This is a genomic window from Hydrogeniiclostridium mannosilyticum (genome assembly GCF_003268275.1).
GTDB lineage: Bacteria > Bacillota > Clostridia > Oscillospirales > Acutalibacteraceae > Hydrogeniiclostridium > Hydrogeniiclostridium mannosilyticum.
Genome location: NZ_QLYR01000009.1, coordinates 1 through 57,671 on the forward strand (window position 1 = coordinate 1; position 57,671 = coordinate 57,671).

Annotated in this window: 49 protein-coding genes, 6 tRNA genes and 1 riboswitch (1 of these 56 running past the window's edge); of the genes, 51 read left to right on the top strand and 4 right to left on the bottom strand. The window is 53.6% G+C overall.

What is annotated here, in order from left to right:
• Both DPQ25_RS11255 and DPQ25_RS11260 read left to right on the top strand, forming a co-directional pair.
• Positions 1-233 (top strand): hypothetical protein (locus tag DPQ25_RS11255; RefSeq protein ID WP_207657312.1); only part of this gene is annotated, 233 nt, incomplete at its 5' end.
• The gene (locus DPQ25_RS11260) at positions 199-516 is read left to right on the top strand and encodes a hypothetical protein (RefSeq protein WP_146740559.1); all 318 of its coding nucleotides are present in this window, start codon (positions 199-201) and stop codon (positions 514-516) included. The genes DPQ25_RS11255 and DPQ25_RS11260, both read left to right, overlap by 35 nt.
• 202 nt (positions 517-718) lie before the next feature.
• On the opposite strand, the gene DPQ25_RS11265 is transcribed toward DPQ25_RS11260, so the two are convergent.
• Positions 719-795, bottom strand: a tRNA-Val gene (locus DPQ25_RS11265).
• Positions 796-1,020: 225 nt separating this feature from the next.
• Here DPQ25_RS11265 and DPQ25_RS11270 point away from each other — a divergent pair.
• From DPQ25_RS11270 to DPQ25_RS11465, 39 genes are all read left to right on the top strand, one after another.
• Positions 1,021-1,878, top strand: a complete 858-nt coding sequence (locus DPQ25_RS11270) for a patatin-like phospholipase family protein (protein ID WP_112333285.1) — start codon at positions 1,021-1,023, stop codon at positions 1,876-1,878.
• A 69-nt stretch (positions 1,879-1,947) separates the two neighbouring features.
• Positions 1,948-2,721: a threonine/serine exporter family protein gene (locus tag DPQ25_RS11275; RefSeq protein WP_112333286.1), complete on the top strand. Its 774-nt coding sequence runs from the start codon at positions 1,948-1,950 to the stop codon at positions 2,719-2,721.
• Between the two features lie 46 nt (positions 2,722-2,767).
• A complete protein-coding gene (locus DPQ25_RS11280) occupies positions 2,768-3,220 on the top strand; it encodes a threonine/serine exporter family protein (RefSeq protein WP_242978317.1) in 453 nt (150 codons plus the stop codon).
• A 377-nt stretch (positions 3,221-3,597) separates the two neighbouring features.
• Positions 3,598-4,167, top strand: a complete 570-nt coding sequence (locus DPQ25_RS11285) for a phosphatase PAP2 family protein (RefSeq protein ID WP_242978324.1) — start codon at positions 3,598-3,600, stop codon at positions 4,165-4,167.
• Positions 4,168-4,358: 191 nt separating this feature from the next.
• A complete protein-coding gene (gene ruvC, locus DPQ25_RS11290) occupies positions 4,359-4,865 on the top strand; it encodes a crossover junction endodeoxyribonuclease RuvC (protein ID WP_112333288.1) in 507 nt (168 codons plus the stop codon).
• Between the two features lie 181 nt (positions 4,866-5,046).
• The gene (gene ruvA, locus DPQ25_RS11295) at positions 5,047-5,655 is read left to right on the top strand and encodes a Holliday junction branch migration protein RuvA (RefSeq protein WP_112333289.1); all 609 of its coding nucleotides are present in this window, start codon (positions 5,047-5,049) and stop codon (positions 5,653-5,655) included.
• A 55-nt stretch (positions 5,656-5,710) separates the two neighbouring features.
• Positions 5,711-6,271, top strand: coding sequence for a signal peptidase I (lepB, locus tag DPQ25_RS11300; RefSeq protein WP_112333290.1), 561 nt, complete (start codon positions 5,711-5,713; stop codon positions 6,269-6,271).
• A 36-nt stretch (positions 6,272-6,307) separates the two neighbouring features.
• On the top strand, positions 6,308-7,342 hold the full coding sequence (gene ruvB, locus DPQ25_RS11305) for a Holliday junction branch migration DNA helicase RuvB (RefSeq protein ID WP_112333365.1): 1,035 nt from the start codon (positions 6,308-6,310) through the stop codon (positions 7,340-7,342).
• Between the two features lie 107 nt (positions 7,343-7,449).
• Positions 7,450-8,799 carry a phosphoglucosamine mutase gene (gene glmM / locus DPQ25_RS11310; RefSeq protein WP_112333291.1) on the top strand — a complete coding sequence of 450 codons (1,350 nt, stop codon included), beginning with the start codon at positions 7,450-7,452 and terminating at the stop codon, positions 8,797-8,799.
• 18 nt (positions 8,800-8,817) lie between these two features.
• On the top strand, positions 8,818-9,678 hold the full coding sequence (locus DPQ25_RS11315; protein ID WP_112333292.1) for a class I SAM-dependent methyltransferase: 861 nt from the start codon (positions 8,818-8,820) through the stop codon (positions 9,676-9,678).
• Between the two features lie 21 nt (positions 9,679-9,699).
• Entirely contained in the window at positions 9,700-10,551 is an 852-nt protein-coding gene (locus tag DPQ25_RS11320) for an energy-coupling factor transporter ATPase (RefSeq protein WP_112333293.1), read from the top strand.
• Positions 10,552-10,581: 30 nt separating this feature from the next.
• Positions 10,582-11,439, top strand: coding sequence for an energy-coupling factor transporter ATPase (locus tag DPQ25_RS11325; RefSeq protein ID WP_112333294.1), 858 nt, complete (start codon positions 10,582-10,584; stop codon positions 11,437-11,439).
• 1 nt (position 11,440) lies between these two features.
• A complete protein-coding gene (locus tag DPQ25_RS11330; protein ID WP_112333295.1) occupies positions 11,441-12,256 on the top strand; it encodes an energy-coupling factor transporter transmembrane component T family protein in 816 nt (271 codons plus the stop codon).
• 46 nt (positions 12,257-12,302) lie between these two features.
• A complete protein-coding gene (truA, locus tag DPQ25_RS11335) occupies positions 12,303-13,061 on the top strand; it encodes a tRNA pseudouridine(38-40) synthase TruA (protein ID WP_112333296.1) in 759 nt (252 codons plus the stop codon).
• Positions 13,058-14,329, top strand: coding sequence for a DUF5711 family protein (locus DPQ25_RS11340; protein WP_112333297.1), 1,272 nt, complete (start codon positions 13,058-13,060; stop codon positions 14,327-14,329). Before truA ends, DPQ25_RS11340 begins: the two co-directional genes overlap by 4 nt.
• A 137-nt stretch (positions 14,330-14,466) precedes the next feature.
• Complete coding sequence (locus DPQ25_RS11345) at positions 14,467-14,994, top strand: CvpA family protein (RefSeq protein ID WP_177577027.1); 528 nt, start codon at positions 14,467-14,469, stop codon at positions 14,992-14,994.
• Positions 14,995-15,006: 12 nt separating this feature from the next.
• Entirely contained in the window at positions 15,007-15,615 is a 609-nt protein-coding gene (locus tag DPQ25_RS11350; RefSeq protein WP_112333299.1) for a CDP-alcohol phosphatidyltransferase family protein, read from the top strand.
• A gap of 13 nt (positions 15,616-15,628) precedes the next feature.
• Positions 15,629-17,914 (top strand): ATP-dependent Clp protease ATP-binding subunit, encoded by a 2,286-nt coding sequence (locus DPQ25_RS11355; protein WP_112333300.1) that lies wholly within the window; start codon positions 15,629-15,631, stop codon positions 17,912-17,914.
• A gap of 143 nt (positions 17,915-18,057) precedes the next feature.
• Positions 18,058-18,131, top strand: a tRNA-Gly gene (locus tag DPQ25_RS11360).
• An 11-nt stretch (positions 18,132-18,142) separates the two neighbouring features.
• Positions 18,143-18,219, top strand: a tRNA-Arg gene (locus DPQ25_RS11365).
• A 4-nt stretch (positions 18,220-18,223) separates the two neighbouring features.
• Positions 18,224-18,300, top strand: a tRNA-His gene (locus tag DPQ25_RS11370).
• 46 nt (positions 18,301-18,346) lie between these two features.
• Positions 18,347-18,422, top strand: a tRNA-Gln gene (locus DPQ25_RS11375).
• Between the two features lie 68 nt (positions 18,423-18,490).
• Positions 18,491-18,566, top strand: a tRNA-Lys gene (locus DPQ25_RS11380).
• 249 nt (positions 18,567-18,815) lie between these two features.
• Positions 18,816-19,346, top strand: coding sequence for a GNAT family N-acetyltransferase (locus DPQ25_RS11385; protein WP_177577029.1), 531 nt, complete (start codon positions 18,816-18,818; stop codon positions 19,344-19,346).
• Between the two features lie 616 nt (positions 19,347-19,962).
• Entirely contained in the window at positions 19,963-22,050 is a 2,088-nt protein-coding gene (locus tag DPQ25_RS11390) for a pyruvate formate lyase family protein (protein ID WP_112333302.1), read from the top strand.
• A gap of 20 nt (positions 22,051-22,070) precedes the next feature.
• A complete protein-coding gene (locus DPQ25_RS11395) occupies positions 22,071-22,910 on the top strand; it encodes a glycyl-radical enzyme activating protein (protein WP_112333366.1) in 840 nt (279 codons plus the stop codon).
• A 170-nt stretch (positions 22,911-23,080) separates the two neighbouring features.
• A riboswitch (cobalamin riboswitch) is annotated at positions 23,081-23,278 on the top strand.
• Between the two features lie 296 nt (positions 23,279-23,574).
• Positions 23,575-27,816, top strand: a complete 4,242-nt coding sequence (locus DPQ25_RS11400) for a cadherin-like beta sandwich domain-containing protein (protein ID WP_112333303.1) — start codon at positions 23,575-23,577, stop codon at positions 27,814-27,816.
• A gap of 101 nt (positions 27,817-27,917) precedes the next feature.
• The gene (locus DPQ25_RS11405) at positions 27,918-28,772 is read left to right on the top strand and encodes a DUF4430 domain-containing protein (protein ID WP_112333304.1); all 855 of its coding nucleotides are present in this window, start codon (positions 27,918-27,920) and stop codon (positions 28,770-28,772) included.
• On the top strand, positions 28,769-29,689 hold the full coding sequence (locus tag DPQ25_RS11410; RefSeq protein WP_112333305.1) for an energy-coupling factor transporter transmembrane component T: 921 nt from the start codon (positions 28,769-28,771) through the stop codon (positions 29,687-29,689). Before DPQ25_RS11405 ends, DPQ25_RS11410 begins: the two co-directional genes overlap by 4 nt.
• Positions 29,635-32,373, top strand: a complete 2,739-nt coding sequence (locus tag DPQ25_RS11415; protein ID WP_112333306.1) for an ECF transporter S component — start codon at positions 29,635-29,637, stop codon at positions 32,371-32,373. Before DPQ25_RS11410 ends, DPQ25_RS11415 begins: the two co-directional genes overlap by 55 nt.
• Positions 32,374-32,893: 520 nt before the next feature.
• On the top strand, positions 32,894-35,443 hold the full coding sequence (locus DPQ25_RS11420; protein WP_112333307.1) for a glycosyl hydrolase family 2 protein: 2,550 nt from the start codon (positions 32,894-32,896) through the stop codon (positions 35,441-35,443).
• Between the two features lie 226 nt (positions 35,444-35,669).
• Positions 35,670-36,773 (top strand): hypothetical protein, encoded by a 1,104-nt coding sequence (locus DPQ25_RS11425; RefSeq protein WP_112333308.1) that lies wholly within the window; start codon positions 35,670-35,672, stop codon positions 36,771-36,773.
• A 222-nt stretch (positions 36,774-36,995) separates the two neighbouring features.
• Positions 36,996-37,250 (top strand): (2Fe-2S) ferredoxin domain-containing protein, encoded by a 255-nt coding sequence (locus tag DPQ25_RS11435; protein ID WP_112333310.1) that lies wholly within the window; start codon positions 36,996-36,998, stop codon positions 37,248-37,250.
• Between the two features lie 35 nt (positions 37,251-37,285).
• Positions 37,286-38,995 carry a [Fe-Fe] hydrogenase large subunit C-terminal domain-containing protein gene (locus tag DPQ25_RS11440; protein ID WP_112333311.1) on the top strand — a complete coding sequence of 570 codons (1,710 nt, stop codon included), beginning with the start codon at positions 37,286-37,288 and terminating at the stop codon, positions 38,993-38,995.
• Positions 38,996-39,013: 18 nt separating this feature from the next.
• A complete protein-coding gene (locus tag DPQ25_RS11445; RefSeq protein ID WP_112333312.1) occupies positions 39,014-40,192 on the top strand; it encodes a SpoIIE family protein phosphatase in 1,179 nt (392 codons plus the stop codon).
• Positions 40,193-40,232: 40 nt separating this feature from the next.
• The gene (locus DPQ25_RS11450; protein WP_112333313.1) at positions 40,233-41,138 is read left to right on the top strand and encodes an ABC transporter ATP-binding protein; all 906 of its coding nucleotides are present in this window, start codon (positions 40,233-40,235) and stop codon (positions 41,136-41,138) included.
• Positions 41,135-41,938: an ABC transporter permease subunit gene (locus DPQ25_RS11455; RefSeq protein WP_112333314.1), complete on the top strand. Its 804-nt coding sequence runs from the start codon at positions 41,135-41,137 to the stop codon at positions 41,936-41,938. The genes DPQ25_RS11450 and DPQ25_RS11455 overlap by 4 nt, the downstream gene beginning before the upstream one ends.
• Positions 41,939-42,070: 132 nt before the next feature.
• Positions 42,071-42,913, top strand: coding sequence for a PHP domain-containing protein (locus DPQ25_RS11460; protein ID WP_112333315.1), 843 nt, complete (start codon positions 42,071-42,073; stop codon positions 42,911-42,913).
• Between the two features lie 30 nt (positions 42,914-42,943).
• Positions 42,944-43,198, top strand: a complete 255-nt coding sequence (locus tag DPQ25_RS11465) for a TIGR03905 family TSCPD domain-containing protein (protein ID WP_112333316.1) — start codon at positions 42,944-42,946, stop codon at positions 43,196-43,198.
• Between the two features lie 118 nt (positions 43,199-43,316).
• Here the strand turns inward: DPQ25_RS11465 and DPQ25_RS14740 are convergent, their stop codons facing one another.
• Entirely contained in the window at positions 43,317-43,475 is a 159-nt protein-coding gene (locus DPQ25_RS14740; RefSeq protein WP_177577031.1) for a hypothetical protein, read from the bottom strand.
• A gap of 185 nt (positions 43,476-43,660) precedes the next feature.
• Here DPQ25_RS14740 and DPQ25_RS11470 point away from each other — a divergent pair, with 185 nt between their 5' ends.
• From DPQ25_RS11470 to DPQ25_RS11515, 10 genes are all read left to right on the top strand, one after another.
• Positions 43,661-44,167, top strand: coding sequence for a UvrB/UvrC motif-containing protein (locus DPQ25_RS11470; RefSeq protein WP_112333317.1), 507 nt, complete (start codon positions 43,661-43,663; stop codon positions 44,165-44,167).
• A complete protein-coding gene (locus DPQ25_RS11475) occupies positions 44,142-45,179 on the top strand; it encodes an ATP--guanido phosphotransferase (protein WP_177577033.1) in 1,038 nt (345 codons plus the stop codon). Before DPQ25_RS11470 ends, DPQ25_RS11475 begins: the two co-directional genes overlap by 26 nt.
• 19 nt (positions 45,180-45,198) lie before the next feature.
• Positions 45,199-45,867, top strand: a complete 669-nt coding sequence (locus DPQ25_RS11480) for a hypothetical protein (RefSeq protein ID WP_112333319.1) — start codon at positions 45,199-45,201, stop codon at positions 45,865-45,867.
• A 207-nt stretch (positions 45,868-46,074) separates the two neighbouring features.
• Positions 46,075-46,728 carry a Dph6-related ATP pyrophosphatase gene (locus DPQ25_RS11485; protein WP_112333367.1) on the top strand — a complete coding sequence of 218 codons (654 nt, stop codon included), beginning with the start codon at positions 46,075-46,077 and terminating at the stop codon, positions 46,726-46,728.
• A 138-nt stretch (positions 46,729-46,866) separates the two neighbouring features.
• Complete coding sequence (spoIIR, locus tag DPQ25_RS11490; protein WP_112333320.1) at positions 46,867-47,490, top strand: stage II sporulation protein R; 624 nt, start codon at positions 46,867-46,869, stop codon at positions 47,488-47,490.
• A gap of 73 nt (positions 47,491-47,563) precedes the next feature.
• Positions 47,564-48,436, top strand: coding sequence for a CehA/McbA family metallohydrolase (locus DPQ25_RS11495; protein WP_112333321.1), 873 nt, complete (start codon positions 47,564-47,566; stop codon positions 48,434-48,436).
• A gap of 91 nt (positions 48,437-48,527) precedes the next feature.
• Positions 48,528-49,655: a THUMP domain-containing class I SAM-dependent RNA methyltransferase gene (locus tag DPQ25_RS11500; RefSeq protein WP_112333322.1), complete on the top strand. Its 1,128-nt coding sequence runs from the start codon at positions 48,528-48,530 to the stop codon at positions 49,653-49,655.
• 235 nt (positions 49,656-49,890) lie between these two features.
• Entirely contained in the window at positions 49,891-50,175 is a 285-nt protein-coding gene (locus tag DPQ25_RS11505) for a co-chaperone GroES (RefSeq protein ID WP_112333323.1), read from the top strand.
• Between the two features lie 69 nt (positions 50,176-50,244).
• Positions 50,245-51,873 carry a chaperonin GroEL gene (gene groL / locus DPQ25_RS11510; RefSeq protein ID WP_112333324.1) on the top strand — a complete coding sequence of 543 codons (1,629 nt, stop codon included), beginning with the start codon at positions 50,245-50,247 and terminating at the stop codon, positions 51,871-51,873.
• 300 nt (positions 51,874-52,173) lie between these two features.
• Complete coding sequence (locus DPQ25_RS11515; RefSeq protein WP_146740561.1) at positions 52,174-55,293, top strand: SH3 domain-containing protein; 3,120 nt, start codon at positions 52,174-52,176, stop codon at positions 55,291-55,293.
• 125 nt (positions 55,294-55,418) lie between these two features.
• Here DPQ25_RS11515 and DPQ25_RS11520 read toward each other — a convergent pair whose 3' ends face one another.
• Together DPQ25_RS11520 and DPQ25_RS11525 are read right to left on the bottom strand one after the other, a co-directional pair.
• The gene (locus tag DPQ25_RS11520) at positions 55,419-56,801 is read right to left on the bottom strand and encodes an MATE family efflux transporter (protein ID WP_112333326.1); all 1,383 of its coding nucleotides are present in this window, start codon (positions 56,799-56,801) and stop codon (positions 55,419-55,421) included.
• A gap of 48 nt (positions 56,802-56,849) precedes the next feature.
• On the bottom strand, positions 56,850-57,671 hold the 3' end of the coding sequence (locus tag DPQ25_RS11525) for a cation-translocating P-type ATPase (RefSeq protein WP_112333327.1). It continues 1,557 nt past the right edge of the window; the window shows 822 of its 2,379 coding nt (coding positions 1,558-2,379); its start codon lies beyond the right edge, outside the window; its stop codon occupies positions 56,850-56,852.

Genomic DNA, 57,671 nt, shown 5'->3' on the forward strand with positions numbered 1-57,671 from the left:
CGGCATACCTCCGGCGGATGAATGAAAAGATTGACCGGTTGGAGGGGTATTCCCACAATGATTATATGAACACCTTAAAGCTCACCATTATGAGCGAGGAAATCCCCCTGGAGGAGCGGTTAATCGCGGGTGAGAAATATGTGCAGGAGGGCGGAAACGGGGCAATAAAGGCCAAATACCGCCTTTTGCAGGAGGAATATGAGAAAAGAAACGGAGGCTATCAGCATGGATGAGTTTTTCAGCTGGCAAATGCTGGCGACATTCGCGGGAGCAACCGCGGCAACGGGGATTTTGACCCAGTTTCTCAAGAATCTAATCCCGAAGCTGCCAACACAATGGCTCAGCTACCTATTGGCGCTGGTGCTTCTGTGCGCGGCGACGGCGGCAATCGGAGACTTTACAGAGTGGACATCCTGGGCAATCCTGCCGCTGAATGCGGCGCTGGTAAGCATGGCGAGCAACGGCGCATTTGCGGCTGTCAAGCGTGCGGCGGAAGGCAAGGGCAAAACAGAATAGATAGAAAGAGAGCCCCGGAGTGATCCGGGGCTTTTTGTTTTTTAAGAGCTGTTTCCGTGTTGCATTTCATGTTGCATACACCCCTAATGTGTTGCATTTTTACCCCATTTTGATAGATTTTTACCATATCATTTTCCTGCTCAAGGTATCAAAAAACCCGCATGGTTACTGAATAAATCAGTACTCATGCGAGTTCTATTATTGGTGGACGATACAGGACTTGAACCTGTGACCCTTCGCACGTCAAGCGAATGCTCTAGCCAGCTGAGCTAATCGTCCGTTTAAACAGCTTGTCTCTTAAGCGCTTTGTTATTATAGCGTATTTAAAAAGAAATTGCAAGGCATTTTAAAAAAATTTTTCTTTGGGCACGGCTTAAGCAGGCCCATAAAGGGTGACTGCGGCTTGCAAATAGACGGAAATCCTTTTATAATAAAATAAATCGTATTATTTGGCGGTATAGTAATATTTAATTGGATTATAATGATGGAAGGGGCTGAATCAGTATGCCAGTAGGTTTGGTGTTGGAAGGCGGCGGTACGCGCGGCGCCTACACAAGCGGGGTGTTGGACGTTTTGCTGGAGCAGAATTTTGAGTTTCCTACGGTATATGGAATTTCCGCAGGTGCGTGCAATGCCCTGAGCTTTATCTCAAAGCAGCAGCGCAGAAATTATGAAATATTCTACCGCTATATCCGGGATGAACGGTATATCAGTATTGCCAGCCTTTACCGGACGGGCTCGCTGTTTGGCTTTGATTTTATTTTCGGGGAGCTGTTTCACAACCTGCTGCCCTTTGATTATAAGGCCTTTTTCAATTCGCCGGTTCAGCTAAAGGCAGGCGCTACCGACTTGAACACCGGCCGTACGGTCTTTTTTTCAAAAGAGGAGTTTGACGAGGCGCTTACTCCGGTACGGGCAAGCAGTTCCCTGCCGTTTGTTTCTCCAATTGTCGAATATAAGGGGTACAAGCTGCTGGACGGCGGCTGTGCAACGCCCATTCCGGTCGAGCAGTCCATTGCGGACGGAAATCGGAAAAATGTAATTGTATTGACCCGGGACGCTACTTACCGCAAGCGGTCCCGTTCGGACTTTCCCAGGGCAGTGCTGCGGGTAAAATATGGAGATTACCCGGAATTTGTTCAAACCATGATGGCCCGCAGTGAAGAATACAATCGGGAGAGCGAGTTTTGCCGTAAGCTGGAGAAATCCGGCGAGGCGCTGATCATCCGGCCCAGCCGCCCGATTTTGCTGAGCCGCTATGAGAAGGACCCTGAAAAGCTGAGGGAGATTTATGAGATGGGCGTCTGCGATTGCTTTGAGAAGCTGCCCGCCCTGCGCGCGTTTATGAAGGAACCATGCTAGTGTTTTAGTTCTATTTAAGCGGGCGGCAGCCTATATTTGGGTTAAGAAATAGGCGGGGGAGGAGCTTGCGTGCGCCAGGTACCATGTGATGAACTGCTGAATATGGCAATGAATATCGGCTATCAGTTGCTTATAAACGGAGCCGAAATATACCGGGTGGAAGAGTCGATACAGCGTATTCTGGCGGCTTATGATATGCGGGATTGCGATATCTTCGCGGTTCCCAGCTGTATTTTTGTAACCGTCAACACGCCGGAGGGGCATCCCTTTACAAAGCTGAAGCGTGTACCGAGCCAGACGGTCAACCTGGACCGGCTCGAAAGAATAAACGACCTGTGCCGGCGGATTTGCAGGGATAAACCGGAGGTCAGGCAAGCTGACCGGGAGGTTCGCGTGCTTGCGCGCCGCCCGTCTTATCGCTTTGCCGTGCAAATTGCTGCCTATGCGCTGATTTCCTTTTCCTTCACGCTTTTCTTTGGCGGAAAGCTGGCCGATGCCGCCTGCGCATTCGTCTGCGGCGCCGTAATAAAGCTGATTTGCCATGGAATGGGCCGCCTGAAGGGCAATGCCTTTTTTACCGATATTTTGGCAAGCGCGGCGGTAGTGCTGCTGGCGGCATTGATGGCAAGGGCCGGCCTTGCGCCAAATTCTGACAAAGTGATTATCGGGGCGCTGATGACATTGGTGCCGGGGATTATGATTACCACCTTTATGCGCGACATTATGGCGGGCGATGTATTGGCCGGGTTGATCCGTTTTGTAGAGAGCCTGCTGGTCGCGGCGGCAATCGCCATTGGAGCCGGCGCTGCCCTGGTTGTTCCCCGGCTTTTATTTGGGGTATGAGGGGCTGTGCGCCGTCATGCTTTGGGCGGAAAGAGGGGGGAAGCTTGTGGCATACTTTCAGTGTTTATATGCCTTTGTCGCCTGTTTTGCTTTTTGTATTGTCTTTAATGTCCGGGGGAAGGCGCTGTTTTTTATGCCGCTCGGCGGTGCGTTTGGCTGGGCGGTATATCTCCTTTGCACACCGCTGCAAAGCGAGCTGCTTCAATATTTTTTGGGTACGCTGGCGCTTTCTACCTATGCTGAGGTTATGGCCAGGGCACATAAGGCGCCGGCAACCGGTTACCTGCTGGTAGCCTTGCTGCCAATGGTGCCCGGGGGCGGAATCTATTATACAATGGAGTACGGAATAACAGGTAACACGGAAATGTTTCTCGAAACCGGCATGCATACCCTCGGTATAGCCGGTGCGCTGGCGATGGGAGTGCTTTTGGTTTCCTCCTGCATGCGGATGTGGAATGTATTCCGGGGCAGGGCGAAGTACGGCCGGCGGCAGCGTTGAGACCCTGCGCATAGGCCAGGGCTAAAAAGGCGGGGGAATATTCCGGATGGCGGCGTTTGGCAGGAGGATGAGGTCTGTGCCACTTATCAGGCTTGTGTAAACGACGACAGCCTTATGGCATATCTTAGTGAAAAAATTCGAGCGTTTTAACAGGATATTGGGCTGCTTTACATAAATTTGAAGCACAAAACAGGAAAAGCGCCAATACTTGGAAATGCCCGGTTTCCATAAAGCGGTACTTGCTTTTTAACTAAAAATAGGCTATAATAGGGTCACGATTCAAAGAGGTTAGCTGCTTAATGTGAAATTGGAGATATATATTTTGAATTTGTTTTTTACGAAAAGGCCGGATAAAAGGCCTTTATTTCAATTTGCCCATGAAAGGAGTGGTTGGTATTAACCGTCTGCAAATGACAGATGAACGGATTCTGGCGTTTATCCAGCGCAATTTCCGTTGCCGGTTTTTAGATATTATTATGCCGATCATTTCGGCTATGGGCAATGTCGGCGGAGTTTGGCTGGCAACCGGCATCGCTTTTTGCATTTCAAAAACCTACCGCTATTACGGCTTTATCCTGGTTGGTACTCTGTTGTTGTGCGGCTTGGTCGGAAATTTGAGCCTGAAGCCGCTGGTGGCTCGTGCGCGCCCCTGCCACCGGTACCCGGATTACCCGCTCCTGATTACCCGCCCGAAGGATTATTCCTTTCCATCCTGTCATACGCTGGCCTCGTTTGCCTCTATGATGGTGATTTGGGCGGCAAATCCAATTTTTGGCGTTTTCGCCCTTTTTATGGCAATTTTAATTGCCTTTTCCAGAATGTACCTTTTTGTTCACTACCCCAGCGATATTTTGGCAGCAATGGTTATGGGTGTGCTGATGCCCTGGTCCTTTCTTCTGATTCTGGCCCGCTTATATCCGTTTTTCAAAAGGCTGTCCAGGCAGTAGATTAAGTTTAAACGCAGGCCGTGGAGAAATCCACGGCTTTTTGTTTGTGGGAAAGACGCACAGGTTATTCCCTAACGGTTTGAATTATGTTATAATAAAATGGCTATGTGTCTGACGATCTGCTTTACGTCAACAGATTTTTAAAATTTAAGGACACAGTTCGTTTCCTGTTTATAAAGATAGGTGAATTTATGATTATATTGGGCATTGACCCTGGCTACGCAATTGTGGGCTATGGTGTGCTGCGGTCGGAACGAGGCCGATACGAGCCGCTGGAATACGGGGCTGTAGTAACCAAGGCAGAGGAGGATTTCAGCCGCAGGCTGGAAATTATTTATGACCGCATCTACGAAATTTCAACGCGGTGGCAGCCGCAGGCGCTCAGCATCGAAAAGCTGTATTTTCAAAACAACCAGAAAACAGCAATCGGTGTGGCAGAAGCCCGGGGAGTGATCCTGCTGGCCGTCAAAAAGGCCGGGATCCCGATTTTTGAGTATACGCCGCTTCAGGTCAAACAGGCTGTTACGGGCTATGGGCAGGCAAAAAAGCCGCAGGTTATGGAAATGACACGCCGGCTGCTCTGCCTGCGTGAGACGCCGAAGCCGGATGATACTGCGGATGCGTTGGCGCTGGCTATTTGCCACGGGCAGGCATCGGGTAGTTTGCTGCGTCAGAGACTACTGCAGAAAAGTCCGTAATAGGCGTAAAAATATTCATTTTTTAATACTATTAGCAATGCATTTTCTACATTATACTAAATGTTTTTACGCTTGACCCTTGTCACGCCATCTTTTGCGTGTGGTAAATATGGGTCCTGTGTGGCAAGGGCTTTCGGTCAAAAGACAAGTTTTTATATCATAATATTCGGGGGCGAATCATTTGTTATATAGTGTAAGAGGAAAGCTGATGGCTGCAGAACCGAACCTTGTTGTTGTGGAGTGCGGCGGGGTTGGTTTTAAGTGTATGACGACGCTGGGTACGCAGCGGCAGCTTCCGGCTGTAGGCAGCGAGGTCCAGCTTTTTACACATTTGAATGTACGCGAAGACGCCATGGATCTGTTTGGTTTTTACACGAAAACAGAGTTAAACTGTTTTCGCATGCTTACCGCTGTTTCGGGCGTCGGTCCCAAGGTGGGGCTGGCAATCCTGAGCGAGCTGACCCCGGAGCAGGTGGCAATGGCGGTGGCCTGCGGGGATAGTAAATCCCTTTCCAGGGCGAGCGGTGTCGGGCCGAAGCTGGCGCAGCGCATTGCGCTGGAGCTAAAGGACAAGGTGAAGAAAATGGATGCCGCCGGGGCGGCTGATTTATCCGCGGCTCCAGGGGGCGTACCGTCCGCGGCCGGTAATGCGGCTAACGCGGTCAACGCCTTGGCGGTGCTGGGCTATGCGCCGGCAGAGGCTGCCGCGGTGGTAGCCCGCTTTGACAGCTCGCTGCCCACAGAGGAATTGATCCGGCTCTCATTAAAGGCAATGGCAAGCCGTTTCTAACAGAAGCTTCGCGGACCTCGAGCAGGGCTGGGATGGAGGAGGCATGGGTAAAATAATGCGAAGGAGACGGCCTGAGGAGAACGAGCCGGAGCAAAACGGCGGCGCCGGAAGAACGCTGCGGAGTATCGTCCTTATGCTTCTTGCTGCGGTGGCAATGGCTTTTTTGGCCGGGAATTTTGTGGTGATGAACGCACAGGTGCCGACGGCCTCTATGGAAAATACGATTTGCATCGGGGACCGGATTGTCGCTTTGCGGCCCGCCTATCTGTTCAGTGAGCCCGAGCGGGGAGATATCATTGTATTTCCCTGCCCGGACGACGAAAGCCAGTACTATGTAAAGCGCATCATTGCCCTTCCCGGGGAGACGGTGGAAATTCGTGAGGGGAAGGTTTATATCGACGGCGCTGAGGAACCGCTCCGGGAAACGTATTTAAAGGAGGAGCCCTACGGTGCTGCCGGTCCGTTTGAGGTGCCGGAGAAGGCTTATTTTGTCATGGGCGATAACCGAAATAGTTCGCTGGATTCCCGGTATTGGACCCATAAATTTGTGCCTCGGGAGGATATCCTCGGCAAGGTGTTTTTAAGATATTACCCCGATATAGCGTGGATTGCATAGAGTACAGGAGGGAAAACCTTGGATTACGAAAATGAGATGGACCTGGAAAACCGGATTGTCGCGCCGGAATATTCGCCCGAGGATGCGGAGTCGGAGAACCCGCTCCGTCCGAAATCCCTTTCGGAATATATCGGCCAGGATAAAGCCAAGGAAAATCTGGCCGTGTTCATAGAGGCGGCGCGCCAGCGGCAGGAAAGCCTGGACCATGTGCTACTTTACGGCCCGCCGGGGCTTGGCAAAACGACGCTTGCCGGCATTATTGCCAATGAACTGGGGGTTAACCTGCGCATTACATCCGGGCCTGCCATTGAAAAGCCGGGGGACCTTGCGGCGCTGCTGACCAATTTAAACCCAGGGGATGTGCTCTTTATCGATGAGGTGCACCGCTTGTCCCGCAGTGTGGAAGAAATTCTTTACCCGGCTATGGAGGATTTCGCGCTGGACATCATCACGGGCAAGGGGCAGATGGCGGCCTCCTACCATCTGCCGCTGCCGCATTTTACCCTGGTGGGCGCCACCACGCGTGCGGGCCAGCTCTCCGCGCCGCTGCGCGACCGCTTTGGGGTTGTCCTGCGGCTGGAAATGTACTCGCCGCAGGAGCTTGCGAAAATTGTCACGCGCAGCGCGCGTATTTTAGACATTCCCATTGAGGCCGGCGGCGCGCTGGAGGTAGCCTCCCGCTCCAGAGGCACGCCGCGAATTGCCAACCGGCTGCTTAAACGGGTGCGGGACTTTGCGCAGGTCATCAGCAACGGCGTCATCACCTATGAAAGCGCCAAGATTGGCCTGGACCGCCTGGAGATCGACGAGCTGGGCCTGGACGCCAACGACCGGCGTATGCTGGCCACCCTGATCAAATTTTACAGGGGCGGGCCGGTGGGCCTGGAGACACTGGCGGCGGCAATCGGGGAGGAGGCCGTGACCATCGAGGATGTTTACGAGCCCTATCTTATGCAGATCGGCTTTTTAAACCGTACGCCGAGAGGGCGCTGCGCCACGCATGCCGCCTACCTGCATCTAGGCTTGGACCCGGCCGAGGGAATGCCGGCGGCGCAGCAAAAATTATTTTAAAAAACAGATATTTATTCAAATTTTTCTGATATACTAAATTAGATATGAAATTAATCTTTAAGCGGGAGACGCACATATATTTTTAATTTTAGGAGTGTTGTTTACATATGGGCAGACTTTTTGGAACCGATGGCGTAAGAGGCGTTGCCAACAGCGAACTGACCTGTGAAATGGCCATGCGCATTGGGCGGGCCGCCGCAATGGTGCTGACGGATAGCAACCATCGCCACCCCAAGGTGTTGATTGGCAAGGATACGCGCCTTTCCTCCGACATGCTGGAGGCCGCCATTACGGCGGGGCTCTGCAGCGTGGGGGCCAATGTAGTACAGCTTGGCGTGGTGCCGACCCCGGCAGTTGCCTTTTTGGTGGGAAAATATAAAGCCGATGCAGGCGTGATGCTGACCGCATCCCATAATCCCTGCGAATTTAACGGCATTAAAATATTCAGCGGCGACGGCTATAAGCTCCCCGATGCACTGGAGGAACAGATTGAAGCGATTGTGCTGGATCATGTTGCGGATCCACCGGTGCCCATTGCGGGGGACCTCGGCAGCGTGGCCGCTGCGCCGGATGTTGTGCGCGATTACGTCAACCACATCAAGAGTACGGTGGCCTTTTCCCTGGACGGTATGCGGGTTGGAATCGACTGTGCCAACGGTTCTGCGTGCAGAACGGCGGAGCTGCTCTTTACGGAGCTGGGCGCTGAGTGCCACATGATGGCAAACCAACCCAACGGCGTCAATGTGAATGATGATTGCGGCTCTACGCACATGGAGGCGCTGATGAGCTTCGTGCGTGAGAATAAGCTGGATGCCGGGATTGCTTTTGACGGGGATGCCGACCGCTGCCTGGCGGTGGATGAAAACGGCGACCTGGTGGACGGCGATTTTATCATGGCTATTTGCGCCGCGGATATGAAGTCGCGTGGCAAGCTGGAAAAAAATACCGCTGTCGGCACCATTATGACGAATATGGGCTTTACTAAGTTCTGCGATGACAATGAAATACATTTTGAGGCCACTAAAGTGGGTGACCGCTACGTGCTGGAGGAAATGCTGCTGGAGGGGTATAATTTCGGCGGCGAGCAGAGCGGCCATGTCATTTTCCTGGATTTCTCCACCACAGGGGATGGGCAGCTGACGGCCGCGCAGCTCCTGAGTATTTTGCACCGCAGAAACGCTCAGCTCTCCAGCCTGGCGACGCTGATGACCCGTTACCCGCAGGTGATGGTCAACATTCAGGTTGCGCCGGACGGAAAGCTGCGTTTTTACACCGATACCGCGGTCAAAGAGGCCATAGAGCGCGCCAAGGAAAAGCTGGGTAAAAACGGCCGGATCGTTGTCCGCCCCTCGGGTACGGAGCCGCTGCTGCGCGTAATGCTGGAGGGCGAGGATGCCGATTACATCGCGGCACTGGCGGAGACGGTGGCAAACGTCATTCGCGAGCGTTTGGCCTGACCCCCCGGAGGAAATGAGATGAGAACTGCCCTCTGGAAGGATTATGAGCTGGTGGATACCGCTGCGGGCGAGCGGCTGGAGCGCTGGGGAAAAGTGCTCTTAATTCGCCCCGACCCGCAGATTATATGGGAGACTCCAAGGGAAAACGCAGGCTGGAAAAAGGCGGATGCCCGCTATCTGCGCTCCTCCTCCGGCGGCGGCCATTGGGAGGAATGGCGCAAGCTTCCGCCTGTCTGGCAGGTTTCCTATGGGGAACTGACCTTTCGCATCAAAGCCATGGGCTTTAAGCATACCGGGCTTTTCCCTGAACAGGCTGTCAACTGGGATTTTGTCCAAAAAAAAATCCGCACAGCCGGCAGGCCGGTAAAGGTGCTGAACCTTTTCGGCTATACCGGCGCGGCAACGCTTGCCTGTGCGGCGGCGGGCGCGCAGGTGTGCCATGTGGATGCCAGCAAGGGCATGGTAGCCTGGGCGCGTGAAAACGCCCAGGCCTCCGGCCTGGCGGACAAGCCTGTGCGCTGGATTGTGGACGATTGCCTGAAATTTGTACTCAGAGAGCAGCGGCGCGGTAATTTTTATGACGGAATTATTATGGACCCGCCCTCCTACGGGCGCGGCCCGAACGGCGAGGTCTGGAAGCTGGAGGAACAGCTCTATGGGCTGGTGCAGGAGTGCGCGGCTATTTTAAGCAAGCAGCCCCTGTTCTTTTTGCTCAATTCCTACACAACCGGGCTGTCGCCCGCCGTAATGGCATATCTGCTTGGCGTGCTGCTGCAGAAGAAATACGGAGGCGCCGTTTCAGCCGGTGAAATAGGGCTGCCGGTGACGGAGAGCGGACTGGTGCTTCCCTGTGGAAGCACGGCGGTCTGGGAAGAATAAGGATGGGGTGGTTGAGTGCCGATGGGATACATACAGGCGGAAAAGGTTGAATTTTCTTACGACGGGGACGAGGGGGAAAGCGTGAAAAAGGTCCTCCGCGGTATCTCTATGGAAATTCAGAGGGGAGAATTTGTCGCGCTGCTGGGCCATAATGGTTCAGGAAAATCGACAATGGCGAAAATGTTCAATGCCATGCTGTTGCCTTCTCAGGGTAAGGTGTTTATCGACGGCCTGGATACCGTTGACGAGCAGGTGCTCTATGAGATTCGCCGGCGCGTGGGGCTGGTGCTGCAAAACCCGGACAACCAGCTGGTGGCGAGCGTTGTAGAGGAGGACGTGGCATTCGGTCCGGAAAACCTGGGGGTTCCGCCGGCGGAAATCCGGGAACGGGTGGACGCGGCCTTGAAGGCCGTTGAAATGTATGATTTTCGCCTGAACGCGCCCTATAAGCTGTCGGGCGGTCAGAAGCAGCGCATTGCCATAGCGGGTATTATTGCGATGGAGCCGGACTGCATCGTGTTGGACGAGCCTACAGCCATGCTGGACCCGCGTGGCCGTACGGAAGTGCTCAATACCATTCACCGGTTGAACCAGGAAAAAGGCATCACCATTGTGCTCATCACCCACTATATGGACGAGGCCGTGGAAGCGGACCGGGTCATTGTAATGGACAGCGGCGAAATTCTGACGCAGGGGACGCCGCGAGAGGTCTTTTCCCAGGTTGAGCTGCTAAAACGGCATAAGCTGGATGTACCGCAGGCGACGGAACTGCTGTACCAGCTGCAGCAGGCGGGAGCCGCCATCGACGGGTGCGCGCTGAATATAGAAGAATGTGTGGAAACGCTGGAGGGGCTGGCTGCCTCCCGGCAGTAATCCCGCAAAAATGGAAGCAGGAGAACAAGAATGGCAGTTATCGAAACAAAGAACCTGACCTATACCTACGGAGAGGGAACGCCCTTTGTCAAGACCGCCGTCGACAATGTCAGCCTCAGTATTGAGGAGGGCGAATTCGTCGGCCTAATTGGGCACACCGGCTCCGGAAAATCAACCCTGATTCAGACCCTAAACGGCCTTTTAAAGCCGACCTCTGGGCAGGTGCTGCTGAAAGGCAAGGATATCTGGGAGGAGCCGAAAAAGATTCGCGCTGTGCGCTTTCAGGTGGGCATGGTTTTTCAGTATCCGGAGCATCAGCTCTTTGAGGAAACCGTTCTGAAGGATATTTCCTTTGGTCCGCGCAACATGGGCTTGAGCGACCAGGAAATTGAGGAGAAAGCCCGCCAGGCGGCACAGTTTGTCGGTCTGACGGAAGATTTTCTCGAAAAGAGCCCCTTTGAGCTGTCTGGCGGTGAGAAACGCCGGGTGGCTATTGCGGGGGTCATTGCCATGGACCCGGATGTGCTGATATTGGATGAGCCGACGGCGGGCCTGGATCCACGCGGCCGGGACAAGCTCCTTTCCCAGATTGTGGATTACCACAAAAAGCGGGGAAACACCGTTATTTTGGTCTCTCACAGCATGGAAGACATCGCCAAAACTGCAGACCGTGTGCTGGTAATGGATGATTCGCGTGAAGCGATGTTTGACTCCACCCGGGCTGTTTTTGCACGGGGGGATGAACTGGAGCAAATGGGGCTGCGCGTACCGCAGATCACGAAAATTATGTCGGTGCTGAAGGAAAAGGGCTGGCCGGTGGACCCCGTTTTAACGGTGGAGCAGGCAGTGCGCCAGCTTTTGCCTCTGCTGCAGAAGGGAGGAGCCTGATTTGGTCAGAGACATTGCGTTCGGGCAGTATATTCCCGGTAAATCGCTTATTCATCGAATGGATCCCCGGGTTAAAATTGCCCTGACCTTCCTGTGGATTGTGTTTCTCTTTGTGGCGCAGAATTTTGCCTCGCTCCTGTTGATGGTCGCGGCCGTGCTGGCGGTAATGCTCCTTTCCGGCGTGCCGGTCCGGCTGTATTTGAAGAGCATGAAAGCCATTCTGTTCATTGTGGTGCTGACGTCGGTTTTAAATCTTTTTTACGGCGGGGGAAGAACCCTGGTACAGCTGGGGCCGCTGGCGATTACCACCGGCGGCGTCAATAACGCAATTTTTATCACGGTTAGAATTGCAAGCTTAATTCTGCTGAGCTCGGCGCTGACCTTTACAACGTCGCCAACGGCCTTGACAGACGCCCTGGAACGGCTGATGAAGCCGCTGAAGGTGCTGCATGTCCAGGTGCATGAAATTGCTATGATGATGACCATCGCGCTGCGTTTTGTGCCGACACTGCTGGAGGAAACCGATAAGATCATGAGCGCGCAGAAGGCCCGCGGGGCAGACATGGAAAGCGGCGGGTTGATGCAGCGCGTCAAGGCGCTGGTTCCGGTTCTCGTTCCGCTGTTTGTCTCGGCGTTCCGCCGGGCCTATGACCTGGCTATGGCCATGGAGTGCCGCTGCTACCATGGCGGAAAGGGCCGCACCAAAATGAAAGTTTTGCACATTGCCGGCGGGGATATTGTGATGCTGGGCGTAGGAATTGCCTGCTGCACCGCTGTAATCCTCTGTAATATTTTCGTGCCATTTACATTGCTGTAACGTTTTATAAAAAAAGTCGATGTTTTAATGGAAGGCGGGTGGAAAGATGAGAAATTTATTGCTGACGCTCTGCTATGACGGCTCTGCCTACCATGGCTGGCAGGTACAGAGAAACGCGGTCAGCGTACAGCAGGTTTTTCAGCAGGCGCTGGAAAAGGTGACCGGCACACGCCCGGATGTCAAAGGATGCAGCCGAACAGACACCGGCGTTCATGCCCGCAGGTTTTGCTGCAGCTTCCACACGGAGCACACTATTCCGCCCGAACGCCTGGTTGCCGCGCTGAACCACTTTCTTCCACGTGATGTTTCCGTGCTCGCCTGCCGGGAGGTGCCGGCGGACTTTCACGCCCGCTATTCCTGCAGGGGCAAAGAATATGAATATCAAATTTGGAACCACCCGGTGCGCAACCCGTTTTTACGGGATCGGGCGCTCCATTATTATTACAGCCTGGATTTGGATCGCCTGAATGCGGCGGCGGGCGCTTTTGTCGGCCGCCATAATTTTACTTCGTTCTGTTCTGCGGATGCGCGGGTAAAAGGGGATTTGAGCCGGACCATCACCTGCTCCCAGTGGCGGCGGGAGGGCGACCTTGTCGTCTACCGTGTTTCAGCGGATGGGTTCCTCTATAATATGGTGCGCATCCTGGTCGGTACCCAGCTCTGGGTAGCTGCCGGGAAATTGGCGGCATCGGATATGCATGGGATTTTATCCGCAGAGGACCGCAACGCCGCCGGCCCTACAGCCCCGGCGGCCGGGCTTTATTTAAACCGTGTTTTTTATGACAGCGAGGATGTGAACCAATGAGGCGCAAAAAAAGGGGAAGCCACTTCGACCTGCCGGAGGATGAGGCGGATATTCAGGTCAACCCCGACCAGGCAGGTGAAGCCGCCGGCGTAAGCCCGCCCGGTAACAGCCGGAGGAAGAAGAAAAAACGGATTCCCGGCTGGGTTTACAGGGTTATTGTAATCTTGGCGGTTGCAGCGCTGGGCGTGGTGGTTTGGTTTAACCGCGATAATCTAACGCTGGAGAAAATCTCGCTTTGGATTCAGGAAAAGGTGGTTGGCTCCGGAATCGGAGACGGTTATCCCTATGCGATTGATAACGGAGAAATCGCGGTGAAAAATTTTGGCGCTTGGGGGCAGGATTCGGTTTTTGTCAGCGACTCGTACCTGACGGTGCTGAATGCGACGGCGAAAGAAGTCGTAAGCCGCCAGCACAGCTTTGGCAGCCCGGTGCTAAAAACAGCGGGGGACAAGGCCCTTATCTATAACCTGGGCGGCACGGGCTATCAAATCGAGGCATATGCAAGCACGGTTCGCAAGGAGAGTGCCGAAGCTAAAATTCTGGCGGGTGCGCTGGCGGCAAACGGCAGCTATGCGTTGCTGACAGAGGGCGAGGGCTGTTACGGGCAGCTGATGGTATATACCGCTCAAAATGAGGAAAAATTTCTTTATCGTTTTTCAAAGTATTATCCGACCTCGGTCTCCTTAAACGCGGCGGCTACGGAGGCGCTGGTCACGGCTGTCTCGGCTCAGGACGGGGGACTTGTCTCGGTTGTTTATAAGCTGGATTTAAGCCAGGAAGGAGAGGCTCAGCCGGTTGCGGAATATTCGGAAAATTTATTGTTTGATTCCTTCTTTTACGCTGATGGAAGCGGGGCCGCGGTCGGGGATGCGGGCGCAGTGCTGTTGGATACGGCCGGCAAGGCTGAAAAATTTGATTATCAGGGCGCGGAGCTTACTTCATATACTGGAAAAGACGGCTTGACGGCCTTCTGCCTTTCCCCCTATGAGAACGCGGCCTCGGGCGAGCTGGTAATTTTATCGGGCAGTGGGCAAAAGGCGTTTTCCGTTGAGCTGCAGGCGGTGTTGAAATCGGTTTCCATTTTCGGTAACACGGTTGCGGTTTTGGGCGGCGGCGAGGTGCGCGCCTACTCTATAGCGGAGGGAACGGCGCTTAGTACAGCAGAGGCCGGGAGTGACAGCCGTGCGGTCGCCTTGCTGGACGAAAGCAACGCCTATGTGCTGGCTATGTCGGAGATTCGCCGCCTAGAGCTGGCGGCAGCGGAGTGACATGGCTTGTATGTCTGCTTCATTTATGCTATGCTTAAAAGAATGAATTACACATATGATTTTGCCGGTGCGGAGGCCCTGCGGCCCGTTGGTAACCGGAGAGCGCTGTTCTGGAGGATAAAAAGGAGGGGAGCCGTTTGGGAACAATTATTGATGTTGTTTTAATAGCGGTCGTGGTTTTATTTATTATCGTGGGCTTTAAAAGGGGCGTTGTGCGTTCGTTGGTAGAGTTTATAGGCTCGTTGTTCGCCTTGGTAGTTTCCGCGATGTTTTCCGGCTGGATTGCAGATTCCATTTGCAATATTTTGGAAAAGAACCGCGATTTTTCTATGTGGGAATATGCGGGCATCCGTATATTGGCGGTGATTCTCCTTTTTGCGGTGCTGCATATTGTCGTACAGCTTGCCGCCAAAGCGCTCGATACCGTTTTTCACCTGCCGGTGCTGAGCCAGGTCAACGCGGTGCTGGGAGCTGTGTGCGGTTTACTGCAGGGTCTGGTGCTGGCCTTTGTGCTGTGTGCAGTACTGCAGCTGGCGGGCCCTTATATAGAAATAAACGGGCACGCGCTTTCAGACGAGACGCTTGCCCAATCCTATCTTTATGGCACTGTTTATAGCAACAGCCCTGCTGCCGGTTGGTTTGAACAGGCAGAAAATTGGCTGTAAAGGAGAATGAAAATGAAAGAGTGGAATAAGAATATTACTATTCCCAATCTGCTGTCCGTTCTTCGAATCCTGTTGATTCTTCCATTCGTTTATTTTTTTATGACGGGCAATGTATTGCTGGCGGGACTCATGCTGGCGCTTTCCGGCCTTTCCGACTTGTTTGACGGCATGATCGCGCGGAAGTTTAACCAGGTAACCGACCTGGGTAAAATGCTGGACCCTGTGGCAGATAAGCTGACACAGGGCACGGTGGCAATCTGTCTGGCTATTTGGGAGCCGGTCCTGCTGCCGATTTTGGCTATCTTTATCGTCAAAGAGCTTGCCATGCTGGCAGGCGGCATTTATTTAGTGTTAAAAAGAAAAAAACGGCCAACAGCTGCAAAATGGTATGGAAAGGTCGGCACGGCTCTGTTTTATCTTTCCTTTACCGCCATTGTGGCTATGCGCTTTTTTAATATTGACAACCTGGCCGTAACCATTATACTTTTGGCTGTAACGGCGGCCTTTATGGTTTACGCCTTTTATGAGTACTTTAAAATTTTTCGCCGTCTTTTAAGCTCGACGGATCCTGCGGACCGAATTGACCTGCGCGGCGGATCAGAAACAAACAGCGACAATTGAAAGAAGGGATTTTATGCTGTGTACTAGATGTCACAAACGCCCGGCAGTGGTGTTTATATCTCAATCGATGAATTCCAGTGAGAGCCAAGGGCTGTGCTTGGTCTGCGCCCGAGAACTGGGCATCAAGCCTGTCAATGATTTAATGGATAAGATGGGGATTACGGAAGAACAGATGGAGCAAATGGAAGAGGAGCTCAGTGGACTGATGAACCCGGAGGAAGGAGAAGCGGACGGGGAAGACGGCGCCTTTACCCCCGGCGGTGCGGCGACTTTTCCGTTTTTGCAAAATATTTTCCCCGGCTTTCAGCAGGAGGGCGGTGCCGGCGGTAAGGAAAAGGAGACCGCAGCGCCTGCCAGGGAGAAAAAGACAAAGAATAAAAGCAAGCGGCGCCATCTGGATGCCTACTGTACAGATCTGACCGCCAGGGCGCGCCGTGGGGAGATCGATAATATTGTCGGCAGGGACCGTGAGATCGCCCGCGTTATTCAGATTTTATCCAGAAGAACGAAAAACAATCCCTGCCTGATCGGCGAGCCCGGTGTCGGCAAGACGGCTGTCGCAGAGGGGCTGGCCCAGCGAATCGCCGCCGGTGAGGTTCCTGCACGGCTGCAAAAAAAGGAAATTCACCTGCTGGATTTAACGGCGCTTGTTGCCGGGACCCAGTTCCGCGGGCAGTTTGAGAGCCGCATAAAGGGCTTGGTGGATGAAGTGAAGACAGAGGGCAACATCATTCTCTTTATTGACGAGGTTCATAACCTGGTTGGCACCGGGGATGCGGAGGGGTCCATGAATGCGGCGAATATTTTAAAGCCGGCGCTCTCCCGCGGGGAAATCCAGGTCATCGGTGCGACCACCTTTGCCGAATACCGGAAGTACATTGAGAAGGACGCCGCGTTGGAACGCCGCTTTCAGCCGGTGACGATTGCAGAGCCCTCTGTTCAGGAGACCATCGATGTTTTAAATGGCATTAAGTCCTACTATGAGCAATATCACCGGGTACGGGTACCGGAGGTAATGGTGAAGCGGGCAGTCGTTTTATCAGAGAGATATATCAACGACCGGTTCCTGCCAGACAAGGCCATTGACCTGCTGGACGAAAGCTGTGCCTGCGCCGCGCTGCGCAATGTTCCAATGGCTGAGTATGACAGGGCCAACGCGGAGCTGGAAAAGCTCCGCGCCCAGGAGGAAGAGATGACCGGGGGCGAGGCCGAGCCGGATTATGAGAAGCTTGCCGAGCTGAGAATGGACATTGTGAAGCTGGAGGGAAAGGCGAAGGAACTGGCTCCGTCGGCCTTAGGCGCAGAGGTTGAAGAACAGGATATTGCGAAGGTAATTGAACTTTGGACAGGGATCCCGGCCGCTCGGGTCCAGGAGAGCGAGCTGAAAAAATTGGCGGATTTGGAGTCGGTGCTTAAAAGCAAGGTGATTGGCCAAGATGAGGCGGTTGAAGCTGTGGCTGCCGCGGTCCGCCGCAGCCGGGTACAAATCAGCCCGCGCCGCCGCCCGGCTTCGTTTATCTTTGTCGGACCGACCGGTGTGGGTAAGACGGAGCTGGTAAAGGTGTTGAGCCAGGAGCTGTTTGACAGCCCGGAAACCTTGATCCGCCTGGATATGTCGGAGTTTATGGAGAAGCACTCGGTGTCGAGAATCATTGGTTCGCCGCCGGGCTATGTCGGCTATGATGAGGCGGGACAGGTGACGGAAAAGGTTCGCCGCCGCCCCTATTCGGTGCTGCTGTTTGATGAGATTGAAAAGGCACATCCGGATGTGATGAACATCCTTCTGCAAATTTTAGACGAGGGGCATATCACGGATGCGCACGGCCAGAATGTCAATTTTGAAAATACCGTCATTGTTATGACCTCCAACGCCGGCAGTGAGAAGAAGGAAGCGGCGCTCGGCTTTGCTAAAACGGAAGAGGACGCAAGCAAAGAACGGGCAATGAAGGCGCTGGCAGATTTTTTGCGGCCAGAATTTTTAAGCCGTGTCGATGAAATTGTGGTGTTTAAGCCCTTGAGCATCGATGATTATCAAAAAATTGCTGGCCTCATGCTGAATGAATACATCGGATCTTTGAAAGAACGCAGCATAACGCTGCAGTATGACGCTCAGGCAACCCGCTGGCTGGCCGAGTACGCGCACGGAGGCAAGAGTGGTGCGCGTGATTTGCGCAACCTGATTCGCCGAGAGGTTGAAGACCGGATTGCAAGCACAATTGTAGAGAGTAATGGGTCAGCCTTGTCGGGGGTATTTGTTACGGTGGACGAAAAAAATCAGATCTTGGTGCAAACCCTTTAGTGGTAACATTTTTACAAGATATTGCTTTTTGAAAGGGGAAAAAGAAAACAAGATCTCCAATTTTTGGATTCCATAAAGAAATTTTGCTTTAAGAATTGACTTTTTTACCAGCGATGTGCTATAATAATAGCCGTCGCTAAAATGCGAGTGTAGTTCAATGGTAGAACCCCAGCCTTCCAAGCTGGTCGTGTGGGTTCGATTCCCATCACTCGCTCCAGGCTTAACTTTGCGCCAATAGCTCAGCTGGATAGAGCAACTGCCTTCTAAGCAGTAGGCCAGGGGTTCGAGTCCCTTTTGGCGCGCCATATGGTGGATGTAGCTTAGTTGGTTAAAGCGCCAGATTGTGGCTCTGGAGACCGTGGGTTCGAGTCCCATCTTCCACCCCACTTCATGGCACGCGGACATGCTGTCATGTCCCGTGCCCCCTTATATTGGGCTGTAGCCAAGGGGTAAGGCAACGGACTTTGACTCCGTCATTCCGTAGGTTCAAATCCTGCCAGCCCAGCCAAAGCGTCCGGATTTTCCGGGCCGCGCCGTTTTTGTCAAGCCTGGCTTGATTTTAATATATATTATTACGAATCATTAGCTCAGCCGGCAGAGCACCTGACTTTTAATCAGGGTGTCCGGGGTTCGAATCCCCGATGGTTCACCAAGTTAAAAGCTGCATTTTGAGAGATCAAAATGCAGCTTTTTTCGTTGTTATATCTTCTTTAAAAATATCTATTCCGTAACGGTCGCACAAAAAGAAACGACAATTTTCGATCAGAAAATTGCCATTTCCAGTGAGAAGAGAACCAAGTAAAATTGGTTGCTTTGTTCTGCGGAACAATGGATTTTCATACTAAATGATGATATAATTAAATCTAAAATATTATTATATATGGTAATGGAGAGCTGTTTTGTGTTAGATAGTCAATTAAAATTGCATGTTCCTCAATACCGTGATTTATGGTATCGACAACAATTGCTAAATGACGCTGCTACCATGGACTATAATAAGGGATATGATTTGGACTTTAGAGGATATCACAAAGATAGCGGCTGTATTGATTTTCCCGAAGAGCAATGGAAAAACTGGTACGACTGGTTCATTGGTCAAGAACCAGAACGATTTTATGCCTATATAACACGGTCACATGATGGCAAGTTTATTGGTGAGGTTAATATCCATAAAAGTGATACTGCACTATGGCATGAAATGGGAATCATTTTAGATGCTAAATTTCGAGGGCAAGGTTATGCGGTCGAAGCATTGAAATTACTTCTAGAGTATGCCTTTGTAAACTTAAATATCGATGCTGTTCATAATAGTTTTGAAGTGAATCGGACGGCTGCTGTTCGAACACATCTTGCAGCTGGTTTTAAAGAATACAATAAAGAAAACGATAATATTGAACTATTAATTACCAGAGAGCAGTATTTTTCCAAATAATCAATCTCCCTTACGTGAGTTCAACTCCCACCTCTGAAAAGCCAAAAAATCTTTTTCATGTGGTTTAGACAGAAATAATCGCATAAGACAGCCGTTTTGCGGTGGTCTATGCGGTTATTTTTTTGCCTGAAAGCGCCCGGTGACTACCTTTTGACTGCTTTTTGATTTCTTCCAGCTCCTTGACCCTGTCCATCAGGACGCGGATTTGCCGGATGGCCTCCGTAAGCTCGTCGTCATGGGCATACGCCAGACGGGTTATTGTGTCGTTATCAAGAGGGGCAATGTTATTTTCCAGAAGCTTTCACCTCGTTTTCTTACCCCTCTGGAAGGTTTTACCATAGCTTTATTATATCCGACGATTTATTTCCGGCTAATTTCAGTGAAATCCACAGGCAAAGAAATTCGGCTAAAGCCTTGACAAATGGAAAGTAAGCTCTTAGGGTATAAGTGTAGCGTGCTCTTCTCATCGTTAAGGCTTTGAAGGGGCGGGAGTTTTTAGAAAGTTTCCCCCATGATGGCCTCAATATGCCGGAGCTCGACAGCATGAACGGCGGCGGAAGACAGGATAGAGAAACAAACCTCTGAAAAGGGGAAATCATTTAGGGGGATAAGGTGTATGAACGACCGGATTCAAAAACTGGCGGAAATGGCGCTGCGGGATGCGCTATTTGTCAATGTAGATTATTCGGATGTTGCTCAGGCGATAATCAGCGCCCAGGGAGAGGAAGAAAAACGGAGGATCATACAGTCTGAGGCGCCGAAGCTGTACCGGATAAACGAATATACTCTCCTTACGGGGGCTTTTCCTGTTATTCAGCTTCCAACCGCCGAAAGCAAAGCCGATTTGGGCGCTGTTTTTTCAAAATACGCATTTTACGAAAACAAGCTGTTGATTCATGCCGGGAACCATAAAACGGCAGATTTTCAATATGCCGTTACGCACGGCTTCAAGGGATATCTGGAGCGCATCCGTTCCGCCATGCAGCATTATGCGGGCGACTCTCAAAAACAGCATTTTTTGTCTGAGCTGGAGCTTGCCTGCAAAATGATTGTCGAGTGGGGGCGTTCTTTCGCGGCGGCCTGCCGCATTGCGGCTGATGAGGAGGAAAACCCGCTGCGGAAAAAAGAGCTGCTGAAGCTGGAGCAAATCTGCAGGCGTGTCCCGGAGGGGCCTGCGGAAACCTTTTATGAGGCCGTTCAGAGTTATTTCTTCTTCTTTACACTTTTTCCGGACGGCCTCGGCCGCCTGGATCAATATTTGTACCCGTTTTATAAGAAGGATATGGCGGCAGGCCGCCTGACTCGCGAGCATGCGTTGGAGCTGGTTGAAAATCTGTTTATCCTGATCTTCAGCCACATGGGCACACAGCATGAATGGAGCGGGATCAACCATGGGGCGGTTGGAGGCTATACACAGGACGGCCGCTGCGGCCACAATGAATGTACCTCCATTATTTTGGAGGCTGTCTGTGAGCTGCCTGTTTGGAGGCCGCAGGTTTCCTACAGGGTCACGCGAAAGACAACCTCCAGCCAGCTGCGGGAGGTTTTGGAGGCAAACATGCGCCGTCCGGATCTGGTGATGTTTCTCAATGACGACGTAATTCTCCAAAATTTTGAATATCTTGGCGTTCCTTTTTCGGATTCTGTGGAATATACGGCCTCGGGGTGTAATGAGACCATCCTTACCGGCTGTTCGCAAATGGGTTCGATTGAAGGCCATTTTAACCTGATGTATTCGCTGAACAGGCTTTGGGAGGCGTTGGATGGCCTCTGCCTGCCAGATTTTGAGGCGTTTTACCACCTGCTGGAAAAATACCTGAAGGAAGACCTTTCCGTTGCCATTCAGCTCTCCTATGAAAGGGACCGAGAATGTGCGAAGGACCCGGAGATTTTAGGCTCAGTTTTTACCGACGGCTGCATCGAGCGTGCGGTTCCGGCTTCCCAGGGAGGGGCCAGGTATAATTTTTGCACCTGGTGTCTAATCGGGCTGGTGAACCTGGCCAATTCTTTGAGTGTGATTCGCCAGATGGTTTTTGATGAAAAGAAATTCTCTCTGTTAGAGCTGCGCGGCTTTATCCGTGATAATTGGGAAGGGCATGATGATGTCCTGGTGGATATTCGAAAACATGCGCATTTTTTTGGCAGCAACGACCCGCTGGGGGATGACCTGGTGAATCGGATTGCCCGCTCTGTTGTGGAAATGACCCGGGATGCAACGCCCTATCGCGGGGGCCGCTATCTCTTCGGAACGCTGACCGGTTACGAGGTTGCGCACACCGTGCTGGGGCGGGAGACACCGGCCTCGCCCGACGGGCGGCGTAACGGGGAGCCGTTCGCCGCCTCTATTTCCTCGCTTCCGGGGACAGATAAGTCCGGGATTGTCGGTTATCTGGCCTCTGCCGCCAAGCTGGACGGGCGCTACTTGGCGTCCTCGGTGGTGGTCAACCTGACGCTGGAAAGAAGCATGGCAGACACCGGGGAAAAGCGGGAAAGGCTGCTACAGCTGCTGCTGGCATATTTCAGAATGGGCGGCGTACACCTGCAAATCAATTACTTGTCTGCCGATGAATTACTTCAGGCGCAGCAGAACCCGGAGAAATATAAAAATCTGCGCGTTCGTGTGACTGGGTTTTCAGGCTTTTTTACCTCTTTCGATAAGGCGCTTCAGGATGAGCTGATCCAGCGTTCGCTGCACAGGCTGTAATGGCAGCGGGGGATGAAGGCATGGAAAAGGGAATTATCTTTGACATTGAGCACGGCTCATTTGTAAACGGACCGGGTATTCGTACAGCAGTGTACATGAAGGGCTGTAATCTGCGCTGCCTCTGGTGCCATAACCCGGAAAGCCGGCAGCAGTCCCCGCAGCTTATGTTTTACGCCGAGAAGTGTACGGGCTGTGGAAAATGTCTGGAGGCCTGCGAAAACCGGCAGAAGGACTGTGTGCAGTGCGGAAAATGCGCCGAAGTCTGCCCCCATGATGCACGGGTTTTATGCGGCAGGGCATATACCGTCTCGGAGGTATTGGAGGAGATTGAAAAAGACATGCCGTTTTATCAGTTTTCCGGCGGCGGCGCCACCTTTTCCGGCGGGGAATGCCTGCTGCAGCCGGAGTTCCTTTATGCGCTGCTTCAGGGGTGCGGGGCCCGCGGAATCTCCACGGCGGTGGACACAGCCGGGTGCGTCTCCTGGAACGTGATAGAGAAAATACTTCCATTGACCGACCTGTTTTTGTATGACGTCAAATGCTTCAGCGCCTCGGTGCATAAGCGGTATACGGGGGCGGACAACCGGCTTATCCTCAGCAACCTGAAAAAACTCCTCCAGCTGAAAAAGCGGGTCTGGATTCGGATTCCCGTTATCGGCGGTGTCAATGACAGCGTAGAGGAGATGCGTAAAATTCGTGATTTTCTGCGAGATTCCGGCGGTGCAGAGCGCGTGGAGCTGCTGCCGTACCATGATATGGGGCGGAATAAGTGTAATGCGCTGGGCATAGATTTCCACCCGTTTTCGGTACCTGAAGAGGATAAGCTGCGGGAGCTTCAGGCTGTATTTTCCCCTGAATAGCCGCCGCGGGAACGCCCTGTGCTTCCGCAGTGGGTTTACAATATTTTTTACTACCCATTCAGGCGCCATCTTTCCGCTGGGGTAAAATATTTTGCTTTTTAAAAAAAATTTTTTGCTTTTAAATACCGATTGACTTTTTGAATAATTTGTGTTAGTTTGTTAACGACATGTAAATAACACATAAATATGGTGCCTATAGAAATATAGGAGAATTGGGAAGCAACGGTGCGAATCCGGCGCAACAGCCATTACTGTAATTGACAAAGAGAGGAACCAATGCCATTGGGACTGCTGTTCTGAGAAGGCGTTCTTCTTCGGTGAAGCCGTAAGTCATAAGCCAGGAAACCAGCCATGTTTGTTGGAGAAAGTAAATTTCCCTGGGCAATGGGGGAAATTGGGCTTGGCGTTATGGGTGACCCATAATAGATATAGGTAAACCGCTTTCTCTGAAGGGAGAAAGCGGTTTTTCGATTTTTCAAGGGGATATCCCCTTGGTTGTATGTGTAACATACAACCAAGCACCTTGATAGAGAAAGCGTGCCGCGTGGGAAAAATTCCGGCGTATACGCAGGTGGTTTTATGTTTTGCAGCCGCGGGCTATGCTTTTTGTCCAATACGCGTCAGCGTTTTTATATAGAAACTACTTAAAAAGAGGAGAGTTTAGATGAAAAAAATGAGGAAGGGCGCAGGCCGTATACTGGCTTTGCTGCTGTCGTTCATGGTGATTGCCGGCATGCTGCCGGAGGCAGCGCCAACGGTGCTGGCCAATGAGCACAGCGGTCAGGTCCACGTGATTGTGGAAAATACGGCCTATACAAGCGAAACAGCCCCCTGGCAAGGGAAGCTGGTCGATGAATGGGTAGAACTGGAAGCGGGCTCTACAATGATGAGCTGCATTGTGGATGCATTGGGAGACTATTCCCAGACAGGTGCGGACAGCGGCTACATCAGTGAAGTCAATGGGCTAGAAGCATCGGACGAAAACGCCGGTACGATGAGCGGCTGGACGGGCACACTCAACGACTGGTTTGTCAATGAAGGCTTTGACGCCTTTACCGCAGCGAAGGGGACGCTTGCCGCCGGCGATGAAATCCGCCTTATGTATAGCTGCAACGGCGGCGAGGATCTGGGCGGCAGCTGGAGCAGCACCGACAAAACCGTAAAGAGCCTGTCCTTCAGCGAGGGGGCGCTTACGCCTGCTTTTAGTAAGGACGCCCATGCCTATACCCTGACTGTCGGTGCAGATGTAACCGGCGTAATGGTGACGCCTACCGCGAGCAATAAAAACTATCAGGTGCGCACCAGCGTGAACGGCAAAGAGTACAAGCGTACGGAATCCGTACCCGTTACAGACGGCACGGTCATCACCGTTAAATGCGGCGACCCCAGCTGGCCCAGCATGAACGACAACAGCGGCGAGGCTCAGACCTACACCGTGACCGTGAAGCAGGAAAAGGTTCAGGAGCTCCCGGTTCAGACGGTGGACCTGAAAGGCCTGCACAGCGCCCAGCTCAATTCCCTAAAGCTGTACACCTACACCGGCGGTGTGAAGGGCACGGCCGATTTGCTGGCGGATAAGTCAACAGTAGCAGATGGCTACCAGCTGCAATATGCCGCCGTCAAGCTGCCCGTGGGCGATTACTGGGTGGAAGGCTATGACGCAAATAATGATTACAACGGCGGCATGGTTGTTTCTGTGAAGGAAGATACCACAGCCATTACCATGCACCGTGCCTACGAAATTTATGCCAGCAACAGCGGCTGGGTGCAGGGCACAGATTATACCATTGATTATCAGGTCACCGGCGCAGACGGCGTGAACCGTAAAGCAGAGATGGGGACGGCCAACTATTTGGGCAATATCCGCGCTTCCGGTTTGTTTCAGGATCTGGACACCATCAAGGTGACCCTGACCCCCATCGGCAACCGCGCGGAGGAATATGTGGCGGCTACGGTAACGAAAACCGGCGCCAATGTTACGGGCACTAATTTGGGCATCAGCGCCAATATTCCCAAAGCGATTGCCGCTACCGTAACGGCTCCTGCCGGCTCTGAGGTCAGCATGGGTACCTTTGGCAGCTACTATTCCTATGAATTCCTGGAGGCTGAGTCCACAAAGACGGAGGACGGCACGCTGACGGCGAGCTTCCGGCTTCCGGAAACGAGCGCGAATCATTTCCTGCGGGTGCAGCATCCCGACGGCGTTACATACTGGTCGTTTGGTAAGTGGAAGGCTGGACAAAGCTTTACCGTTACCAAGGAGGACCTGCACATTGGCGACAAAGAATTTGCCAAGGACACCGTATACCGTTTTGATAAAAACAAGTATGACCGGGCCGACATCTATTTGAATATTAACAGCAAGGGCTATATGAACATGGATGTGGGCCAGACCTTTGAGCTGAACGTGTTCCGCAACTGGATGGCGCTTGAGAATACGATTAGCAATGCACAGGTGGCCCTGCCGGATATGCACTATCAGGTGGTGGATTTCGAGGGCCGGCCCAGCGATGTGGTAACCGTTACCCCTGATAAAAATAACAGCTCCCTGTCCACGCTGAAGGCGAATAAGGAGGGCACTGCCATAGTGCTGGTAACCTACGACGCCATGACTCATATGCAGGGCATGAGCAGCACTGGCAGCAAAGCGTTTTCCGCCATTTGGCCGGAATGCACCGGCGTATTTGTCGTATCCGTGGGCGCGGACGGTTCCGCTATTCAGACGAATATGGTTATGGATCGTATGGGAGCAACCATCTCTAAACCGGAACAGAACGACATCGATGCCGAACACGACATTTTGTTCTATCTGGGCGACGAGGGGGCGGAGTACACCTTTACGCCGGAAAACGGATGTACGGTTACGGTAGCCCGCTCCACCGTGGAAGATTCTGCAATGTCGTTTGACGGCTTTACTTCCGAGGGGGTTATTACCGACGCCGGGACCGGGGCAGTAACCGTGACGAACCTTACTTCCGGCCGCCACATTGTCCGGGTGGAAAAGGACGGCGTAGCGACCTATCAGGTCATTACCGCCCGGGGCGTTCGTTATGACCTGCTGGATGCGGACGGAAAGATTTTGCCTGCCAATACAGAGTTTAAAGCCGGAGACAAGGTGAAGGTTCAGTTCCACAACCTGGTCAGCCCCAAAGAGAAATTATCCGGAGTATATAACTTCAATTTTTCCCTGAGCTATCAAGGGGAGGACGATTCTTCTTTCACCAGCAATCCGGGCAGTGCTTTCGGTGTCTATGACTTCAGCGGGAACCCTGAGCGCCAGCAAATTGAAATCACCATCCCTGAAGACTGGACGGAGCTGTCCTATGATCTAACCGGGGCTATCAAGGTAGGCGGCTTCGGCGGGGCTCCAACCCACAGAGGGGTTTCTTATACCAAGGGGATGGGCATGCAAACCGGTACCAGCACGGCTGGCGTTTTAAGCCGTCTGCCGGAGCTTTCCCTGAAGCTTGAGGGCTGGGCGGTCAATGATGCTGAGCAAAAGATAGCGGCGATTGGTACGGTTACACTGGACTCCGAGGGAGCGATACAGGCTGCCCGCACCGCCTATGATGCCCTGACGGACGAGCAGAAGAAACAGGTCGGCAACTATGATGTGCTGGTAGCTGCCGAGGCGCTTTTGTCCAATTTAAAAGCCGCCGGTGAGGTGGAGAACAAGATCGATGCTATTGGCACTGTCACCCTGGCTTCTGAAGAAGCCATACAGGCCGCCCGTGATGCCTATGATGCATTGACGGCCGCGCAAAAGGAATTGGTCAAGAACTACGGTGTGCTGACGGCCGCCGAGGAAAAGCTGGCGCAGCTGCAGGACGAAGCGGCCCGCGCGGCCTTTGCGGAGGAAGTGTATAAGACAACCGGGGACTACCTGGCCGGGCTGGGCACACCCACAGTGGGTTCCATCGGCGGCGAATGGGCGGTACTGGGCCTTGCTCGCAGCGGGCGCAGTGTGCCGGAGGGCTACTATAAAAATGTGGTGAAATATGTTCAGGAAAATATTGACGGCAACGAACGGCTTCACCGCACCAAGTCCGCCGAAAATTCCCGTGTGATCCTGGCGCTGACTGCTATGGGGAAGGATGTAACCGATGTAGGCGGTCATAACCTGTTAGCTGGGCTCGACGAGATGGCCTACATCCAAAAGCAGGGAATCAACGGTTCCATTTGGGCGCTGATTGCCCTCGACAGCCATGACTATGCGGCCTCGGGCGACGTAACCCGGGATAAGCTGGTGCAGGCGATTCTGGATTCGGAACTGGCCGGCGGCGGCTGGGCCCTCAATGGCGATGCCGCGGACGTAGACATGACGGCTATGGCTATTCAGGCGCTGGCGCCCTATTATAAGACAAAAGACGCCGTGAAAACGGCGGTGGACAGGGCCCTGGAGCTTCTGTCCACCATGCAGCTGGCTACCGGCGGCTTCGGCAGCTGGGGCTCTGAAAACAGCGAATCCTGTGCACAGGTAATTGTTGCCTTGACGTCGCTGGGCATTAACCCAACCGAGGATGCCCGGTTTATCAAGGGCGGGCTGAACCCAGTAGATGCGCTGTGCGGCTATTATGTTGCGGGCGGCGGCTTCAGCCATACGGCTGATGGCGAAGGCCGCAGCGCCATGGCAACGGAGCAGGGCTATTATGCGCTGGCTGCTTATTACCGGCTGCTAAATGGCCAAACCAGCCTGTACGATATGAGCGATGTCACCATAAAGGAGAACCCGAACCCCTCGAAGCCGGGCGAGCCGGATGAACCGGATGAGAACAACGGCGGCGACGGCACTGCCGAACCGCCGAAGACCGGAGAAAGCAGCTATGTGCTGCTGTGGCTTGCCACCTCTATGTTCGCGCTGACGGCGCTGGCTGTGCTCGGTAAAAGGAAAAAACAGCTGAGATAGAGCTGATTTGATGCGGCTCCTATTTTAACCCATGACCCTGCGGCTCTTTTGAGCCGCGGGGCCTTTGGGCGCTTAGGAGTAAATAAGGGGCAGACAAACATATGAAATCAATTAAAAGCTTGATAAAAACAAGGCAGGCTGAAATTGGCCTGGCGATTATATGCGTTGTAGCCGTGCTGGCGGTGGCGTTCTTTTTACAGCCGGCGCCGAACCGGGATATTCCCGCGGCGGCCGAGTCGGGTCTGTCGCTGGCCGGGCGTGAGGACGGCTCAGCCATGCGTTCCTCCGCCAGTAGGACGGAGAGCGGCAGCACTATTTCCGCGTCTTTGCCGCCGGATTCCGCCGCCGCCGGTTCCCTGCCGGGCAGCGGCGTGGAGCCCTCCTCCGCTTCCCCGGCTGCTGGCAAGGGCTCCTCCGCTGGGCAGGCGGCGAGCCCAAACAGCGGCAAGGATAAGTTCCAGACGGACCCGGTGCCGGAGGGAAAGCCCGCGCCGGTAGAGCCGGAGGACTCCCCGGTTGACGAGAGCAATAAGCTGACCTGCACCATCTCCATTCGCTGTGATACGATTTTAAACAACATGGATTTATTCGACCAGGATAAGCTGGGCATTCTGCCACGCGACGGTGTGATTTTGGCGGCAACAACCGTCAGCTTCAGCGAGGGGGAGAGCGTCTTTGATGTGCTCAAGCGGGTGACGCGGGATCAGCGGATTCAGATGGAATTTGAGTTTACGCCGGCCTTTAACTCAGCTTACATAGAGGGCATTCACAACCTGTATGAGTTTGACTGCGGCGACCTGTCCGGCTGGATGTACAAGGTCAACGGCTGGTTCCCAAATTATGGCTGCAGCCGGTATCAGCTCAAGCAGGGCGACGTGATCGAGTGGGTCTACACCTGTGATTTAGGGAAGGATGTAGGCGGCGGAAACGCCGTCGGGCAGGGGGCGGCCTCATGAACCGGGACGCCTTTTCCGGTTACCACCCCTCGGTAACGATGCTGTACTTTGTTCTGGCCATTGGGCTGACAATGTTCCTGAACCACCCGGTTTGCCTGGGCTTGTCGCTGATCGGCGCATTGGCGTATTCCATCTACCTGAAGGGGCGGAAGGCGGTCCGTTTTAACCTGGTCTACATGCTCCCCCTCTTAGTCATAACGGCGCTGATCAACCCGGCCTTTTCCCATCAGGGCGTGACGATCCTCGCCTACCTGCCCAGCGGCAACCCATTGACGCTGGAATCCATCCTCTACGGTATTTATGCCGCGTTTTTGCTTATTGCAGCCATTACGTGGTTTTCCTGCTTTAACGCCGTCATGACCAGCGATAAGCTCGTGTATCTGTTCGGGCGGATAATCCCGGCGTTGTCGCTGGTTTTATCCATGTCCCTGCGGTTTGTCCCACGCTTTACGGCGCAAATCAAGGTGATCTCCAAAGCTCAGAAATGTGTGGGCCGGGATGTCTCTAACGGCGGGCTTATCAGGCGTGCAAGACACGGTATCAAAATTTTGTCCATATTGGCGACATGGGCGTTGGAAAACGCCATTGATACCGCCAGCAGTATGAAGAGCCGGGGCTATGGTTTGCCGGGCCGCACAGCCTTTTCCATTTACCGCTTTGACCGCCGGGACAGGAGGGCTCTGGTGTTCCTGCTGCTGTGCGGCGGCGGAGTTATGGCCGGGGCCTTTGCGGGTGAGCTGAAGTTTGTCTACATGCCCATTCTGTCCGGCGCGGCGTTCGACCTGTGGCAGGCGGTTGTATTTGGCCTGTATCTGGCCTTGTGCGCCATGCCGATGCTGATTAACGGAAGGGAGGATTTGAAGTGGAAAAGCATGAAAAAACAGCGTACAGCCCCACCGTCGCCATCGAAGATCTGACCTTTACCTACCCGGGCAGGGCTAGGCCGGTGCTGCAAAATATTAACCTGACGGTCCGCCCCGGCGAGTTTATCGTGCTTTGCGGCCCCTCCGGCTGCGGAAAGACGACACTGCTGCGGCAGCTGAAGCCAGCCCTGGCGCCGCACGGGATCCTTTCCGGAGAAATTCGTTTTCAGGGTACGGCCCTGTCCGCGTTGGATCAGCGGGAGGCCGCGGCTAAAATCGGCTTTGTGCTGCAAAGCCCGGAAAACCAGATTGTCACCGATAAGGTCTGGCATGAGCTGGCCTTCGGCCTGGAAAGCCTGGGCTTCGACACACCGGATATCCGGCTGCGGGTGGCGGAAATGGCGAGCTTTTTTGGCATACAAGCGTGGTTTTATAAGGAGGTTGCGGAGCTTTCGGGCGGACAGAAGCAACTGCTGGCCCTAGCCTCTGTTATGGCGCTTCAGCCCGCGCTGTTGATTTTGGACGAACCCACCAGCCAGCTGGATCCCATCGCGGCCGCTGATTTTTTGGCGACAGTGGGGAAGATTAACCGGGAACTGGGCGTGACGGTTATCCTTACGGAGCATCGCTTGGAAGAAGCCCTCCCGCTCGCCAGCCGCGCCGTAGTCATGGACCGGGGACGAATCCTTTGCGAGGGGCCCCCGGCCTCCGTTGGAGAAAGCCTGCGCAGGCAGGGGCACGGAATGTTCCAGGCCATGCCTGTGCCAATGCGGATATGGGCGGGTGTGGACAATACAATGGCCTGTCCGGTTACAGTGCGGGAGGGCCGGGAGTGGCTGTCGCAAATGGAGCTGAAGGGAAGCCTGCCCCAGGAGCCGGTTCCGCCTGTAAGGGCTCAGCCGGCCGTTGAACTGGAGGAGGTCTGGTTTAAGTACGAGAAGCATGCCCCGGACGTTATCAAAGGCTTGTCCTTTCGGGCCTACCCCGGCGAACTGACCGCCATTCTCGGCGGCAACGGCACAGGAAAGACGACAACGCTGTCCCTGCTTGCCGGGCTAAACACTCCATACCGGGGAAGCGTGAAAATCAATGGGACCGAGTTAGGGAAAATACCACCCGGCAGGCTGTTTGACCACTTTTTAGGGGTGCTGCCGCAGAATCCTCAAAACCTGTTTGTGGCCAAAACGGTTCGAGAGGACTTGCTGGAGATCCTCTCGGAATCGGGAATGGGGAAAGCGGAAAAGCAGGAGAAGCTGTGCAATATAGCCGCCCTGTGCCGCCTGGAAGGGCTATTGGACGCTCACCCATACGACCTTTCGGGGGGCGAGCAGCAGCGGGCGGCACTGGCGAAGGTGCTGCTGCTTCAGCCGCGAATCTTACTGCTGGACGAACCGACCAAGGGTCTGGATGCAGAATTTAAAGCAGTTTTTGCAGCAATTCTCCGCAAGCTGACCGCAGCGGGGGTGTCTGTAGTCATGGTGTCCCATGATATTGAGTTCTGCGCAGAATATGCCGGACGCTGCGCCCTGTTTTTTGACGGCGGCATCGTTACGGAAAATTCCCCGCGCGCCTTTTTCAGCGGAAACAGCTTTTATACCTCCGCTGCCAACCGGATGTCCCGCCATGTGCTGCCGGAGGCGGTCACGGTAAACGACGTAGTCCGGGCGCTGGGGGGAAGCCCTTTGCCGCCGCCGGAGCTCCCGGGCAGCGGTGGCGAATATCATTTGGAGGAACCGCCGGAAATTGCCAAGCCGAGAGCGGCTGTAAAGAGGCTGACGCCGCTGCGCATCGGCATATTGTGCATAACGGGAGCGGCTTTCGCTTTGACCTTACTGTTTACGGTTCTGAACTGGGAGGGCTTTTCATCCTTTATTTCCGGAGGAACCGAGGCAGTCGCCGCAGCGGGCGACCCGGCAATGGTCTGGCGCTATGTAGGCCTTATGCTGGCTTTCGGGCTGGAGGCGGCCTCTGCGGCAGCTGTACTGTCGTGGGGGCGGGGCAGGGGGGGACGGGCAGTGCAGGCCGCCCCCTCCAACCGAAAGCTGAGCAGGCGTTCCTTGGCGGCGGCTGTGGTCATTTTGCTGGCAATCCCAATGACAATCTATATCGGTATTTATTTTTTGGGGGACCGCAAATATTACTTTATTTCGCTGTTGATTATTCTGGAGGCTATGCTGCCCTTTGCACTGATCTTTGAACGAAGAAAGCCCCAGGCCCGGGAACTGGTTATCATTGCCGTACTGTGTGCCATCGGTGTGGCAGGCCGGGTAGCGTTTTTTATGCTCCCGCAGTTTAAACCCGTCGTGGCCATGTCGATTATCGCAGGAATAGCCTTCGGAGGCGAAACTGGATTTTTAGTAGGGGCGGTTACCGGCTTTGTCAGTAACATGTTTTTTGGGCAAGGCCCTTTGACGCCTTGGCAGATGTTTGCCTTTGGCATTATCGGCTTTCTGGCGGGTATTTTGTTTCGAAAGGGGCTTTTGCTGCGCAGCCGGACGGCATTATGTGTGTTTGGCGGGCTTTCGGCCTTCCTGATTTACGGCGGCTTGATGAACCCCGCGGCGCTGCTGGCCAGCCAGCCTTCCCCAACGCTGGATATGCTTTGGCCCTATTATTTGCAGGGCATTCCCTTTGATTTAATCCACGCGGTGGCTACGGTGGTGTTCCTTTATATCGCCGCGGAGCCCATGCTGGAAAAGCTGGACAGGATTAAGGAAAAATACGGGCTGCTGGGGTAGTTCCCGAAAAAGCGGCGCCGCTGAGGACCGCCGCGCTTATAGTATGGGCACAGAAGCCGGTTTAGACGAGGAGAAAAGACGGCCTGCGGTTTGGGCCCGTCTTGCGGAACCGCACAAAACGGCCTCGGTTTAAATACAGCACGGGAAGGTTCTGCTGAGCGCCTTCCCGTGTTTTGCTGAAGGGAGCCCGGCACCGGCGATTTAGCCGCAAAGCCTGATCGGGATAAGACTACGGGATTTATAAATATGTTGTCGGAACGGGTAGCTCCCATTTGTAAATCAAGCAGGGCCAGGCCAGTTCCACTTATATCCGGTTTTAAGCGGATTAGGTCTATTCTTAAATAGGGCTTAACACGGTTACACGAAAATAAAAAAGGCGGAAATATAAAATAATTGCTTTACTTTGCCAGCATTTTGCCTTTTTAAAAAAAGCAATAGAAAGTTTTGCTTACGGTTGCTATAATACAGGTAAGCTTATTGCTGTTGTGAAAAAATTAGTCTGAAATTGGGAGGACTCAACATGACACACGATTATATCACTCCGCTGTTTTGGCAGCACGGTGAAGCGGAAGAGGTTCTGCGCGAGGAAATTCAGCACATGAAATCGGTTGGCATCCAGAGCTTTGTCGCGGAGCCGCGGCCGCATCCGGACTATTTATCCGACGGCTGGTGGCGGGATATGGCTATTTTGGTTGACGAGGCCCAAAAAAATGATATGAAGGTCTGGATCTTTGATGACGGGGACTACCCAAGCGGCTGGGCCAATGGGTTGATTCCGGAAAAGTACCCGGAGCACCTGAAGGTCTACCTGGCCGAGAACCATATAGATGTTACCGGCCCCAGGAACGGCGCCTATTTTCTGGCTGGGCGCTGGATTGGCGAGGGGGAGAAGCTGCTCTATGTGGTTGCCGCCCAGCGGAAGGATCGCGGCATGGACATCATTGGGGAAACGCTGACAGACATCACGGACCATATGCACAACGGCCGCCTCTACTGGGATGTTCCGGAAGGGGAATGGCGGATCTTTATTATTAAGCAGACCCACACGGGCGAAGAGGCCCACACCAGCAGCTACATCAACCCGCTTTCCAGAGAAGCGGTCCGCGCTTACATAGACATCATTCACGAAGAACACTACAAGCGTTTTGGCAGTGAGTTCGGCAAGACGATTCAGGGCTTTTTTACCGATGAGCCGCGTTTTGGCAACACGACCGGCTATGACCGCGCAATCGGCCGTTCGCGTATGCCGCTGCCCTACTGCGACAGCGTTTTGCAGCTTATGCAGGAAAAGGGCATTGAAAAAATTCCACAGCTGCTTCCCTGCCTGTGGTACAACGCCGGCGGCGCAGAGGTTGATGTGCGTTATGTCTACATGGATGTTGTCAGCGGCCTTTTTGCCAAGAATTTTACCGGGCAGCTGGGAGATTGGTGCCGGGCGCATCAGGTTAAGCTGATTGGCCATCTTGTAGAGGAAAACGGCGCGCATGCGCGGCTGGGCTACGGTGCGGGCCATTATTTCCGTGCGGTTGAGGGCATGGACGCCGCGGGCCTGGATATTGTGTGCAATTTGTACCCGGAGCAAACCAGCGGCTCTTATTACACGGGTTTCAATTTCTTTGATTCCGATTTCAGCCACTGGGGGCTGTCTAAAATGGCTTCCTCCGCGGCCTGTCTGGATCCGAAGAAAAAGGGCGTGACCATTTGCGAGACCTTCGGCGCCTATGGCTGGAATGAGGGGCTGAAGGTGATGAAGTGGATTACCGACGTTCTAACGGTGCGCGGTGTCAACCACATGGTTCCTCACGCGTTTTCGCCCCAGGAATTTCCGGATCCGGATTGTCCGCCGCATTTTTATGCGCGGGGAGAAAATCCGCAGTTCCGCCATTTTGATGTTTGGTCCTCCTATGCCAATGACGTGTGCGGCCGCATCACGGACGGCCTGCATAAGGCGCCGGTCGCTGTGCTCTACCATGCAGAAGCGGAGTGGGGCGGCGAGGCTATGCCGTTTGAAAAGGTGGTCAAGGTGCTGATGCAGCGCCAAATTGACAGCGATGTTGTGTCTGCCGATATGCTGGTGGATGAAGAGATTTCCAAAGTGGAGAACGGCGTGCTCGGCGTTCATGCACAGCAGTACCGGGCTTTGGTGGTGCCCTATGCGCAATATCTGCCGGCGCCGCTGCTTGCAAGCCTGAAGAAAATGGCTGAGGCGGGCCTGAAGGTCTGGTTTATCAGGGACTTCCCGCAGCGCGCTTATTTATACGGCGCGGTAGACTGCAGCGCGTTTGAAAAGGTCACGCTGGAAAAGCTGCCGGAAAAAGCGGCGCAAGCTGGTATCGTAGATATCAAGCTTTCCGATTATAATCCGGATATCTGTTATATCCACTATGAAAAGGAAGGGACGGACAGCTATTTCCTGGTGAATCAGAGCACCCGACATACCTTTGACGGCTGGGTGGAGCTGCCGGCCGGTAAGGCGATACATCTCTACGATCCCATGCGTCACCGCTCTTACCGTGCCGAGCAATCTTCGGCGAATGGGAAAACCAGGGTTCAGCTTTATTTGCAGCCTTATGAAAGTTTATTCCTGGTCGCAGACGGGCAGCAGGAGCTCCCGGCACGCTGTACGCCGAAGGATTTCCCGAAACAGCGGGCGGTCGATGGCGTTTGGAGGATCTCCAGTGCAACCTCTAAGGAATACCCGGCGTTTACAGAGCAGCCCTATCAGGAGCTGGTCAACCTAGCGGAGCCGGATAAGCTGCCGGAGTTTGCCGGGATTGTCCGCTATGAGCTGAGCTTTGAATGGGATGCAGCAAAGCCGGCGCAGGCTTTGCTGGATTTGGGCAACGTCTACGAGTGCGCCACGGTGACCTTGAACGGCGAGGAGGTTGGTACCTGCATTTGCCCGCCCTATCAGTTTGTATTGGAGCCGGGCCTGCTGAAAAAGGGAAACAACCAGTTGGTGGTAGAGGTCGTCAATACGCTTGTTAAATCACATGAGGAATGCAGCTTTGACTGGTATTTCCCACAGGAGCCCACCGGGCTGCTGGGGCCTGTCAGCCTGCGCTATTGACCATAGGCCCTATCAAGGGCAAGAGCCGTGCTCCTCAGGGGCATGGCTCTTTTTGGAATGGCCCGCTAAACGGCTTCTTTCCCAATGGGACAATATTGTGCGATAATTAGCAGAAACCGTAATTGACGAACCCTGCGGACCGGGCTATAATGGCGATGAAAGGTCCGCCGGCCCGGCCGGTTGGAACCCTGAACGGTAAAACGCCGGTAAGAATGGGGAGAATAATATGAAAAAGCTGCGGTTTTCAATTTCTAAGGGCTACCCTACTCAAATGAAGGAAAACAGGAATATTCATCAGGACAGCGTAATCGGCCTCAGCCGGGACAAGGAGGGGCGCCTTTGGGCAACGGCAGGCCATATTGCATATGGGCACATCGGCGTCTTCTGCGGTGAAAATGCAGACACTTTAGAGGAGCTGTACCCGGCAGCTGCGGGCTTTCAATGGGGGAAGGCAGGCGTGGCCTTTCAGGGAACGCGCTATCCGGACGGCCCATACGCACGCGGGGAATTTTGGGCGACGGGGCTGTGGATAGACCCTGAGACGGGGATATTCCACGCGCTTATCCACAATGAAACCGGATGGTCTGCCGAGGACAGCGCCTATACCGTTTTCAGACAGGAGACCGGCGAACCGGATTTTCGCCATATTGGCTACATTACTTCCGGTGACCAGGGGAGAACCTGGCAGTTTGAGCGTTGGGCCATCACCTCATCCGACCCCTGCTATACCTACCGCTATCAGCCGGATGGCCTGACCGGCGGACAAACCGGTGATATTGTCAATTTGGGCGCAGGGGATCTGTCGGTTTTTTACCACGAGGAGCAGCGGATGCTGTATGTTTTTTACTCCATGCTCTGGTATGATGTTGACGGTAGGGACATAGCGGCCGATAAAATCTACTGTGCCCGCGCCAAACGCAATGCCGATGGAAAGCTTGGCGAGTTTGAAAAATATTGCGACGGTGCGTTCTGCATGGCGGGAAACTGCGGGCGAGAAACGGCTGTTATGGCCGGTGGCTCGGAGCCCTGTGTCGCTTACAGTGAAACCATCGGGCGTTATATCATGACCACCTATAACCGCCGGCGGTGGTATGAGGGCAAAACCACGCTTCAGGTCTCGTACAGCGATGATCTTGTTACCTGGTCCAAACCGGAGCTGTGTGTCGAGGCCCACGAGGAACTGAGCCTGCCTTATCTGACCCTGTGCGGGCGTGAAAAGGGAAAGCCGCATCATACCTTGGGCGACACCTTTGACTTGCTTGCAAGCACAAATAATACTGATGTATTGCGGTTTGAGGTAAAGGTTGAGGCCTATGAGGAAAATATTTAGCAGGGGACTGGAAAAGCTTGTCGAAAGGCCTGTGCGTGGAGATGCTAAATCCGCGTGCGGGCTTTTTACGCATTTGCTACTGGAATTTATGGGAAGGAATAAACTTTTCTGATAAAGAATATAAAAAGAATCCGGATATTTTTATGAAAATCTTGCAATCATCCGGGCGGAATGCTATAATCCTGTTAAAACTTTAACGTCTTTTCAGGGGAGAGGATCATCGTGGAAATTACGGTTTGTATTGGGAGCTCATGCCATCTGAAGGGCTCTCGGGATGTGGTGGCGATCCTACAGCGGCTGATCGATTTAAACGGCCTGAAGGATCAAATCGAGTTGAAGGGAGCCTTTTGCATGGGGGAGTGTGCCCAAAACGGCGTTTGCGTTTGCATCGACGGGGAGCGCTATAAGGTGCAGGGGCTGAATGCGGAGGCCTTTTTTAACTCGGAGGTTTTGAAGCGGCTTCATGAAAAGGGATGAAGCATAAATCGTCAGGGATGGGAGCGTAGCAAGGTATGAGTATTATCGGATTAAAAAAGGCAAATTGTAAAAACTGCTATAAATGCGTCAAGGTCTGCCCGGTAAAATCTATTAAAGTAGAAAACGAACAGGCGCAAATTGTGGACCGGACCTGCATTTTGTGCGGAACCTGCCTGGAGCAGTGCCCGCAGGATGCAAAGACGGTGAACAGCGACGCCGCGCGTGTGCGGGAGATGCTGCGTGCGGGGGAAAAGGTCATCCTTTCGGTTGCACCCTCGTATATTGCCTGCTACAGCATGAAGGAACCAGAGCGGTTTGCCGGGGCAATGAAGGCATTGGGCTTTTTCGGCGTTTCCGAAACAAGCGAAGGGGCGGCCTATGTTACGGCTGAGTACCACAAGCTTTTAAGGGAGGGAACAAGCGGTAACCTGGTTACTACCTGCTGCCCGTCCTTTAACCGTCTGGTTGAAATTTATTACCCGGATTTGGTGGGTCAGCTTACGCCGGTAGTCTCTCCCATGATTGCGCACGCGCGCCTTTTAAAGAGCGCGCATCCGGGCGTCAAGGTGGTTTTCGCGGGCCCCTGCATTGCCAAAATGGATGAGGCGGGAGACCCGCGGCATAACAATGAGGTGGACGCGGTGTTGACCTTTGAGGACCTCGACCGCTGGATGATGGAGGAACGGGTGAGCTTTGACCGTGTGGCCCCCGAGCGGTTCCTCAATAGCAGCTCGAAAATTCTGCGGATGTACCCGGTGGAAGAAGGCATCCTGGCCTCACTGAAAAACAAAGGGGATACCGGCGACTGGCAGATGCTGAGCGTTTCGGGGTCCGGCGCGTGCATCGATCTGTGTAAGGCCCTGCAGGCGGGGCTGCTCAACCACTGCTTTATTGAGGTGAACATGTGCCGGGACGGCTGCATCAATGGGCCGGCATCGGGGCGGGAGACGACCTCGCGCTTCCGCGGCAGGCTGCAGGTGGAGCGTTATGCCCGTGAGGATGGCGAGGCCTACCCGGCGTTGCTGGATGAAGTTCCTCTGCGGAAGCGCTTTTTTGACCATTCCGTCAAGGAGGACCTGCCCGATGAGGCAACCATTCGGGCCATTCTGGCGAAAATCGGCAAGAACGGTCCGGAGGATGAGCTCAACTGCGGATCCTGCGGTTATCCGACCTGCCGGGATAAGGCCATTGCGGTATACCAGAACAGGGCCGAGCTGACTATGTGCGTGCCGTATATGAAGGAACGCGCGGAGTCTTTCTCAAACTGCCTGCTTTCCGGTACGCCCAATATGACCATTATGGTGGACGAAGAGCTGCGGATTGTGGAATTTAACGCCGCCGCCGAACGTGTTTTTGGCATCAGCCGCCATGAGGCCCTGGAAAAATACTTGTACGAACTGATGGATTCCTCCGACTTTGAGGAGGTGCTCAGCTCCCGCCAGTCTATGGGGGATAAAAAAGTGGAATTTCGCGAATACGGTATGGTGACCGCGCAGAATATTGTTTATGTAGAACGGGAAAAAATAGCGATGGGCATCTTTAAGGACATTACACAGGAAGAAAAGGAGCTGGAAAATAAATACAGGCTGAGGGCTGAAACAGTTGAAATGGCTCAGAAGGTTATTGACAAGCAGATGATTGCGGCGCAGCAAATCGCAAGCCTGCTGGGCGAGACAACCGCGGAAACGAAGGTTTCCCTGACAAAGCTGAAAAACATGATGGTGGCCGGTGAGGACCAGAAATAACAAAGGGGAAACACGGGGATGAAAATACATATTGACGCCGCTTACCGCAGTATCAATAAATACGGTGAGGAGCTTTGCGGCGATAAGGTGCAAATTGTAAGAAATAAGGATTCCACTATCGCGGTCCTGGCCGACGGCTTGGGCAGCGGCGTAAAAGCCAATATCCTTTCGACCCTCACCAGCACCATCCTGGCAACTATGCTGGAGGAGGGCGCTACGGTCACGGAGGCGGTGGAAACCATTGCCGCGACACTGCCGGTTTGCAGTGTGCGCAAGGTGGCCTATTCCACCTTCTCCATCGCGCAGATCTTTGACGACGGCGCGGTGGATTTAGTAGAGTTTGATAACCCGCCGTGCATGTTTGTGCGCAATGGAACACTAGTGGATCTCGACCCTTTTTCCGAGGTGAAGGAATGTGCCGGCAAAACCGTGACGGAAAGCCGCTTTACGCTACAGCCCGGCGATATTCTGGGGCTGGTCAGCGACGGGGTGGTTTATGCCGGCGTGGGGCAGGCGCTGAATTTTGGCTGGAATTGGGACAATGTTTCGGCCTGGCTGGCAAAAACGGCGCAGAAGGAGGCTTCCGCGCCGAGACTGGCAATCTCGCTTTCCCAGGCGGTGAAGGAGCTCTACCTTGATAAGCCCGGGGATGATTCGACCTGCCTGATTTTAAAGGCGGAGCCGGAAAGCGTGGTCAACATGCTTGCCGGGCCGCCCGTTAACCCCGAGGATGACCCCAAAATGGTGCATGACTTTATGGCGCCGCCCGGAAAACGGTTGATATGCGGCGGAACCAGCGCCAATATTGTGGCACGCATTTTGAACCGCAAGGTGGAGACCTCGCTCAATTATTCCGACCCCACGCTCCCGCCCACGGGTAAGATACAGGGCATTGACCTGGTGACAGAAGGCGTGCTGACATTATCCCGCACGGTGGAGATCCTGCGGGAATATGTGGAAAAGGAGGCGGATGCGGCCTTCTTCCACAAGCTGGATGCCGACAACGGCGCCGCGTTGATTGCACGTATGCTGTTAGAGGACTGCACCAGCCTGAAGGTGTTTGCCGGACGCGCCATTAACCCGGCCCACCAGAACCCGGGGCTACCTGCGGACTTGAGCATTAAGATGCAGTTGTTGGACACGATATGTTCCCTGGTAAAGCAGATGGGGAAAAAAGTAGAACGGTATTTTTACTAAAGGACCGAAAAGATAAAGCAATATTTTACAGGAGGCGGATATGAACGCAATTTATGCCAGGAACCTAACAAAAACCTACGGCGGAGGCGCCAACGCATTGGAAAAACTGGACCTGGAGGTCGAAGAGGGGCGCGTGTTCGGCTTTTTAGGCCCGAATGGCGCCGGAAAAACGACCACGGTAAAGCTTTTGACGGGCTTATTGGCACCGACGGAGGGCGAATGCGCGGTACTGGGTAGATCTCCGCAGCGGGAACCGGAGGAGGTGCACCGCGCCTGCGGCGTCATGACAGAGACAGCCCGGCTATATAGCCATCTATCCGGCCTTGAAAACCTTGTTTTTTACGCCACCCTGTACGGTATGAAAAAGCAGGAGGCAACGGAACGGGGATCCGGGCTGCTGAAAAAACTGGGCATCTTTTCCGCGCGGGATAAAAAGGCCGGCGCGTATTCCACAGGCATGCTCCAGCGCCTGTCTCTGGCAAGAGCCCTGGTCGCGCGGCCTAGGGTGCTCTTTTTGGACGAGCCCACCAGCGGGCTGGACCCGGAATCCGCGCAGACGGTAAACCGGCTGATCGCTGAGCAGGCCGCGGAAGGGGCCACTGTATTCCTCTGTACCCATCAGCTGCGTTATGCGCAGGACTTATGTGATGAATATGGCATTATTGACCACGGGCATCTGCTTGCCAGGGGGTCCTTGGCCGCGATGAGCCGGGAGATTGGCCTAAAGACATATGCGGGCGTGCGCGTGGGGGCCTCCTGCCGGCCGGAAGGTTTTGAAGCGCACGGAGGCTGGTGGCGCACGGTATTGGAAGAGGAGGAGGCTATGCCGCACATTTTGCAGCGGCTGGTTCAGAGCGGCGTGCCGGTCTATGAGGCACAGATTGTCCGGCCGACGCTGGAGGATGTTTATTTTAGTTATATCAAGCGGGAGGAGGATGCAGAATGAGTAAGTTTAGCCTGTCCCTGGCGGAGAGGGCCGTCATAAAAAAGGATTGCGGGGAGGTTTGGCATGCCAAGATGGCCCGGGGGACGTTGATTGCCCTTCCGCTTGTGTTGACGGTGGTGCTGCCTGTTTTTTATACTGTGCTGATCGCGTTGATCCCCCCGGAGGAACTCAACGGCATGGACATGGTTTTATCCATGCTGCCGGCCGGGCTGCAACAGCTGGATGTCCGCCAGATTACCTTCTATATGCTGGGGAATACCCTCAGCCCCATGTTCTTTTTAATGGTCCCGCTGATGGTTTCCACAGCCTCGGCGGCATCCAGTTTTGTCGGTGAGCGGGAGCGGGGAACGCTGCAAACGCTGCTGCTTACGCCGGTTTCGGTAAAGAAATTGTTTCGCGCTAAGGTTTTGGGCTGCGTTTTGCTCAGCCTTGCCGCTACGTTGTTCTCCTTTATTTTCTTTGCGGTGGTCATGACTGTGGGCGGAGCAATTTTTCAAACGCCGTATTTTTTTAACTGGAACTGGGCTGTGCTGCTGGTCCTACTCGCGCCCTCACTGACCTTTTTCGGCGTGATGTTCATGGTGCTGATTTCAGGCCGCAGCAAAAGCTACATCGAGGCGTTTCAGAGCGCGGGGTATATTGTTCTGCCTATTGTGCTGCTCTTTGTCGGCCAATTTACGGGCCTGTTCCAGCTGAACGCCCTGCTCCTGTTCGTTATTTCTATATGCGTAATTGTTTTAGATGTCGTTCTTTTTCATTTTGTCTCAAAATCCTTTACCCCCGAAAGGCTGCTGAAATAACGGCTTATAGTTGCTTTGGAAAGCGCTTTGCGGCATAATGATTGCGGTTGTGTAAAAAAAGTGCTATAATAAAAATAAAGGATAGGGTTCCCTGTTCCTGTGATTTTGGCGGATTGCAAGAGGTGATTTGGATTGGTTGTAGATTTACATTGTCATACGCGCTTGTCCGACGGTTCCGTAACAGTGGACGAATTGATTGTTTTGGCAAAGGAACGCGGCGTTACGGCGTTGGCGGTAACCGACCATGACACCGTTTCCGGGGTTTCCCGCGCCGTGCTTTTCGGCAAGCAGCATGGCGTAGAGGTGGTTCCCGGTATTGAGCTTTCCTGCTATGACAGGGCCAGGGGGAAAAAGGTTCACCTGCTGGGGTATTATATGGACCGGATGGAAAAATTAGAGGGCTTGTGCAAATCCGCTTGGCTTTCTCAGCATGATTGGGCGGAGCGCGTGATTGATAAGGTGGCGGCGCATTATCCCATTACGAGGGATATGGTACTGCGCAGGGCGCAGGGCAGCGCTAATATTTACCGCCAGCACGTGATGCATGCGCTGCTGGATGCCGGATTTGCGGACGGTTTTTTTGGGAAAACCTATCAGGCTCTTTTTCAGAAAAAAACAGGTCTGGCCTGGGTCGATAAGGCCTATCCGGAGATTTACGGCGTCATTGACGAGGTTCATGCGGCTGGCGGACTGGCGGTCGTTGCCCACCCCGGAGAATATGACAGCTTTGCCCTGATAGAGGAGCTGGCGCAAAAGAACCTTTTGGACGGCATAGAGTGCTGGCATCCGCATCACAGCCAGGGTGATACGGAACGCGGCATTGCCCTGGCAGAGCGGTATGGCCTGCTGATGACCGGCGGCACAGATTTTCATGGCATGTATACAGACACCCCGCGTCCTGTCGGCAGCTTTTTGACACCTGCCGGTCAGCTGAAAAAAATGAAAGCATGGAAGGCTGCCCGCCGGGGAAGTTAATGATAAACCGCTATTAAGGAGGGATTCAGGATGGAATATGTACATAAAAATCAGGGAACCTGCTCGCTTCAGACAATTGTAGACCTAGATGGGGACACGATTCGCTCCGTGCGCTTTGTCGGCGGCTGCGACGGCAACACCAAGGGAATCTGCGCGCTGGTAAAAGGGATGAAGGCGGACGAGGTGGTTGCCCGCTGCAAGGGAGTGACCTGCGGGCGCAAAAGCACTTCCTGCCCGGACCAGCTGGCCCAGGCGCTGGAGGAGGCTCAAGCGCGGCAAAAGTAATTTTCAGGCGGAGCGCATACCGCGGGAATAGAACAAAGAAGGGGCCGCGGATTTTTCCGCAGCCCCTTCCTTTGCGCTTAGAACTTAGGCAACATTACTTGTGAATAATGCTTGTTAATTAGCAGCCGCAGCCGTTCCCGCAACCGCAGTCGTTGCATCCGCAACCACCATTGTTGGCGTAGTTGTTGCCGCCGCCGCAGCAGCACAGCAAAACGATGATGATCAGGATAATGAAGCAGGAATTTCCACCGCAGCCGCCTAAAAAGTTATTACACATAGTTGTTGACCTCCTTAATTGATTTACAATATATACTATTGTAAAGCCGCTATTTGTGTTACAATAATTTTCAGGGAGATTGTTTGTAAAACCAGTAAGCGCTTTCGGGCCGGGCAGGCAGGGGATTATTGCGTATGCGCGGCCGGGGCCTTAGAGGATAAAAGGAACAAGAAGGGGGCTTAAACGTGAAATGCCAGATGTGCGGGCGTAATCCCGCGACTACTCATATTAAGACATTGGTAAACGGGGCGGTGGGCGAGTATTCTCTTTGCGCGGAGTGTGCCCGGCGCCTTGGCTACCGGAATCTGTTTGCCGACTTAAGCCGGGGCTTGGAGCTGCTGGGAATGCAGGATAATACCCGCCCGCAGGCGGCGGAGCAATGTACCTGCGGCGCAACGTTTCAGGATATTGTACGCACGGGAAGGGTTGGCTGTGCGGAATGCTACCGGACGTTTTACCATCAGCTGCTTCCGGTGATCCGTAAGCTGCATGGGGAGACGGTGCACCGTGGTAAGACGCCGGGAGGAGCCCTGCCTCAAATGCTGCAGCAGAAGGAGTTGGCGGCGCAAAAAAAGGAGCTTCTGCAGCGGGCCATAGAATTGGAAAATTTTGAAGAGGCAGCAGTCTTGCGCGATGAAATCCGTCAGCTGGAAGGAGGGCAGAAGGATGGAAGCAAAGGTAAAATGGTATGAATGCTCCGGCGGGACGGAGAACGATGTCGTAGTAAGCACCCGGCTGCTGCTCTCCAGAAATATTGAAGGCTTTCCCTTCTGCGGCCGTATGCGCGCTTCGGACCGCCAAAAGACACTGCAGACGGTTTTGTCGGCAATGGAGGATGAAAACTCCATGCTGGCCCATGCGTTTTCCTTTATACCGCTGTGGCAGATTTCCAAGGAGGAAGCGGTCAGCTATGTAGAGCGCCGCCTGGCCTCGCCGGAGTTTGTTTCCAGGGCGGACGGAAAAGGAATCTTTGTGACGGAGGACGAGTCCAGCTCTGTTTTTGTAAACGGCGGCGAGCATATTTTAATGCAGACAGTACTGCCCGGCCTGGCACTGGAGCGGTGCTATGAAACACTGGACCTCCTGGAGAGCAATTTGGGAAAGCTGCTTCCCTTTTCCTTTGACGGGCAGCTGGGGTATTTAACCCAAAACCCGGCTGACCTGGGTACCGGCCTGCACGCAGCTTTGATGCTGCACCTTCCCGGCCTGGATTATAACGGGGCCGTTCCCCGTGTGGCGGCAGGGCTGTCCAACCTGGGCATGGATCTGCGCAGCGGCTATGAAATGGAAAACCAGGCCTCTTTATACCAGCTGACCAGCCGTGTCACGCTTGGCATTTCCGAGCAGGAAACGCTGTATAATTTAAAGAGCATGGCACAGCAGGTGCTGCTTCAGGAGCGTTCAGCCAGGCAGGCGGTGGGGAGCTCGCTGAAATTTCAGGACACGGTTGCGCGCAGCCTGGCGATTCTGCGGCAGGCGAAATTACTGTCCTGCAAGGAATGCATGGAGCTCTTGTCTAATGTGCGGCTGGGTGTAGCCTGCGGCCTGGTCCAATCAGTCGGTTATGAAAAAATATTGTCGGCTATGCTGCAGGTACAGCCTGCTACCCTGGCGCTGCTTGCGGGGCAGGCGCCGGACGGAGAGCAGGAGGAAGCTTTGCGTGCGGCATTTGTCAATCGTTTGCTGGCGGAGCGTTTGGCGTAAAAGGGATGGAGGCGCAACGATGGTAAAGGGAGCACAAGCTGATTTTGAACTGGCCGCGGCACTGTTTTATGTCCTGGGCGCGCAGGTACCGCATCAAAAGGAGCTGGAGTCGAAGGCGCGGGATATGGTACAGTCACTGGGAAGGCGGAAAGCCCTGGAAAAAATCACAGAGCTTTGCAGGGGGAGGGACGACCCGGCCGCCCTCTATCTGCTGGCAAAGGCCGGCGCATGGCTGGGCCGCGGCTACCGGGAGAAAACGATCCAGGCGGCGCAGGCCTATTTAAAGGGGCCGAAATGGCGGGAGCTGCCAAGTAGGGTTACGCTGGAGGGCGGCATTGCCCGCGACCCCAGCGTAACGGTACGCGCAGATTTGCTGAGAGACCTGGCTCAGGCAGAGCAGGCCCTGGGCAAGCTGGATAAGGCGCAGGCACACTTTGCCGAGGCCTACCGGCTGGAGCCGTATAATGCGATGAACGCGGTAAAAATAGCCGACTGTATTCTCCGGCGTTCCGGGCGTACAGAGGCGCTTCGCTTTTTGCGGGAGCAGCGAAAATCCTCCTATTTTGAACCGGTTAAATACCAGGATATCAGCGGCGCTGTCCACACGAACAGCGCTTTTAAGGATTTACTGAATGCTCAGATTTTGAAGCTTCAGGGCGAGGAAACGGGGAACGGTGCGGCTTATTGATGCTCAGGCTGCCGCATAATAAATAATAGAAAGGGCTTGCCGTCTGTGCTTTTTGGACGGCAGGCCCTTTGCTGCCGGAACGTCCGGCGGCGTTGGGGGAAGGCGCCCCTCGCTTTTTATGGGGCTATGCCGCGGAGCGGTTCTGTGTTATACTGAAAGCTGCTAATGGGCCGCTGCCCCAAGAAAATAATGGAAAAGGTGTTTACGATGAATTTTGTAATTTCTTATAGTGGTGGAAAAGACAGCGTTTTATCCCTGCATAAAATGTTGGAGGGCGGTCATACCCCAATGGGGCTGCTTGTTATGGTGAACCAGGAGCAGCAGCGCTCCTGGTTCCATGGTGTGGACCTGGAACTGCTCCGGCAGATCGCTGCCTCCCTCGAGATCCCGCTTTTGCCGTGTGAATCCGGGGGAGAGGACTACCATACCCGTATGGAGGAGACCCTGCGGGCAGCGAAGGCACAGGGGGCAGAGGCTTGTGTTTTTGGCGATATCGACATCGAGGACCATCGTGAATGGTGCCGTGCCAGGTGCGATGCCGCCGGATTGCAGTGCATCCACCCGCTCTGGCAGCGGGATCGATTGGACAATACCAACGAAATCATTGCCCTAGGGTATCAATGTGTAATTAAATGCGTTCGCAATAAAGATCTTCCGCAATCTTTCTTGGGAAGAATATTGGATGCTGAGCTGGTAGCGGAGATGGCAAAGCGCGGCTTGGATGTTTGCGGCGAAAATGGAGAGTATCATACCGTGGCGGTAGGCGGCCCGGTTTTTCACCGCCCGGTTGCCTATGAGTGTAAAGAGATTCTGGACTTTGGCAATATTTCTGCTATTAATATCTGCGCGGCCAAACGGTAATTTTCTGCGAATATATATTTTTGTTTGCCAGCAGGGGTGTTCCTTTTAAAAGGATGCCGTTTTTTTCTTTGCTTGAATAAGGCTTTTTTGAGGTGTCCATACTTTGAACATCTACATAAGAAAAGGACTGATTCAAGTATGAAGTGGAGAACAGCGGAAAAAGCAATTTGCCTGGGGTTGATTTTGGCCGTCCTGGTTTCATTTACCGGCTTTGCCACTCAGTGTGAGGATATCCCCGACAGGGTGCTTCGCCTCCATATCCTCGCGAACTCAGACAGCGAGGAGGATCAGGCGCTGAAATTAAAGGTACGCGACCGGATTGTTACAGAGTCCGCCGGGCTTTTTGACCAGGTAACAGACCGGGAGTCCGCCAGGGCGGTTGTTGAAAAAAACATGGATGCACTGCGCGAGGCTGCGCAGGATGAGGTTTACCGCCAGGGCTACAGTTACCCTGTTTCCATGGAGCTGACGCACATGTACTTTACAACACGTGTTTATGGTGAAACAGCGCTGCCGGCGGGCTATTATGAGGCGCTGCGGGTGACGATCGGCGCCGGCGCGGGGCATAACTGGTGGTGCGTTATTTTTCCAGCCATGTGCCTGCCGGTGGCGGAGGAATCCCAGGAACTGGACGGCGTGCTGAATGAGGAGCAGATGGAGATTGTGGAAGAGGGCGAATCTGCGCAGTACGAGATCAAGTTCAAGGCCCTGGAGTGGTATGAGCAAATTGTAGATTGGTTTCGCGGCCTGGGGAACTCCTGAGCGGTATTTTGGCCTTATCCGTGACAAAAGCGTTTATTTGTGGTACGATAATACCAATGAAAGGGGGATCGGCATGTTTGTTGATTCCAAGGACAATCATTGGTATAAAGGGAACCTGCACACGCATACAACGCGTTCAGACGGACGGAGGCAGCCGCAGGAGGTTATCAACTGTTACCGGTCGGCCGGATATGATTTTCTGGCGCTGACCGACCATTGGATAGTCTCACAGGCAGAGGAGCAGCAGGACTTTTTGCTGATTTCCGGCTGCGAATACGATATAGGCTCCTGCGTTCAGGAGGAGATTTATCATATCCTGGCGCTCGGTATGCGGGAGGACCCCTGTTTGGAGCGCGGGGCGCTGGACGTGCAGGGCGTGATTGACGCAGTCCATGGGCATGGGGGCCTCGCTGTGCTGGCACACCCGGCCTGGTCGCTGAACCGGCCCGAGCATGTAAAGGCTTTGACCGGCCTCGACGGAACGGAGATTTACAACACGGTTTCAGGCTTCCCCTGGAACTGCCGGGCTTATTCGGGCGGCTTTATCGACCAGATGGCGGCGGAGGGGGCGCTGCTGCCCTGCCTGGCCGGGGACGACGCCCATTTTTACCAAGGCGAAGAGACGCGATCCTTTATCTATGTCAAGTCGGAGGCGCTGACGGAGAAGGCGATCCTGGCAGCGCTGCGGCGCGGTGATTTTTATGCCACTCAAGGGCCCCGCTTTGAACTAACACGTGCGGGGGACCGTTTGCTGGTGGCATCAACGCCGGTGCAGCGTGTGGCGTTTTTTACCGATACGGTCTATGTCCCGGACCGCACCGCTGAAGGGGACGGTATCACCCGGGCGGAATACCGGATCAAGGCTGGCGATACCTTTGTGAGAGTGGAGCTCTTTGACCGTGACGGACACATGGCCTGGTCCTCGCCCTTAAAACTTCATGACTGAAAATATTTGACAGACCGATGCGCACCTGTAGGCGGCATCGGTTTTAGTCTGTTTTTATCAGGGACAGACGGCTTAGAAAGGAAGCGATTAAATGGATGATATTCAAATGGTAATCCCGTGCCTGATGGGGGTGGAGGGCCTGGTCGGGGACGAGCTCCGCGCAATGGAGGCCAGGGCGGTTGAAGCGCAAAACGCCCGTGTAGTTTTCCGTGGAGATGAGGCCCTGCTGGCTCGTGCCAACCTCTGGTGCCGTTATGGAGAGCGCGTTCAGGTTTTGCTGGGAACCTTTCGCGCGCTGAGCTTTGAGGAGCTGTTCCAGGGGGTGCGGGCGCTGCCATGGGAGCGCTGGATTGGGAGGACGGATGCATTTCCGGTAAAGGGGCGCTGCGTCGGTTCAAAGCTTTCCAGCCTGCCGGACTGCCAGTCTATTGTAAAAAAGGCAGTGGTGGAGCGTTTAAGCGGTAAGTACGGCATCCAATGGTTTGAAGAAAGCGGGAGCCTTCACCAGGTTCAGTTTCTGATTCTGAAGGATCAGGTCAGCATCATGCTGGATACATCCGGCGCAGGGCTTCATAAGCGCGGGTACCGGGCTAATGCCACAGAGGCGCCGATTAAGGAGACGCTGGCTGCGGCCATGGCGCATCTATCCCGTCTGCGGCGGGATGCCAATATGGTGGATCCCCTTTGCGGCTCGGGGACCATTTTAATTGAGTCGGCGCTTTATGCTTTAAATGTGGCGCCGGGACTGCGCAGGCGTTTTTCCGCCGAGGGCTGGTCCTGCCTGCCGCAGGGTGTGTGGGCACAGGAGCGCCGCCGCGCGCTGGATTTGGCACGCTGGGGAGAGCCCTTCCATGCGCATGGGTATGACATTGATGGCGCGGCTGTTTCGTTGGCGCTGGAAAACGCTAAAATAGCGGGGGTTGCGGCGAAGGTCTCGGTTGAACAGCGGGATATATCTAAATTTTCCCCAGTGGAGGACTATGGGTGCGTAATTTGTAACCCGCCTTATGGGGAACGGCTGCTGGATTTGCGGGCGGCGGAGGAGCTTTACCGTCAGATGGGCCGGGTTTTTCAGCCGAAGCGCGGCTGGAATTATTCCGTCATCACACCGGATGAAAATTTTGAATCCTGCTTTGGGCGGCAGGCGGACAGAAGGCGTAAGCTCTATAACGGGATGATTCGCTGTCAGCTCTACATGTATTATAAAAACGGGCGCTGAATGGACTTGAGCGCGCAGAGCGTACGCCCAAGCGGGAGGCGCGGGCCTTCTGTGAATAAAACAGCCGCCAGCCGCCGGTTGGGCATAATTGTAAATATTTTATGAAATCCGGATTTTTTTAGAAAAAACACTTGATTTTTCATGTGAAAATAGCTAAAATATTATTAGCACTCAAGGTTAAAGAGTGCTAAAACTGAATTGCGATATTTTTATAATTATTAAGGGGGACTTAAGCATGACGATCAAACCGTTGACAGACAGAGTGCTGATTCAAATGGAGGAAGCTGAGGAGACCACAAAGAGCGGGATCCTTCTGGCCGGTTCGGCAAAAGAAAAGCCGCAGGTTGCGAAGGTAATAGCGGTTGGCCCCGGCGGTGTTGTAGACGGCAAAGACGTTGTAATGACTGTTAAGGTCGGCGACAAGGTTATTACCAGCAAATACTCCGGCACGGAGATCAAGCTGGACGGGGAAGAGTATACCATTGTTCGCCAGAGCGATATTCTTGCAGTTGTCGAGTAATTTTTCGGGGGATATGCCCCTGCTTGCAGTCTCATAAATTTATGATAGGACATTGGAGGTTTATTCATTATGGCTAAACAGATTATTTATGGCGAGGAAGCCAGAAAAGCATTAATGAGCGGCATCAACCAGCTGGCTGACACAGTAAAAATCACCCTTGGCCCCAAAGGCCGCAATGTTGTTCTGGACAAAAAGTTCGGTTCACCGCTCATTACCAACGACGGCGTGACCATTGCCAAGGAAATTGAGCTTGACGACGCCTTTGAGAATATGGGCGCACAGCTTGTAAAGGAAGTTTCCGTAAAAACGAACGACGCTGCCGGCGACGGCACCACCACCGCGACCCTGATGGCTCAGGCCATTATTCGAGAGGGCATGAAGAACGTAACGGCTGGCGCAAACCCGATGATTGTCCGTAAGGGCATTCAGGAGGCGGTTGACAAGGCGGTTGAAGCCCTGCGCAGCAACTCGAAGAAAGTCACCTGCTCCGAGGACATTGCCCGTGTTGCAACGGTTTCCGCTTCTGATGAGAGCATTGGTAAGCTGATTGCCGAGGCAATGGAAAAGGTCACTGCCGACGGCGTCATCACCGTTGAAGAGAGCAAAACCTCCGAGACATACTCCGAGGTTGTGGAAGGCATGATGTTTGACCGCGGCTATATCAGCCCCTACATGGCGACAGACACGGATAAAATGGAAGCCGTTATGGACGACGCCTATCTGCTGATTACAGATAAGAAGATTTCCAATATCCAGGAAATTCTCCCGCTGCTGGAGCAGATTGTACAGTCCGGCCGTAAGCTGGTCATCATTGCCGAGGACATTGAGGGCGAGGCGCTCACAACCCTGATTTTGAACAAGCTGCGCGGCACTTTCAACTGTGTAGCAGTGAAGGCGCCCGGCTTCGGCGACCGCCGCAAGGAGATGCTGCAGGATATTGCTGTTTTGACCGGCGGCCAGGTTATTTCTTCTGAGCTCGGCCTTGAGCTGAAGGAAACCACCATGGATCAGCTCGGCCACGCGCGCCAGGTAAAGGTCGACAAGGAGAACACCATCATTGTCGGCGGATATGGCGACGGCGCCGAGATCAAATCCCGAGTGAATCAGATCCGCAATCAGATTGAGACCACGACCTCCGATTTCGACCGTGAGAAGCTGCAGGAGCGCTTGGCAAAGCTGGCCGGCGGTGTTGCCGTTATCAAGGTTGGCGCTGCGACCGAGGTTGAGATGAAGGAAAAGAAGCTGCGCATTGAGGACGCTCTGGCCGCAACAAAGGCTGCGGTGGAAGAGGGCATCGTCGCGGGCGGCGGCGTCGCAATGATCAACGCGGCTCCGGCTGTGCAGGAGCTGCTTGCCGAGGTTGAGGGCGATGAGAAGACCGGTGTACAGATTGTGCTGAAGGCTCTGGAGGAGCCGATGCGCCAAATCGCTGCAAATGCAGGAGAAGAGGGCTCTGTCATCGTTGAGAATATCAGAAGAAACGGCACTGTGGGCTATGGCTACAACGCTTTGACCAAGGAATATGGCGATATGATCTCCTTCGGTATTGTCGACCCGACCAAGGTGACGCGTTCCGCGCTGCAGAATGCTGCCTCTGTCGCACAGATGGTACTGACGACGGAGAGCCTGGTAGCCGATAAGAAGGAGCCCGCTGCTCCTGCCGCTCCGGCTGCCCCCGACATGGGCGGTATGTACTAATTCGCGCGGTTCCCCTAAATTTAAACATGAAAGAGGAAGCTGGCTTTCCCTGCTGGGAAGCCGGCTTCCTTTTTTGCATACCAGACTATTCAACGGTTTAAAAAAATACTGCTTGTAAGAAAGGCCAATAAACATGGAAGATACAGGAAATAGAGAAATAAAATGTTAATAATGGCGGAAAGGGGTTGATAATTAAAAAATTGTATTTTATAATCATAATTACAATGATAATTATGCCTAATTTACAGAACGAATTGTAAAATATAGGAATATTGAGAAGGATTGGGAGTGAATATTTTAATGAGCAGAAAGAAAAAGAGGCTGTTGGCGTTGGTTTCCATGCTTTGCTCTTTTTTAATCGTGTTTTCTTTCGCGCCGGGCTTGCCGGCCGAAGCAGCAGGGGAGCAGGCAACAACAACGGACTATTTGAACCTAAGGGAGGGGCCCGGTACCAACTATAAGGTGATGCTAACCTTGATAAAGGGGGCAACCTTAACCGTGCTTGAGGATGACGGCGCCTGGGTTAAGGTGCGCACGATCAGCGGTAAGCAGGGCTATTGCAGTAAAGAGTACCTCTCTATTTCCGGCAGCTCCTCCGGCGGCAGCTCCGGCAGTAATTCCGGGACGGCGACGACAACCGCGAACCTGAATTTGAGGACCGGCGCAGGGACAAATTATAATATTATTACGACGATCCCCAAAGGTAAGAATGTCACGGTGCTGGATAATTCCGGTTCTGTTTGGGTTAAGGTGCAGTATGGCAGCAGTCAGGGGTATTGCAGCCGCGAATACTTAAATATTACCTCCGGCGGCGGTTCCTCCAGCAGCTCCTCCTCTGGTTCAGCGGGTTCCGGAAAAACGGCGGTTACAACGGTTGGGCTGCGGCTGAGAAGCGGACCGGGTACCAACTACAAGACGTTGACCATTCTGGACGAGGGTGTTTCTCTGACGGTGCTGGACACCTCCAACGGCTCCTGGACGAAGGTGAAAACCTCTTCCGGTATGACGGGATATTGCAGTACACAATATTTGAAAATTTCCTCCGGCACTTCCTCGGGTAGCTCCTCCGGTGGTTCCTCATCCGGCACAGTGTCCAAAAGTGCGGTAACGACGGATTATTTAAATCTGCGCAGTGGTCCCGGTACCAATTACAGCGTACTGCTGACCTTGACCAAGGGCGCGACCCTGACGGTAATCGATGACTCCAACGCCTCCTGGGCAAAGGTGCGCACGGTTTCCGGCAAGGAGGGCTATTGCAGCAAAGAATATTTAAAATATGATAGCGGCAGCAGCTCCGGGGGCAATTCCGGCGGCTCCTCATCTGCCATAACGGTTGCGACCACGACCGCTAATCTGAAGCTTCGCCAGGGGCCGGGTACCTCCTATGCCTACATTGTTGTTTTACCCAAAGGCACCAAGCTGACAGTTACCGACAATTCCATGAGCGGCTGGGCTAAGGTAAAAACAGCGGATGGTAAGCAGGGCTATTGCAGCAAGGAGTTTTTGGATATTAAAACAGAGGCGGGAACCCCGGAACCAGCGCCCGAACCCGAACCGGAGCCGGATCCTGAGCCTGAAAAACCGGAGCAGAACCTGGTTGCGACCACAACGGCTAACCTGCGCCTGCGTTCTGGCCCCGGTACGAGCTATTCGGTTATTCTAACCCTCTCCAACGGCACAAAGGTAACGGTGATTGACAACTCCGATCCCGCATGGGCTAAGGTGAGAACGGCCGCGGGAAAAGAGGGCTATTGCAGCAAGGAGTTTTTGAAAATATCCACGGATAGCTCCTCCGGCGGCTCGGAGAGCGAACCGACCATTGTGGGCGCTACAGTAACCGTGGATGGATTAAGATTAAGGAAATCCGCCAGCACGAGCTCGAATATTTTGGCTGTGCTGAATAATGGCACCAAGCTGACGGTTCTGGACACATCGAATGCGGACTGGACTAAGGTGAAAACAGCGGGTGGTGTTATTGGTTATGTCAGCACGGAGTACATTAAGTTCCGTTACTCCAATGAACCGGAAGATCCGGAGATATCTGCAACGACCCTGAAGCTCTCCAATACTTCGGCGAGCGTACCGGTTGACCGGACCCTCTACTTAAAGGCAACGGTTACCCCGTCCAATGCGAGTGTGACCTGGAAGAGCAGCAACACGGAAGTCGCGGTGGTTGAAAATGGATACGTGGAGGTTTTAAAACCCGGCACGGTTACCATCACAGCTTCCTCTGGCGGCAAGTCGGTTTCCTGTGCGGTCACAGCTACTGCTGCGGAGCCTGTCCGAACGGCCTATACCTCGCCTAATATTGCCGGCATTGGCGAGCAGGTAACATTGACGGCGGTTACGGACACCTCGCGGGACGGTGTACAGTTCGTTGTCACTATGCAGGATGGCTCCAAGAAAACTGTCCAGGCAACGAAACAGACGACTGAGAGTGTTCAGAATACCCACACGGGAAAAACCTATAAAACAATTAAGTGGACGGCCTCTGTTACTTTTGATACAACCGGTAATTATTCTGTGACGGCAGTGTCCGCTCAAAATGGTAAATACAGCAGCGCTGGCTATACTACCAGCGCCTATGTGGTGCAGTCCCAGGATTATACGGTTTCCTCAACCGAAGACCGCAGAGCCAGCGACAAAATTATTAATATGATCGCAAACTGGGAGGGGTTCAGTTCTACCGTGTATGCGGATATGCTGACCACCAGCCAGGTTCCGACGCTTGGCTATGGCTATACGTTCGGGGCGGGAGCGACCTTCTATAACAATATTTCAAAAACAGAGGGCTGGTCCCTGCTGGTGAACACCATTAATAAAGCCAGCTATACAACAGAGGTCAACCGGTTTATGCGCCTGAACGGTCTGAAGATGAATCAGAATCAGGCAGACTGCCTGATTAGCTTTGGCTATAATGTAGGCTCCGGCTATTGGAATGGCTCCTCGACCATGGACGCGCGTACAATTATGTTGAACGCGGTGGTTCCGCCGGATACTTTCCCAAGCGGCGGCCTATCGGCAACCGTGACAAAGTCGACGAATCTGCGCAGCAGCGCGAGCATGAGCGCTTCCATTCTCTCGTCCGTATCCTCCGGGACACAGGTAAAGGTGGTCGGTAAGGATTTCTCCGACACGAGGGATGGCTGGTACCAGGTAACAGTCAATGGAAAGACCGGTTGGCTGAACTCCGGGTATGTACGCTTGTCGGGGTCCTATCAGCACGACTTGAACTATACCAATGCCTATGCCTTTGGCACGGATTTGCTGCGCTGGTGCAACGCAGGCGGAAAACCCTATTCCGGTTTGCTGTACCGCCGCTTGGGCGAGGCCAATGTTTACAACTACAATGATTATAGCGCAGCGCGTTATAATAAGTACGGATATACCTATCCAAGCGCATTTGCAGGGTATGCTTAAGAGCTCTTAGGCATGCTGTTACGGGAAAAAGCCCTTGCTCTGAATTTAGGAGCAAGGGCTTTTTTGTACGGCAGGGCAATAAGCCGCTTGGAGGGTGCTGCCGGGGAACCGGCAGCCGGAGGGCATCAGACGATGGAAGATGGTTCCTGCTGTTCTTTTTGCTTTAATTCCCGCCAGATTGTGCAGAGCATGGTAATAAAGCAGGCGCCGCCGCCGATAAAGTTTGAAATGGGCTCGGCTAAAAAGACCCCGTTAACGCCCAGGTTCATGAAGTTGGGAAGAATCAATGTCAGCGGGATTACGATAAATGCCTTGCGGAGCAGCGAGAAAAAGACGGCTTGCTTCGATTTTCCGAGGGATACGGCGGCAGATTGCCCGGCCATTTGCAGGGCCATCATGAAAAAGCCGAAGAAATACAGGTGGATAGCGGGAATAGTGGCAGAGACAAGCGCGGGGTCATCATTGAAGATGCTAATAAAGAATTCAGGGAAGGCCAGCAGAAAAATCCAGATGGCCGCCAACAGAATAAACCCGGTAATAGAGGTGAATTTTATGCCGCTGCGCACGCGCCGGTACTCTTTGGCGCCGTAGTTATACCCCATAACAGGTTGGGCGGCACTGGTGAGCCCATTGACAGGCACGCTGGCGATTTCACGCACGGAATTAATAATCGTCATGACGCCTACATAAAGGTCGCCGCCAAAAGCTTGCAGGGTTGCATTGCAGACAATTTGTACGCCGCTGTTGGTCACGGACATGATAAAGCCTGAAAATCCCAGCGCGGAAATCCTTTTAAATAAACAGAGCCGTACCCGCAGGTTACAGAGCCGGAGCCGCATAGGGACCCTTTTGCCGGCCAGAAAGGCAACCGCCCAAATAGATGAGACAAGCTGGGAAAGGACGGTGGCCAATGCCGCGCCCGAGACGCCCATATCGAAAATGAAAATAAAGATGGGGTCCAGAATAAGGTTTAACACCGCGCCGATCAGAACAGTGCCCATTCCAACGCGCGCAAAGCCCTGCGCGTTGATAAAATTATTCATTCCCAGGCCGGCCATTACAAAGATGCTGCCGCATATGTAGATGGTGAGGTATTGGTCGGCATAGGGAAAGGTGACCTCACTGGCCCCAAAGAGATACAGCAAGGGCCGCTTAAACAAGAGGATAACCGCCGTAAGCAGGGCCCCGGTTCCAAGCAGAAGCGCAAAGGAGTTTCCCATAATTTCTTCCGCGGTCTGCCGGTCCCCCTTGCCCCAGGCAATAGAAAACAGGGGTGCCCCGCCGCCGCCGAACAGATTGGCGAACGCCGTGACGAGGCAGAGAATGGGAAAGGTGATACCCAGGCCGGTCAGAGCATTTGCCGCGGCCTCGGGGATGTGCCCGATATACATTCTGTCAACGATATTATATAGAACGTTGATTAGCTGTGCGAAAATCATTGGAATGGCCAGGCGCATGATATTGCTGGGAATGGAGCCCCTGGCAAAATCGTTTTGTTGCTGTTTCATGACTTTTTTCACCCCATAGCGTCGCAGCCTGTAAGCGATTTAATTTTATCAGCCGTTTTTCCGGGAACCGGCGTATTTTTCAAGCAGATGCCACAGCGAGAACATCACGCACGCTGCGGCGGCCATCATCGGGGCTAAGGCCAGAAGCATGGGCGTGGTAATGAAAATCAGGTTGAAAAGCGGGCGGAAGAAGAGCAGTGCAATCACAAAGGCGGCGCACAGGCTGAAGAATAGCGCCCCTCTGGGCAGATTAAGCGGAAGGGAAATTTTCAGCAGAATTGTGAGGCCGGTAAAACCGGTTATAATAACGGCCATGGTTGAAATCTCTTCCCGATTAAAGGGGTAAAAGCTGGAAATAATAACAAGTAGAAGTATGTTTATAATCATCGTTACTGCGCCGGGCAGGGCCTTTTGCAGAACGTTGAGGATGAATTTTCCGTGAATACGCTCTTTGTTGCGCTCCAGTGCCAGAAAAAATGAGGGAATACCAATGGTCAGTGCACTAATGAGCGTTTGCTGAATGGGCTGGAAGGGGTAATCAAAGGCAAGAAAAATAAATAGGATGGCAATGACAGAGGAAAAAATGGACTTAACTAAGAATAAGGAGGCGGACCGCTGTAAATTATTGATAGACCGCCGGCCTTCTTTTACAATTTTCGGCATGCTGGCAAAGTTGGAATCCAGTAGGACGACTTGTGAGACTGTACGAGAGGCATCGCTGCCGGAGGCCATCGCTATGCTGCAATCGCTTTCACGCAGTGCCAGAACATCATTGACGCCGTCCCCGGTCATAGCCACCGTGTGTTTCCGGGCTTTAAGGGCCTTTACGAGAGCTAATTTTTGCTGTGGCGTTACCCGCCCGAATACGGT

Bases quoted from the DNA above. Each gene is read 5' to 3' on its own strand.
- DPQ25_RS11260 (WP_146740559.1), top strand. From the start codon at position 199: ATGAGAAAAGAAACGGAGGCTATCAGCATGGATGAGTTTTTCAGCTGG.
- DPQ25_RS11270 (WP_112333285.1), top strand. From the start codon at position 1,021: ATGCCAGTAGGTTTGGTGTTGGAAGGCGGCGGTACGCGCGGCGCCTAC.
- DPQ25_RS11285 (WP_242978324.1), top strand. From the start codon at position 3,598: ATGAAAGGAGTGGTTGGTATTAACCGTCTGCAAATGACAGATGAACGG.
- ruvC (WP_112333288.1), top strand. From the start codon at position 4,359: ATGATTATATTGGGCATTGACCCTGGCTACGCAATTGTGGGCTATGGT.
- lepB (WP_112333290.1), top strand. From the start codon at position 5,711: ATGCGAAGGAGACGGCCTGAGGAGAACGAGCCGGAGCAAAACGGCGGC.
- ruvB (WP_112333365.1), top strand. From the start codon at position 6,308: ATGGACCTGGAAAACCGGATTGTCGCGCCGGAATATTCGCCCGAGGAT.
- glmM (WP_112333291.1), top strand. From the start codon at position 7,450: ATGGGCAGACTTTTTGGAACCGATGGCGTAAGAGGCGTTGCCAACAGC.
- DPQ25_RS11315 (WP_112333292.1), top strand. From the start codon at position 8,818: ATGAGAACTGCCCTCTGGAAGGATTATGAGCTGGTGGATACCGCTGCG.
- DPQ25_RS11320 (WP_112333293.1), top strand. From the start codon at position 9,700: ATGGGATACATACAGGCGGAAAAGGTTGAATTTTCTTACGACGGGGAC.
- DPQ25_RS11325 (WP_112333294.1), top strand. From the start codon at position 10,582: ATGGCAGTTATCGAAACAAAGAACCTGACCTATACCTACGGAGAGGGA.
- truA (WP_112333296.1), top strand. From the start codon at position 12,303: ATGAGAAATTTATTGCTGACGCTCTGCTATGACGGCTCTGCCTACCAT.
- DPQ25_RS11340 (WP_112333297.1), top strand. From the start codon at position 13,058: ATGAGGCGCAAAAAAAGGGGAAGCCACTTCGACCTGCCGGAGGATGAG.
- DPQ25_RS11350 (WP_112333299.1), top strand. From the start codon at position 15,007: ATGAAAGAGTGGAATAAGAATATTACTATTCCCAATCTGCTGTCCGTT.
- DPQ25_RS11355 (WP_112333300.1), top strand. From the start codon at position 15,629: ATGCTGTGTACTAGATGTCACAAACGCCCGGCAGTGGTGTTTATATCT.
- DPQ25_RS11390 (WP_112333302.1), top strand. From the start codon at position 19,963: ATGAACGACCGGATTCAAAAACTGGCGGAAATGGCGCTGCGGGATGCG.
- DPQ25_RS11395 (WP_112333366.1), top strand. From the start codon at position 22,071: ATGGAAAAGGGAATTATCTTTGACATTGAGCACGGCTCATTTGTAAAC.
- DPQ25_RS11400 (WP_112333303.1), top strand. From the start codon at position 23,575: ATGAAAAAAATGAGGAAGGGCGCAGGCCGTATACTGGCTTTGCTGCTG.
- DPQ25_RS11405 (WP_112333304.1), top strand. From the start codon at position 27,918: ATGAAATCAATTAAAAGCTTGATAAAAACAAGGCAGGCTGAAATTGGC.
- DPQ25_RS11410 (WP_112333305.1), top strand. From the start codon at position 28,769: ATGAACCGGGACGCCTTTTCCGGTTACCACCCCTCGGTAACGATGCTG.
- DPQ25_RS11420 (WP_112333307.1), top strand. From the start codon at position 32,894: ATGACACACGATTATATCACTCCGCTGTTTTGGCAGCACGGTGAAGCG.
- DPQ25_RS11425 (WP_112333308.1), top strand. From the start codon at position 35,670: ATGAAAAAGCTGCGGTTTTCAATTTCTAAGGGCTACCCTACTCAAATG.
- DPQ25_RS11440 (WP_112333311.1), top strand. From the start codon at position 37,286: ATGAGTATTATCGGATTAAAAAAGGCAAATTGTAAAAACTGCTATAAA.
- DPQ25_RS11445 (WP_112333312.1), top strand. From the start codon at position 39,014: ATGAAAATACATATTGACGCCGCTTACCGCAGTATCAATAAATACGGT.
- DPQ25_RS11450 (WP_112333313.1), top strand. From the start codon at position 40,233: ATGAACGCAATTTATGCCAGGAACCTAACAAAAACCTACGGCGGAGGC.
- DPQ25_RS11455 (WP_112333314.1), top strand. From the start codon at position 41,135: ATGAGTAAGTTTAGCCTGTCCCTGGCGGAGAGGGCCGTCATAAAAAAG.
- DPQ25_RS11465 (WP_112333316.1), top strand. From the start codon at position 42,944: ATGGAATATGTACATAAAAATCAGGGAACCTGCTCGCTTCAGACAATT.
- DPQ25_RS14740 (WP_177577031.1), bottom strand. From the start codon at position 43,475: ATGTGTAATAACTTTTTAGGCGGCTGCGGTGGAAATTCCTGCTTCATT.
- DPQ25_RS11475 (WP_177577033.1), top strand. From the start codon at position 44,142: ATGGAAGCAAAGGTAAAATGGTATGAATGCTCCGGCGGGACGGAGAAC.
- DPQ25_RS11480 (WP_112333319.1), top strand. From the start codon at position 45,199: ATGGTAAAGGGAGCACAAGCTGATTTTGAACTGGCCGCGGCACTGTTT.
- DPQ25_RS11485 (WP_112333367.1), top strand. From the start codon at position 46,075: ATGAATTTTGTAATTTCTTATAGTGGTGGAAAAGACAGCGTTTTATCC.
- spoIIR (WP_112333320.1), top strand. From the start codon at position 46,867: ATGAAGTGGAGAACAGCGGAAAAAGCAATTTGCCTGGGGTTGATTTTG.
- DPQ25_RS11495 (WP_112333321.1), top strand. From the start codon at position 47,564: ATGTTTGTTGATTCCAAGGACAATCATTGGTATAAAGGGAACCTGCAC.
- DPQ25_RS11500 (WP_112333322.1), top strand. From the start codon at position 48,528: ATGGATGATATTCAAATGGTAATCCCGTGCCTGATGGGGGTGGAGGGC.
- DPQ25_RS11505 (WP_112333323.1), top strand. From the start codon at position 49,891: ATGACGATCAAACCGTTGACAGACAGAGTGCTGATTCAAATGGAGGAA.
- groL (WP_112333324.1), top strand. From the start codon at position 50,245: ATGGCTAAACAGATTATTTATGGCGAGGAAGCCAGAAAAGCATTAATG.
- DPQ25_RS11515 (WP_146740561.1), top strand. From the start codon at position 52,174: ATGAGCAGAAAGAAAAAGAGGCTGTTGGCGTTGGTTTCCATGCTTTGC.
- DPQ25_RS11520 (WP_112333326.1), bottom strand. From the start codon at position 56,801: ATGAAACAGCAACAAAACGATTTTGCCAGGGGCTCCATTCCCAGCAAT.